Source organism: Huijunlia imazamoxiresistens (assembly GCF_037132455.1).
In the GTDB taxonomy this organism is placed as follows: Bacteria; Bacteroidota; Bacteroidia; order Chitinophagales; family Chitinophagaceae; genus Flavisolibacter; species Flavisolibacter imazamoxiresistens.
In genome coordinates, this window is sequence record NZ_JBBBEI010000020.1 from 57672 (window position 1) to 107538 (window position 49867).

40 protein-coding genes (1 of these 40 running past the window's edge) are annotated in these 49867 nt (G+C 57.8%); 21 read left to right on the top strand and 19 right to left on the bottom strand.

Annotation, left to right across the window (positions count from 1 at the left end; translation table 11 throughout):
- A protein-coding gene (locus V9K67_RS20385; RefSeq protein ID WP_336725692.1) for a carboxypeptidase-like regulatory domain-containing protein crosses the window boundary here: on the bottom strand, positions 1-1260 show its start. The gene continues 2499 nt to the left of window position 1, outside the view; only the first 1260 of its 3759 coding nucleotides appear in the window; the start codon lies at positions 1258-1260; its stop codon lies off the left edge, out of view.
- Between the two features lie 207 nt (positions 1261-1467).
- Here V9K67_RS20385 and V9K67_RS20390 point away from each other — a divergent pair, with 207 nt between their 5' ends.
- The 4 genes from V9K67_RS20390 (at position 1468) to treZ (ending at position 6635) form a co-directional block, all read left to right on the top strand.
- Complete coding sequence (locus tag V9K67_RS20390; protein WP_336725693.1) at positions 1468-2211, top strand: nucleotidyltransferase family protein; 744 nt, start codon at positions 1468-1470, stop codon at positions 2209-2211.
- Positions 2212-2216: 5 nt separating this feature from the next.
- Positions 2217-2957: a metallophosphoesterase family protein gene (locus V9K67_RS20395; protein WP_336725694.1), complete on the top strand. Its 741-nt coding sequence runs from the start codon at positions 2217-2219 to the stop codon at positions 2955-2957.
- A gap of 47 nt (positions 2958-3004) precedes the next feature.
- Complete coding sequence (locus tag V9K67_RS20400) at positions 3005-4609, top strand: alpha-amylase family glycosyl hydrolase (RefSeq protein WP_336725695.1); 1605 nt, start codon at positions 3005-3007, stop codon at positions 4607-4609.
- Between the two features lie 157 nt (positions 4610-4766).
- Positions 4767-6635, top strand: coding sequence for a malto-oligosyltrehalose trehalohydrolase (gene treZ / locus V9K67_RS20405; RefSeq protein ID WP_336725697.1), 1869 nt, complete (start codon positions 4767-4769; stop codon positions 6633-6635).
- 66 nt (positions 6636-6701) lie between these two features.
- Here treZ and V9K67_RS20410 read toward each other — a convergent pair whose 3' ends face one another.
- Positions 6702-7661, bottom strand: a complete 960-nt coding sequence (locus V9K67_RS20410; RefSeq protein ID WP_336725698.1) for a polysaccharide lyase family 20 protein — start codon at positions 7659-7661, stop codon at positions 6702-6704.
- A 971-nt stretch (positions 7662-8632) separates the two neighbouring features.
- Positions 8633-8860, bottom strand: coding sequence for a hypothetical protein (locus V9K67_RS20415; protein ID WP_336725699.1), 228 nt, complete (start codon positions 8858-8860; stop codon positions 8633-8635).
- A gap of 118 nt (positions 8861-8978) precedes the next feature.
- Here V9K67_RS20415 and V9K67_RS20420 point away from each other — a divergent pair, with 118 nt between their 5' ends.
- The 3 genes from V9K67_RS20420 to V9K67_RS20430 all read left to right on the top strand — a co-directional run bounded on the left by V9K67_RS20420 (position 8979) and on the right by V9K67_RS20430 (position 10855).
- Positions 8979-9695 (top strand): 3-keto-disaccharide hydrolase, encoded by a 717-nt coding sequence (locus tag V9K67_RS20420; RefSeq protein WP_336725700.1) that lies wholly within the window; start codon positions 8979-8981, stop codon positions 9693-9695.
- 111 nt (positions 9696-9806) lie between these two features.
- The gene (locus V9K67_RS20425) at positions 9807-10103 is read left to right on the top strand and encodes a hypothetical protein (RefSeq protein ID WP_336725702.1); all 297 of its coding nucleotides are present in this window, start codon (positions 9807-9809) and stop codon (positions 10101-10103) included.
- Positions 10104-10141: 38 nt separating this feature from the next.
- Positions 10142-10855 (top strand): DUF92 domain-containing protein, encoded by a 714-nt coding sequence (locus V9K67_RS20430; protein WP_336725704.1) that lies wholly within the window; start codon positions 10142-10144, stop codon positions 10853-10855.
- 85 nt (positions 10856-10940) lie between these two features.
- Here V9K67_RS20430 and V9K67_RS20435 read toward each other — a convergent pair whose 3' ends face one another.
- The 3 genes from V9K67_RS20435 to V9K67_RS20445 form a co-directional block, all read right to left on the bottom strand.
- Positions 10941-11954: a hypothetical protein gene (locus tag V9K67_RS20435; protein ID WP_336725707.1), complete on the bottom strand. Its 1014-nt coding sequence runs from the start codon at positions 11952-11954 to the stop codon at positions 10941-10943.
- A gap of 76 nt (positions 11955-12030) precedes the next feature.
- Positions 12031-13056 (bottom strand): coiled-coil domain-containing protein, encoded by a 1026-nt coding sequence (locus V9K67_RS20440; RefSeq protein WP_336725709.1) that lies wholly within the window; start codon positions 13054-13056, stop codon positions 12031-12033.
- A 78-nt stretch (positions 13057-13134) separates the two neighbouring features.
- The gene (locus tag V9K67_RS20445; RefSeq protein WP_336725711.1) at positions 13135-13827 is read right to left on the bottom strand and encodes a hypothetical protein; all 693 of its coding nucleotides are present in this window, start codon (positions 13825-13827) and stop codon (positions 13135-13137) included.
- A 208-nt stretch (positions 13828-14035) separates the two neighbouring features.
- Here V9K67_RS20445 and pncB point away from each other — a divergent pair, with 208 nt between their 5' ends.
- The 3 genes from pncB to V9K67_RS20460 all read left to right on the top strand — a co-directional run bounded on the left by pncB (position 14036) and on the right by V9K67_RS20460 (position 16612).
- Positions 14036-15214 carry a nicotinate phosphoribosyltransferase gene (gene pncB, locus V9K67_RS20450; RefSeq protein WP_336725713.1) on the top strand — a complete coding sequence of 393 codons (1179 nt, stop codon included), beginning with the start codon at positions 14036-14038 and terminating at the stop codon, positions 15212-15214.
- Between the two features lie 172 nt (positions 15215-15386).
- On the top strand, positions 15387-15887 hold the full coding sequence (locus V9K67_RS20455; protein WP_336725715.1) for a hypothetical protein: 501 nt from the start codon (positions 15387-15389) through the stop codon (positions 15885-15887).
- On the top strand, positions 15875-16612 hold the full coding sequence (locus tag V9K67_RS20460) for an NRDE family protein (RefSeq protein WP_336725718.1): 738 nt from the start codon (positions 15875-15877) through the stop codon (positions 16610-16612). Before V9K67_RS20455 ends, V9K67_RS20460 begins: the two co-directional genes overlap by 13 nt.
- 86 nt (positions 16613-16698) lie before the next feature.
- Here V9K67_RS20460 and V9K67_RS20465 read toward each other — a convergent pair whose 3' ends face one another.
- Positions 16699-17544, bottom strand: coding sequence for a hypothetical protein (locus V9K67_RS20465; protein ID WP_336725719.1), 846 nt, complete (start codon positions 17542-17544; stop codon positions 16699-16701).
- Between the two features lie 345 nt (positions 17545-17889).
- Here V9K67_RS20465 and V9K67_RS20470 point away from each other — a divergent pair, with 345 nt between their 5' ends.
- From V9K67_RS20470 to tamL, 4 genes are all read left to right on the top strand, one after another.
- Positions 17890-18156, top strand: a complete 267-nt coding sequence (locus V9K67_RS20470) for a hypothetical protein (protein WP_336725720.1) — start codon at positions 17890-17892, stop codon at positions 18154-18156.
- Positions 18157-18405: 249 nt separating this feature from the next.
- Entirely contained in the window at positions 18406-18849 is a 444-nt protein-coding gene (gene cynS, locus V9K67_RS20475; protein WP_336725721.1) for a cyanase, read from the top strand.
- 168 nt (positions 18850-19017) lie between these two features.
- Positions 19018-24081, top strand: coding sequence for a translocation/assembly module TamB domain-containing protein (locus V9K67_RS20480; protein WP_336725723.1), 5064 nt, complete (start codon positions 19018-19020; stop codon positions 24079-24081).
- Positions 24082-24092: 11 nt separating this feature from the next.
- A complete protein-coding gene (gene tamL, locus V9K67_RS20485) occupies positions 24093-26390 on the top strand; it encodes a translocation and assembly module lipoprotein TamL (protein WP_336725724.1) in 2298 nt (765 codons plus the stop codon).
- A gap of 113 nt (positions 26391-26503) precedes the next feature.
- On the opposite strand, the gene V9K67_RS20490 is transcribed toward tamL, so the two are convergent.
- The 5 genes from V9K67_RS20490 to V9K67_RS20510 form a co-directional block, all read right to left on the bottom strand.
- Complete coding sequence (locus tag V9K67_RS20490) at positions 26504-28567, bottom strand: alpha-ketoacid dehydrogenase subunit alpha/beta (RefSeq protein WP_336725727.1); 2064 nt, start codon at positions 28565-28567, stop codon at positions 26504-26506.
- A gap of 117 nt (positions 28568-28684) precedes the next feature.
- Complete coding sequence (locus tag V9K67_RS20495) at positions 28685-29296, bottom strand: fumarylacetoacetate hydrolase family protein (RefSeq protein WP_336725729.1); 612 nt, start codon at positions 29294-29296, stop codon at positions 28685-28687.
- 122 nt (positions 29297-29418) lie between these two features.
- Positions 29419-29994: an aminoacyl-tRNA hydrolase gene (gene pth, locus V9K67_RS20500; protein ID WP_336725732.1), complete on the bottom strand. Its 576-nt coding sequence runs from the start codon at positions 29992-29994 to the stop codon at positions 29419-29421.
- A gap of 222 nt (positions 29995-30216) precedes the next feature.
- On the bottom strand, positions 30217-30807 hold the full coding sequence (locus V9K67_RS20505; protein ID WP_336725734.1) for a 50S ribosomal protein L25: 591 nt from the start codon (positions 30805-30807) through the stop codon (positions 30217-30219).
- Between the two features lie 54 nt (positions 30808-30861).
- Positions 30862-31812 carry a ribose-phosphate pyrophosphokinase gene (locus V9K67_RS20510; RefSeq protein ID WP_336725735.1) on the bottom strand — a complete coding sequence of 317 codons (951 nt, stop codon included), beginning with the start codon at positions 31810-31812 and terminating at the stop codon, positions 30862-30864.
- A gap of 176 nt (positions 31813-31988) precedes the next feature.
- Between V9K67_RS20510 and radC the strand changes: the two genes are divergently transcribed.
- Positions 31989-32681 (top strand): RadC family protein, encoded by a 693-nt coding sequence (gene radC / locus V9K67_RS20515; protein WP_336725737.1) that lies wholly within the window; start codon positions 31989-31991, stop codon positions 32679-32681.
- 146 nt (positions 32682-32827) lie between these two features.
- On the opposite strand, the gene V9K67_RS20520 is transcribed toward radC, so the two are convergent.
- From V9K67_RS20520 to V9K67_RS20545, 6 genes are all read right to left on the bottom strand, one after another.
- A complete protein-coding gene (locus V9K67_RS20520) occupies positions 32828-33139 on the bottom strand; it encodes a DUF3467 domain-containing protein (RefSeq protein WP_336725739.1) in 312 nt (103 codons plus the stop codon).
- Between the two features lie 151 nt (positions 33140-33290).
- Positions 33291-34145 (bottom strand): hypothetical protein, encoded by an 855-nt coding sequence (locus V9K67_RS20525; protein WP_336725740.1) that lies wholly within the window; start codon positions 34143-34145, stop codon positions 33291-33293.
- An 18-nt stretch (positions 34146-34163) separates the two neighbouring features.
- Positions 34164-35936 (bottom strand): SusD/RagB family nutrient-binding outer membrane lipoprotein, encoded by a 1773-nt coding sequence (locus tag V9K67_RS20530; protein WP_336725743.1) that lies wholly within the window; start codon positions 35934-35936, stop codon positions 34164-34166.
- A gap of 25 nt (positions 35937-35961) precedes the next feature.
- A complete protein-coding gene (locus tag V9K67_RS20535; protein ID WP_336725746.1) occupies positions 35962-39099 on the bottom strand; it encodes a SusC/RagA family TonB-linked outer membrane protein in 3138 nt (1045 codons plus the stop codon).
- 202 nt (positions 39100-39301) lie between these two features.
- Positions 39302-41326 (bottom strand): ComEA family DNA-binding protein, encoded by a 2025-nt coding sequence (locus V9K67_RS20540; RefSeq protein ID WP_336725749.1) that lies wholly within the window; start codon positions 41324-41326, stop codon positions 39302-39304.
- The gene (locus tag V9K67_RS20545; RefSeq protein WP_336725751.1) at positions 41323-42144 is read right to left on the bottom strand and encodes a hypothetical protein; all 822 of its coding nucleotides are present in this window, start codon (positions 42142-42144) and stop codon (positions 41323-41325) included. Before V9K67_RS20545 ends, V9K67_RS20540 begins: the two co-directional genes overlap by 4 nt.
- Before the next feature lie 84 nt (positions 42145-42228).
- Here V9K67_RS20545 and V9K67_RS20550 point away from each other — a divergent pair, with 84 nt between their 5' ends.
- From V9K67_RS20550 to V9K67_RS20575, 6 genes are all read left to right on the top strand, one after another.
- Positions 42229-43125, top strand: coding sequence for a bifunctional 5,10-methylenetetrahydrofolate dehydrogenase/5,10-methenyltetrahydrofolate cyclohydrolase (locus V9K67_RS20550; RefSeq protein ID WP_336725754.1), 897 nt, complete (start codon positions 42229-42231; stop codon positions 43123-43125).
- 57 nt (positions 43126-43182) lie between these two features.
- Positions 43183-43809: a 7-carboxy-7-deazaguanine synthase QueE gene (locus V9K67_RS20555; protein WP_336725756.1), complete on the top strand. Its 627-nt coding sequence runs from the start codon at positions 43183-43185 to the stop codon at positions 43807-43809.
- Positions 43810-44020: 211 nt separating this feature from the next.
- Positions 44021-45853: an OmpA family protein gene (locus V9K67_RS20560; protein ID WP_336725758.1), complete on the top strand. Its 1833-nt coding sequence runs from the start codon at positions 44021-44023 to the stop codon at positions 45851-45853.
- Between the two features lie 148 nt (positions 45854-46001).
- A complete protein-coding gene (dprA, locus tag V9K67_RS20565; protein ID WP_336725760.1) occupies positions 46002-47105 on the top strand; it encodes a DNA-processing protein DprA in 1104 nt (367 codons plus the stop codon).
- Positions 47106-47147: 42 nt separating this feature from the next.
- Positions 47148-48629: an IMP dehydrogenase gene (guaB, locus tag V9K67_RS20570; protein ID WP_336725762.1), complete on the top strand. Its 1482-nt coding sequence runs from the start codon at positions 47148-47150 to the stop codon at positions 48627-48629.
- Between the two features lie 68 nt (positions 48630-48697).
- Positions 48698-49285, top strand: coding sequence for a glutathione peroxidase (locus V9K67_RS20575; RefSeq protein ID WP_336725764.1), 588 nt, complete (start codon positions 48698-48700; stop codon positions 49283-49285).
- Between the two features lie 27 nt (positions 49286-49312).
- Here the strand turns inward: V9K67_RS20575 and V9K67_RS20580 are convergent, their stop codons facing one another.
- Positions 49313-49813: a response regulator transcription factor gene (locus V9K67_RS20580; RefSeq protein WP_336725766.1), complete on the bottom strand. Its 501-nt coding sequence runs from the start codon at positions 49811-49813 to the stop codon at positions 49313-49315.
- Positions 49814-49867: the final 54 nt, after the last annotated feature.

The following is a 49867-nucleotide window of genomic DNA, read 5'->3' on the forward strand; positions in this document are numbered from 1 at the left end:
CCCTACCGCTTCCAGCGGCTCCGTATGGTCCCAGAGCGTATCGGGGAGGAACAGGCGGGGCGCGCCGAAATCATGCGCCCCGGAAGGGAGCACCAGCACCCGGATGCGGCTGTCGAGCAGCGCCAGCCCGTTTTCATCGGTGGCCGTGGCATAAAGCGCCGCCGGCTCGTGCCGGCTGTGCTCTTTTTTGTCCAGGCGCACCGAAAACGTCGTTGCTTTCAGCGCATAGTCTTCCAGGCGGAATTTGCCCCGCATGACCACCTTCCTTTTCCGGGCGTAGGCCTCCTCGTCATCGGCATCCTCGTTGCGGCCCCGGTCGTATTTATGGCTGCGCGCTTCTTCCAGGGTCAGCAGGTACTCCTCATCCAGGTCCAGGTCGAGGCTGTCGGAAAGAACGAACCGGAAGCTGTAGCCGCCGGCGCGGTAAGGGGCCAGGGTGGCCAGGACCGTGTCGGTGGACAGCCCCCTGCCCGAGAGCCGCAGCAGCAGCTTTTGGTGCAGGCCTTTTCCTTTTTTATTTCCCACGAAGGCTTTCAGGGCCACCGTATCCCCCGGCCGGTATTCCGGCTTGCTGAACACCATAAAGCCGCGGAAACTTTTTTCGTGGGCCGTGGCATAAAAGAATGCCGGCCGGGAACGGTACGGGGCCTTTTTGCGCCACTTGCGCACCGCGTTGGCGGCATATTTCAGCGGAAAGCTGTGCGTTAGCCGGTAGCCCAGGCCCCGGCTGGGGGTATAGCGGTTCTTTTGTTCCGCCACGGGGAACACATACAGGACGCCCTGCCGGTACACCCGGACGGTGCCGGAGGGTTGGGACCGGCGGAGGCGGAAGGTTTGGGTGGGCGCATCAAAGGGTACCCGCCGGTGGCCGAAGTACACCCGGGCATCCGCTACTTCCCGGCCCTGCCGGTCGTACAGCGCCACTGCCAGGTCGTGCCGGTTGTTTACCAGCCGCCATTGCAGGCCGCCGGCCGTATGCAGGCGGTAGTGCAGGCGGTTGTCCACCGCCCGCACCAGCAGGTAGTTGCCGGCAGGCAGCGGCGGCAGGCGGGCGCTGTCGGCCAGCGACGAATCCACCAGGGTATGCAGGTAGCGCTCCCCCGCCTTTTGCATACCGGTACGGTACAACCGAAGTGCTTCGGCCGGGCTGATTTTATAGGCATATTGATAAAGGCTGCCGCGGCGGCTGGCCGACAGGGGACGCTGGGCCAGCAGGGAAAAAGAAAGCAGCAGGAAGAGACAAAGCACGATCGTTCGCATGGCGGTTAGCTTGAAATTTAGCGGGGGAGGACGGGGGCAATTTACGGCTTCCGGCCGGAAACGGGGGCGGCCCTCCCTCATCCGACCATATTGGCACGTTCTTTTATTCTCTACCCAATGCCCTTGGCGCCGCCTTCCCGGGGAAGGCGGAAGAGCCGAAAAAACACAACGACGTGAAGCGAATTCTCGTACCATATAATATCGACTATGATTGTAACAGAAGAGCAAAGGAAGGAAGCGCATGCCTTCTATAAAGAAGCATTGGACCTGTTGTGCGAAAGCGGAACACAGTTTATGATGGGCGGGGCGTTCGCCTTTTTTCAATACACCGGCATCTTCCGCGATACCAAGGACCTGGACGTATTCTGCAAGCCCAGCGAGTACCCGAAGATCCTCAAATTTTTCGCCTCCAAAGGCTACCGCACCGAGCATACCGACTCGCGCTGGCTGGCCAAAGTGTTCAAGGGCGACTACTTCATCGACATCATCTTCAACTCGCCCAACAACATCTGCCGGGTGGACGACACCTGGTACCAGCACGCCACCGACGGCCAGTTCGAAGGCTGCCACCTGAAACTGCTGCCGCCCGAAGAACTGGTGTGGTGCAAGATCTACGTCCAGAACCGCGAACGCTTCGACGGGGCCGACGTGAACCACATCCTGCTGAAATGGGGCAAACACATCGACTGGAAGCGCCTGTTGTTCCGCATGGACCAGCACTGGCACCTGCTGCTGGCGCAACTCATCATCTTCCAGTTCGTCTACCCTGCCGAATACCACGACATCATTCCCAAATGGCTGTTCGACGAGCTGATGGCCCGCGCCAATGAACAGTACGACCTGCCCCCCTCGCAGGAAAAGGTCTGCCGTGGCCCCATCATCGACCAGACGCAGTACAGCGTGGACATCAAGGACTGGGATTATAAAGTAACGACCATTAAAACCGTGTAATGCTTATGGCAGAAGAAACCAAGAAAACCCGGCTGGCCGCCGTGGGTGATATCCACGTCCGGGAATCCGACACCGGCAAATGGACGGCCTTCTTCCGGGAGGTCTCCCGCCAGGCCGACATCCTGCTGATCTGCGGCGATCTGACCGATACCGGCGACGAAGGCGAGGCCCGCGTACTGGCCGAAGAGCTCCGGGCCTGCTCCATACCCGTGGTGGCCGTACTGGGCAACCACGACTACGAAAAAGGACGGCATAAACTCATCCGGCAAATGGTACAGAACGAGCACGTACACATCCTGGACGGCGAGGCGGTGGTGATCGGCAACGTGGGCATTGCCGGCGTCAAAGGCTTCGGCGGCGGTTTTGACAACCACATGCTGTCGATGTTCGGCGAAGGCGCCATGAAGGCGTTTGTACAGGAAGCCGTGGACGAGGCCCTGCACCTCGACCGCGCCCTGGCCCGCATCGACGCCATCAGCCAGGACCTGAAAAAGATCGCCATCATGCACTACGCGCCCATCAAGGCCACGGTGCAGGGCGAGCCGGAAGCCATCTTTCCCTTCCTGGGCTCCTCGCGGCTGGCCGAGCCGCTCAGCCGCCGCCAGGTGGTCGCCGCCTTTCACGGCCATGCCCACGTGGGCGTGCTCGAAGGCGAAACCGCCAACGGCGTCAAGGTGTTCAACGTGGCCATGCACATCCTCCAGAAGGCCGGCTACGAACACCCCTTCTTCCTCTACGAGGTATGACCAATGACTATTGACCAGTGACCGCTTCACTCCAAAAACCCACAACCATGAACGACAACCAACACCTGTGGTGGCAAACCGGCGTCATTTACCAGATCTATCCCCGCTCCTTCCAGGACAGCAACGGCGACGGCGTCGGCGACCTGAAAGGCGTGCTGCGGCGCCTCGACTACCTGCAATGGCTGGGCGTCACCGCCGTTTGGCTTTCTCCCATCTACCCCTCCCCCATGGCCGACTACGGCTACGACATATCGGATTACTGCGGCATCCACCCCCTGTTCGGCAGCATGGACGACTTCGACGAGCTGCTGCAGGAAGTGCACCGCCGCGGCATGAAACTGATTTTGGACCTGGTGCCCAACCATACCTCCGACCAGCACCCCTGGTTCCTGGAATCCCGCTCCTCCCGCGACAACCCCAAGCGCGACTGGTACATCTGGAAAGACCCCAAACCCAACGGCAGCCTGCCCAACAACTGGCTGAGCGTCTTCGGCGGCCCGGCCTGGGAATGGGACGAGCGTACCGGCCAATACTATTACCATGCCTTCCTGAAAGAACAGCCCGACCTGAACTGGCGCAACCCCGAAGTGCAGGAAGCCATGCTGGGCGTGATGCGCTACTGGCTCGACAAAGGCGTGGACGGCTTCCGTGTGGACGTGATGTGGCATATGATCAAGGACGAACAGCTGCGCGACAACCCCGTGAACCCCGAATACCAGCCGCATATGGCTACCTACGAGCAGCTCTACCCGGTCTACTCCACCGACCAGCCGGAAGTGCACGACATCGTCCGGAAAATGAGGACCGTGCTCGACAGCTATCCCGAGCGCATGATGATCGGCGAGATCTACCTGCCCATCCACAAGCTGGTCACGTATTACGGCGTGGACAACTCGGGCGCCCACCTGCCCTTTAACTTCCAGCTGCTGTCCCTGCCCTGGCAGGCCCCGCAGCTTTCGGCCGCCATCGACCTGTACGAAGGCGCCCTTCCCAACGGCGGCTGGCCCAACTGGGTGCTGGGCAACCATGACCAGCCCCGCATCACCAGCCGCGTGGGCATCCAGCAGGCCAAGGTGGCGGCGCTGCTGCTGCTGACCCTCCGCGGCACGCCCACCATCTACTACGGCGAGGAGATCGGCATGCGCGACGTGCCCATCCCCTTCGAGGAAGTGCAGGACCCGCAGGGCCTCAACATGCCCGACAAAAACCTGAGCCGCGACCCGGCCCGCACGCCCATGCAATGGAACAGTGACATCTATGCCGGCTTTTCGGAAACAAAGTCCTGGCTGCGCGTGGACAAGGCCTACAAGCGCCATAACGTGCATGCCCAAAAAGAAAATCCCTTTTCGATGCTGTCGCTCTACCGCCGGCTGATCGCGCTGCGCCAGTCGGAGCCCTCTTTTACGGTCGGCACTTATGCGCCCATCCATGCCGACCAGCAGATGATCTCCTTCTGCCGGCAGGCCCCCGGACGGCCGGCCTACGCGGTCATCCTGAACCTGAGCCACCGCCCCTGCTATTTTACCGCCCGCGACAAGGAAATAAAAGGTACCGTGGTGCTGGCCACCGCCCCCGAACTCGAAGGCACCACCGTCCACAATACCATTAACCTGAGCGGGGACGAAGGAATCATCGTTCGGCTGGACAGCTAGAAAAGTTTACGAGTTTACAAGTTCACGAGTTCACGAGTTGGCTGACGCCAGTAATCAATGAACCACTATAGGAAACCCGCATGTTTTCCATCCAATGAACTTGTGAACTCGTGAACTTGTGAACTCTGGAACTTTTAACTCGTAAACCCGTAAACTCGTGAACTTAGTAACAAGCGCCGGCTCCCACTACAAGAACAATTCCTGCCTTTTTAAAGTCTGGGCGCCGCAGCGCAAGACGATGCAGCTGCACCTGGTGCACCCTTCCGAACAATTGATAGACATGGAGCCCGCGGAGGAGGGCTATTTCCAAATAACGGTGGAAGGCCTGGCGCCCGGCTGCCGGTACTTTTTCCGGCCCGACGGCGAACGCGATTACCCCGACCCCGCCTCCCACTTCCAGCCCGAAGGCGTACACGGCCCCTCCGAAGTGGTGGACCACAGCAGCTTTCCCTGGCAGGACAGCGCCTGGCGCGGCCTGCCCTTCAAGGACCTGGTGCTGTACGAACTGCACGTGGGCACCTTTACCCCCGAGGGCACCTTCGAAGCCATTATTCCCCGCCTCGACAGCCTGCTGGAAACGGGCATCAATGCCATCGAGCTGATGCCGGTGGCCCAGTTCCCCGGCAACCGCAACTGGGGCTACGACGGCGTGTACCCCTACGCGGCGCAGGACTCCTATGGCGGTCCCGAAGGACTGAAAAAACTGGTGGACGCCTGCCACAGCAAAGGCATGGCGGTGTTCCTGGACGTGGTGTACAACCACCAGGGCCCCGAAGGCAACTACCTCAACCAGTTCGGCCCTTATTTTACCCGGCAATACTGCACGCCCTGGGGCGATGCCCTGAACTTCGACGGCGACTGGTCGGACGGGGTGCGCGACTTTTATGCCCACAACCCCCTGCACTGGTTTGCCCGTTACCATATCGACGGCCTGCGCTGCGACGCTATCCATACCGTGTACGACAACGGTGCCGTGCACTTCTGGGAGCTGGTACACGGCCGGGTGCGGGCGCTGGAGCAACAGCTGGGGCGCCGCCTGTACCTGAGCGCCGAAAGCGACCTCAATAGTCCCAAGGTGGTGAAAGACCCGGCCCTGGGAGGCTACGGCTTCGACGCCCAATGGCTCGACGACTTTCACCACGCCCTCTACGTGCTGCTCGACAAGGAAGGAAAGGAACGCTATGCCGATTTCGGCTCGCTGCAGCAGCTGGCCAAGGCGTATACCGACGGCTTCGTGCACAGCGGCGAGTACGTCTCTTTCCGCAAACGGCGCCACGGCACGTCCTCGGCCGGCGTTCCCGGCGACCGCTTCGTGGTGTTCAACCTGAACCACGACCAGGTGGGCAACCGGGTGGGCGGCGAACGGCTGTGCCAACTGATCGACTTCGACGGGGTGAAGCTGGCGGCAGCGGCCCTGTTGCTGGCGCCCTACGTGCCCCTGCTGTTCATGGGCGAGGAGTATGCGGACGAAACACCCTTCTTTTATTTTGTTTCCCATTCCGACGAAGAGCTGATCCGGGCCGTACGCGACGGACGCAAAAAGGAATTCGAAAGCTTTCAATGGAATACCGAGCCGCCGGACCCGCAGGCCGAAAAAACCTTCAACGCCTCCAAAATCCACTGGCAGCAGCGGAAGGAAGGCAAGCATGCCGTGGCGCTTCGCTGGCACCAAAAGCTGATCGGGCTGCGCCGCAGCCAGCCGGTGCTCCGCAATTTCAATAAGAATGATGTGCGGGTGAATGTGCTGGGGCGCCAGGGCTTTGAGTTGCACCGCCAGGCCGAAGGCGGCAGGGAACACCTGTTCTGCCTGTTCAACCTCTCGGCCAAAGAGCTGTCCTATGCCGTGCCGGAAGGTTTTACCGGCTGGACGAGGCTGCTGGATTCGAAGGAAGCGGAATGGACCCTGAACGGGAAAGCAGAAGGATCGTTGCCCCAGGAACTGAAGGGGGGCGAAAACCTGCGGTTATCGCCCTGCAGTGTTGTGGTTTACCAGGCAGTGGCCGAGGAGATAAAACAGGAAAAGTGATCAGCCGTAAGGGTACGGCAGATCACTTTCGGCCCCTCATCAGGGTACGGCAAACGGGCAGTCGGGTCAGGGCATATCCGGGATATCGGGGCAGTTGCCTTCCGGGCAGTCCGGGTCGACGATAACAGAGCCCCGGTGGGAAACCATGTCCGCCAGCCGCGCTTCGGGCCCGCCTACCCGTACGTTATCAAAGTAAAGCACCCGGGAAGAATGGGGAGAAGTGCCGTTGAGGAAGGAGGCTTTGTACAGGCCGATCTTCCATTTGGGGATCTTCAGGTGCATGTTGCGGCCGGCGATGTCATGGATCAACTTTCCATCGCGCCAAACGGTAATGCGGCCGTCGGGACCCTTGGAGTGGATAAAGTGGAACACGAACTCGTGCCATTTGTCCTTTGGTATTTTTTCAAAATTTGCCAGGCTTCCGGCGCCGGTAAACGAAGGGGTGAACAGGTCGTATTTCTTTAAGTGGGTCGATCCCTCGGGGGGAGTGACCTCCAGGAACGCACGGTCGCCGCGGGTACGGAGGGTGGTCTCGTCGCTGCCATCTTCGAACCACTGGTTGATGCAATCCCGGGTATCATCGGGCTCGAAGCCCTGGGAAGGAAAGTAGATAGCAAAGGAATACCAGGCGCTCCGGCTGAAGCCGGGGAATTCGTCGCCCCGGATCACGGTTACCTCGGAACGGATTCTTTTGGCAGAACCCACCAGGGGCTGGTCTTTCCGGATCTCGAAACGTACCGACTTTTCGCCCCGGAAAGCAGGATTGCAGAAGGAATAGGTCCACTTTGTTTTGCAATTTTCCGCGATGACGTTCGAAAAAGGCCGGTGCCCTTCCATGGTTTCTTCCAGCAACAGGCGGGGATTGGACGGCAGGTGGGCCCGGGAAGCCGGAACAACGTCCTTGTCGTTGCTGACGGCAGATGGATTTTGGAGGTCTGTTTTGCTACAGCAGGTTAACGAAGCCGCACAAAGGACGGACAGGAACATGCATTTTCCTTTCGAAAGGAAGTTTCCTTGCATTTTCATATGGATTGATTTAAAGGTTACAGGTTCATGGATAGTTGGAGTAGACGTAAAAGGTACCTGCCGGCCTGTGGAAAGAGCAGGCAGGGGGGCGCACCGCCAGGCTAAAGCCCGGGTGCACGGGGAACAGCACGTTCCTGCAGGACAGGTGCCTGCCGGTCCCGGGTGGTACCCGGTTTACCGGCGCCGCCGTCGAAAGGATATGCTGCTATCCCGGCATCGTCACTACAAGAAACCGCCGGTGTGGAAATGGCCTGCTATCTTTTTTCCTGGGGAAACTCCATAGAACGCAAAAAGGAATCAGCATGTTCATGGGGGATAATGCGGGAAGAATGGGCAGGATGCGCCCGGTACGGGGGATTTCTGGTTTCATGATGAACAGATTTAAGGCATACGCCTGCTTTACATTGGGTGCTGCGATTGCGATGGGTGCTCTAAGCGTGGTGGAGAGGTAGCCTCAAATGTAAGTTGCAAGGACCATGCGAAATTCTGGCAGGACAAAGGACCGGTGGGATACGGGAGATGGCATCTTGGGGCAGGATCCACCGGTTCTCCCTGAGGAATCCGCTATAAAAACAGGCTAACGGCCACTCATTTTCAACCAGTTACAAAGGGACCAATATTGTTTAGACCTGCTGCCGGGCACGCTGCTACAGCCGAAAAACTGTGGAAATCTTATCGCAGTTACCGTTTATTGTTCCAACTCCGGCGCGGGCCGCCGCTTCCGGATCGGTTTATCCACAACCATTTACCGGCAGCAGGGGACCTGCTCCATTTACCGGTCAGTATATTTCGACGCAGCACCTGTTACTATTTGAAGTATTTTTTAAAGGAGGGCGCAGGAATAGCGGCTCCTTTAAAGAAAAAAACTACAAAGGCCGCGGGGACTTTTGTAGTTATTCTGTTTAGGGGCGACATTCCCCGGAACCGGCGGCCTTATTCAAGCTGAGCCATATATGCCTGTTGTTTATTGCCTAATGCTCGGGGAAGGAATTGCCATAAATGTCGTTGTTCCGTATGGGGGTATCCGGGGTGCCTTCTTCCGGGCGGGTGCCCGGCTCGGGCCGGTGCGGGTAAGACCGGCCGGCCTGCTGGGAAGAGGTGACCATAATATCCGGCAGCCCGGTCATGCCGGGTTGGGTGGAACCATGGTCGCGGTCTTCCGCCGAACGGTTACCGTATTCGTTTCTTTTTTCGTCCATAACGATGTATTTATTGGTTACGGAAGATTAGCGTAAAAAAGGGTGCCAGTCCTGCAAAGCCGCTGGCATATTTTTTAGGCCGAGGAGATTATAGCTACGATGCTAAAAACCTGCACATATGAAAAGCAGCCTGGGTGAGATCGCCCGCAACAAAGAAGCATGGTCGCCCGTGCCCCGGGTGGTAACGCCGGGCGCCAGCCCGGGCGAAGCGCCCTCCGATGCGCTCATCCTTTTCGACGGTGAAAACGGGGCCGAATGGGTATCGGCCGACCACCCGGACCAGCCGGCGCAGTGGAAGGTGGAGGATGGCCTGCTGACCGTGGACAAAAAAGCCGGCAACATCCAAACCCGGCGCTCCTTTACCGACTTCCAGCTGCACCTCGAATGGAGCGTACCCGTAACCATCACCGGTACCGGCCAGCAGCGGGGCAACAGCGGCCTGTTCCTGGGTTCCACGGGTCCCGACAACGCCGGCTACGAGATCCAGATCCTCGACTCCTTCAACAACCCCACCTACGTCAACGGCATGGCGGGCAGCCTGTACAAGCAGGCCATTCCGCTGGTCAACCCTTCCCACCCGCCCGGCGACTGGCAGGTGTACGACGTGATCTGGACCGCCCCCCGCTTTGGCCCCGACGGCCTCCTTTCCAACCCGGCCCGGGTGACGCTGTTGTACAACGGGGTACTGGTATTGTACCATGCAGAGGTGCAGGGCGAAACCTCCCTGCCCTACCCTGTTTATCAAAAGCACGGCCCGCTTCCCATCATGCTGCAGGCGCACAAAGACCCCAGCGAACCCATCAGCTTTCGCAATATCTGGATCCGGGAATTGTAGGGATGGGTTAATTGGGATATTGGTCAATTGGGGTATTAGGGTAGGACTATTGGGCGGTGTAATTCCGGCCTTCTTATTGCCTTATTTCTCCTTACATAAAACACCTTGCATATGGAACGAAACGAACGCGACAGCAACCTGGGCAGGGCCCCGGACCAACCGGGCACACTGGCCAACCGCGAAAGCACCGGCGCGGAAAGAGACTACAACCCGGGCGGCTTTGCCCGGGTGGGCAATACCGGCGGCTCGCCCGATGACTCGGGCGGATTCGACAAAAACCGGCGCGATAATGAGCAGGAATACCACAGCCGCATTGCCCGCAACGACAACCCCGAAGAAAACCCGGTGCGCGAAGACCCGGATTATAAACAGCGCAGCAGCCGCGACCCGCTGAATACGGGGGATTAAGGTGGAGGAAGTCGGGCTTTTTGCCTTACTTTTCCACCATGTGGAATTATTGGATCCTGCTCCTGGTATTGGGAGGAGGCATGTACGGCAGCGTAAAAGCCCGCAAGCTCACGCCTGCGGCAGCCCTTGCCGGCGGCGTTGCCGGCTTTTTGGTGTTCCTGGGCGCCGGCTTTACCGGTATCGCCCAGATGGCCACGTTTTTCCTGCTGGGTACCAGCGCTTCCTCGGTGGGCCTGGCCAATAAGGTACGCCTCGGCCTGGCCGAGGCCAACAAGGGCCAGCGCCAGGCGGGCCAGGTGCTGGCCAATGCCGGCCTGCCCGCTCTGCTGGGACTGCTGGCGGTGCTGCTCCCCCAACAGGCAGCCCTCTTCCGGCTACTGGTCGCCGCCGCCTTTGCCTCGGCCTGCGCCGACACCCTTTCCTCCGAACTGGGCAACGTGTACGGGCGCCGGTTCTACAACATCCTGACCTTCAAACGGGAAAGCCGCGGTCCCGATGGCGTCATCAGCCTCGAGGGCACCCTTTGCGGCGTGGCGGGAAGTGCGGTCATCGCCCTGATCTATGCGCTGGGCTTCGGCTGGCATGCGGGCGTGCTGTGGATCGTCCTTGCCGGCACGGCGGGCAACCTGGCCGACTCCCTGCTGGGCGCCGCCCTGGAACGCAAAGGGGTGCTGGGCAACGATACCGTTAATTTATTAAACACCCTCACCGGCGCCCTTGCCGGCTGGGGATTGTGGTGGGTGTTTGCGTAGGCCTCCCCCTGGCCCCTCCCGCTAAGGCGGGACAGGTGCTCCATGTGGAGCGGGGCCGGAGGTGAGGCCTGCCGGGGGTGAGGCGCTACCTCAGGCTCAGCAAAAAGCCGATGGTGAAGTTGGCATCCCAGTCAAATACAAAAGTGTCGCAATGGGTGGCATCGGCAATGGATTTATAGATGTTCAGGCCCGCCCCCATTTTCTTGTCTTCCGCTTTATAGTCGGCGGGAACGTGGAGCACGGTATAGCGTTCTTCGCCCTGGCGGTGCTGGTTGGCCAGGGTGTAAGGCACGCCACCGAGGATAAAGCACACGTTCCGCTTGCCCTCGGGCACCTTGGAAGCCTGCGCCTTCACCTGGCGGCCTACCTCTTCATCCGACAGGTTGTGTTCGTAGTACTTGGCGCCGGGGGCCTCCAGCGACTTCAGGGTGCCGCCCTCCTCCCAGGAGATCTTGGTATTGCCCGAGCCGATATCCACTAAAAACGAATTGTCCTGGAACGAAGGCGGCAGGGTAGCCTTCAGGGCATACTTGCCTTCCTGTTCGGCGGTCACGAGGTTCACCACGTAGCCCATTTTTTTCAGCTCGTTGGCAATGGAAGCCGTCTTCGGCTCCTTCTGGGCGCCGGAAGAGATCACGAAGTGCATGTTGTTCTTGTTCACGCCCTTGTCGAACATGCCCGCCAGGTATTTTTTCAGGCCGGCGCGGATGTCGTCGGTAGTGGCCAGCCCTTCATAGGCCAGCGACCGGCCGAAATCCTTCGACACGATCTCCCAGCGTTTTTCCTTGTCCATATTGATCACAAAGGAGTTGAAGCCGGTGGCACCCACTTCCACCACGCCTTTCAGCTCGCCGTTCACCGGCTTTTCGGGCGTATAGTTGAAGTCGCGGCGTTCGGCGGGGGCGGTAGCGGAGCCGGAAGGGCGGCCCTGTTCGTCAGCGGTAGTTTTCGGCTCCTTGTCGGCGGTAGTCCATTCCGTGTTGGGAAGCGTGGCCTTGTCGTCGGCTTTGTTCTGGTCCAGTCGTGGCTTGATCAGGAAAAAAGCACCCACTCCCAACAGGAGCAGGATCGCCAGTTTTCCTCCGGGCTTTAATCTCATTTTATTCTGTTTTGTTTGATGAAATGACTATTGATGAAGTACAAATGTCTATCGACCATTGCCTATTGCTTATTGCTTATTGTCCTTGCTTATTGAACAGGTCGAGGTATTTGTTGCCGCTGTTGGCTTTGTCGCTGTCGTCGATCTGGGCGGCAGAGGACTGGATGGAGTCGGCATAGCTGAAGGTCTTGTCTACGTCCAGCCGGGTGGCGGTTTGGGCGGCGATGGACACCTTGGCGGCATCCTTCAGGTCCTGAGCGTTCATAGCCTGCGAGGTGATCTGGATGGCCGACTTGATGCCGCCGATCTTGGCCGCCACGTCCTGGCGGATCTTTTGGATGGCCTTGTCGGCATCGGTATTCAGGTCGGTATTGCCGGTAAAGGCTTTCATGGCCTTGGCCATGGTGGCCGAAGCGGTGGTGACGGCGTCGTACTTGGCCTTCTGGATCTTTACGGTATTCTTCGAATTCATCAGGGCCACCCCCGACTTGCGGTAGGCTTTGTCGGCAAACACCACCAGGTTCTTCACGTCGTTGGCCACGGGCTTCACGGCGTCGATAAAGTCCTTGGCGTTGCTGAAGTTGGTAGCCGAGGTTTCCAGCGCCAGCTGCGTATCAAAGTCGTCGGGCTGCTTTTCCAGGCGGGTTTTGCACAGCTTTACTTCCTCCTGCGCCAGCCGCAGGTTCCGTTCGTTCTCCTCCAGCTGCAGCTGCAGCGAGGCGGCCTGGGCCTTCAGCTTCTCGCCATGGATGCGCAGTTGCTCGCGGTCCTTTTCAGCTTCCTCGATCTGCAGGTTAAGGATGTTCCAGGGGTTCATTTCAATGGCCCAGCCCAACACGCCCTGGGCCAGCGCCTCGGAAAAATACCGCATGCCCCGCCAGAACTTCGGGTTGGTGAGGATCATCAGCAGCACGATGGCCACGGCAATGCCCACGACCAGCTGGATCGTGCCCCACACAACGCTCAAAAGAAAGGGCAGCACATAAATGTAAAACAGCACGGCCAGCCCGCCCAGGATGATTAACGTCATGACGGTGCCCCAGGTCTTTTTCGCATCCCACTGCGGAAGCTCGAAATTCGATCGGGTTACTTGGTTGTCCATTTTATTTTGTTTTATTTTTTTAATCAGGCCGAACAGGATCAAATGCGGTTAAGCATAACCGGCACATAAGGGTTGCGGCTAAAAATATTGCTCGATCTTTTGCAGCTCGGAGCGCAGCTCATGGAGCTTGTTCTCCCCGGCCTGCACGAAGGAAGCCCTTTTGGCGGTCAGTTCTTCCTTTTGTTGCAGCATGCCGGTGGAAAGCTGCTTCATTTCTTCGTGGAGGGCGGCGATGCGTTCCTGCAGTTGCTGCACTTCCGCCGCTTTCTGCTGCAACAGCCGTTCCTTTTCCTCCACTTCCGTCGTGTATTGCTGCGAAAAGGCACGCTCAAATCCCTTTACATCCTGCTCCACGATCTTGATGTATTCATGGGCCGTGGCAATCAGCCGGCCTTTGGTCAGCCCCGTTCGCTTCAATACGTTGAAGGCCGTACGGTAGCGGGTGGCTTCATCGGTGATGGCCTCCACATCCGCCTTGCTGTCGAGGAATTCCTTGAAGTCGGTTCCTTCGAACAGGGGGTTGGTACGGTTGGCGGCCTCCAGCAGGTCGTCGAAATATTTTTCAAAAGCGGTGGGGTCGGCCGGAGGCGGCGGTGCGCCGGCCGGTACGGTTGCCGGCGCTGCAGCCGGTACGGGCGCCGGCGTACGGGCTGCGGGGGCGGCTTTTACGGGCCGTGGCGGCGGAACGGCTCCGCTTTCCTTCACGGGCTCCTCTTTTTTCGTTTCATCAAACTCCACGAAGGGGCGCAGCAGGTTTTTCAGAAAACTCATACGTTGCGTTTATATGGAATTAAAGTTAGCTTTTAAAAGGAAATGAACGGAACAGATTCAGGACCGGCTCAGGACCGGGAAAAAGGGTTGGCGCAACTCTTGAACGGAAAAAGAAAACCATTACCTTAAAAGAACAAGGAAACAGGTGCACCCATGAACTTGTGAAGCCGAGAACTCGTGAACTTGTAAACTCTCTTTAACTTACAACATGCATACGCCCTTCGCCGCCCTTCCCTCGTTGCTCGACAACGACTTTTACAAGTTCACGATGCAGCAGTGCGTGCTCCGGCAGTTTCCCCGGGCCAAAGCCCGCTATGCCTTTATCAACCGGGGGGGGCATGCCTTTCCGGAAGGCTTTGCCGATGCGCTGCGCGAATCCGTGAATGTGATGTCGGGACTTAAACTCAGCAAGGAAGAAAAAACCTTCCTGGCCGTTACCTGCCCCTATTTGGATCCGGTATACCTGGATTTTTTGCAGGGCTATTGCTACAACCCCGACGAAGTGCAGATCCACCAGGAGGGCGCCTCCCTGTCGGTGGCCGTCGAGGGGCTCTGGTACCGCACCATTCTTTGGGAAGTGCCGCTGCTCTGCCTCATCTCGGAAAATTTTTACCGCATGACCGGCAACGACCGCCTGCCGGACGAAGACATTGTCGCCACCACCCGCCGGAAAATGGACCACTACAATGCCCTGGGCGTTACTATTGCCGAGTTCGGCACCCGCCGCCGCCATTCCCTGGCCGTGCACCGCCTGGTAGTGGATACTTTGAAAAAGCACGGCGCCCCGGGCTTTGTGGGCACCAGCAACGTGTACCTGGCCATGACTTACCAAACCCGTCCCATCGGCACCCATGCCCATGAGTGGTTTATGTTCCATGCCGCCCGCTACGGCTTCAAAATGGCCAACGCCCTGGCCCTGGAACACTGGGTGGACGTCTTTCGCGGCGACCTGGGCATTGCGCTTTCGGACACCTACACTTCCCGGGTGTTCTTTGAGCAGTTCGATAAAAAATTCGCCAAGCTCTTCGACGGCGTGCGCCACGACAGCGGCGACGCGTTGGAATTCGCCCATCAGGCTATTTCCCATTACCAAAAACTGGGCATCGACCCGCTTTCCAAGACCATCATCTTTTCCGACTCCCTGAACTACGAACGGGTGCAGCGCATTACCGACTTCTGCCGGGGCAGGATCGGCTTTTCGTTTGGCATCGGCACCAACTTCACCAACGACGTCGGCCAGCTCCCCATGAACATCGTCATGAAAATGACCGAAGCCTGCCCCGAAGGCGATCAATGGGTCCCGGTAGTCAAGCTCTCCGACGAACCCAACAAGCACACCGGCGATCCCCGGACGATTGAACTGGCGAAAGCCGTTTGGGGGCTTTAGGAAGTTTACGAGTTCCTGAGATTCTAAGTTCCTGAGTTGGCGTAACTCGGAAAAGTAACTATTGTGTTTAGTGAAAGGAGGAATAACCTTCTTAAACCGGCACAAACTTTTCCTACTTAGAACTTTAGGAACTTAGGAACTCTAACCCGTAAACCCGTAAACTCAAAAAAGCATGCATTTACACAATTGCCTTCGCAACATTTTGCAGCAGCTGACGGAGGTGCTGGAGCGACTGACGGATGAGCAATACACCCGTCCCTGCGCTACTCTTTCCGGTGCCACCGTCGGCCAGCACCTGCGGCATATTATTGATGAGTTCGGCTGCCTGGAGCGGGGCTATGCCTCCGGGCGGGTGAACTACGAAGCCCGGCAGCGGGACGGGCGCATCGGGCAGGACCGCCATTTCGCCTTCAATTTGCTGGCAAACATCTACGAGGAACTCGACAAGCCGGATAAAAACCTGACCTTGGAGGTCAATTACGACGCGTACAGCGACGAAGTGGTGCAGATCGACACCAATTACCACCGCGAATTGCTGTACAACCTCGAACATACCATACATCATATGGCCCTGATGAAAGTGGGGCTGAACGAACTGGGGGCCCCGCAACTGCCCGAAGGTTTTGGCGTGGCCCCCGCAACCCTGAAATTTAGAAAAGCATGTGCACCGTAAGTTTTGTTCCTGTCAATGGTAAAATATTCCTCACCTCCAACCGGGATGAACAGGCCGGGCGCCAGCCGGCTCTCCGTCCCACGACCTTTTCCACGGCTGCAGGCGACCGGGTATTTCCCAAAGACCCCGATGCCGGCGGCACCTGGATCACCCTGTGCAGCAACGGCAACGCCGGCGTACTGCTGAACGGCGCTTTTGAAAAGCACCGCCGCCGGCCGGCTTATCAAAAGAGCCGGGGCCTCGTACTGCTGGAAATCCTGAACGGCGACCGGCCCGTACATAATTTCTCGAATATCTCCCTCGAAGGCGTGGAGCCGTTTACCCTGGTGCTGTGGCAGAAAGGCGAGCTGTACGAATGCCGCTGGGACGAGCACGGCCAAAAGCACTGCCGCCGGCTGCCGGCCGACCGGGCCCACATCTGGTCGTCTTCCACCCTGTACGATGAAGGGGTGCGGGCCAAGCGGGAACAATGGTTCCGCCGGTGGCTGCAGCAACAGGAAGCGCCTACCCAAACTGATGTTCTGGACTTTCACCGCTTTGGCGGCGAGGGCGACGAACGCAACGACCTGTACATGAACCGCGACGGCCAGGTGTACACCGTCAGCATTACCTCTCTGGAACTGGGCGGCAATAGCGGGCGCATGCATTATACCGACCTGCGTACGGAATTGCAATCGCTGCACCATCTTTCCTTTGAAGAAACAGGACCTTTCTGCTCCAATTAAAGCAATGCAAACGCTTTCTACTTTTTTCATAAAACACAAATGCCGGCGATAATCCCGGCATTTGTGTTTTATGATTCCTGTGCTACTTAAAATTTCAGGATGGCGACCGTCCCGCGAATCTTCCCATGCCGCAGTTCGAGGGTATACGTACCGGCCGGAAGCCCTTGCACCGCTATGCGGGTAGAGGTGGTGCCGGGCGCCACTTTATAGGTGGCCAACCGCAGTCCGCCGGGATGGTACACCGACAGGATCGCTTCATCAGCAAACTGCGGGTGGCTGACTGAAATCTGGCTGACGCCGGCATCTACCGGGTTGGGAGCGGCAGAAAAGCTTAGGGGAAAGGCAACAACACGGGTTTCCGCTTTGGCAGCCACGTCCACTCGCCGGGTGGTAACGTTGCCGGAAATTGTAGTGTTGCCGGCCACTTTCAACATATCCGGATAAGTTCCGGCACTGGCTAATGTAAACGTATGGGTTGACGCCCCGGCTGAAGAAGCATTGAGCCGGGCATATACATGGGTATGTAATATGCCATTTACCGGGTGCAGCGTTAGTGTGCTGCTCCAGGTAGTAGCAGTAGCATCCAGTGCCAGTTGAACCCCGGAAGTTACCGAAAGCGTTACCGGGCCCGTGAGGCCTGACCCAGTGATGGCAGCCCGTTGGGGCGCTGAAGGCGTACCCAGGACTTGAGAAAAACTGCCGGAGAAAACACCCAGGGAAAGAATAGGTTGGTCAATAGTAGCCATGCCGTTAGCATTGCCCAACCGGTAGGGAAAACCGGTTTCATTTTTCTGTGCCCTGAGGGCATTTGCCGACAGAAGCAAAAGCAGGAAAAAGTAAAGTTTTGAATTCACCGTTCGTTTTTTCATCCGGGTAGGATGATGCGCTGCAAAAGAAGGCGGGGGAAGAAGGTTACGGATCGAATTGCTCATAAATCAGTTTTTATCTGCCCGGCAAAGCGAATCATTTCAGCATTCCGAACGCAGCTGAATATCCGGTTCCTTGGCGATGCAGTGGTATTGGTTTAAATTGGCAAGAAAAATCAGCGCAAAAGTAACTGAATATTTAGAAAGCAGCTCAACTAAACAACCAAACCTACTCATCTATCACTTAAAATAAACATTAATAAAATAACGCACCCGGACCCTTCCGATCGGCCAAAAGATAAAAACCGGGCTCCTGCTCTGCCATATTACTGGCAAGGTCTTGGATAAAGGAAATCCCGAACCAGCTTCAGAACCAGCATGAAGGAACGGTTACACTTAAATTCTGCTAGTATGAAAAAGCTTTTCCTGGTGGCCTCCATTGCCTGCCTGGCCGCCTGCAACAACACCGGCGATACCGCCGCCGATACCAAAGATTCCCTGGACTCCGTGGCCGGGGAACGGAAAGACGTCATCGACTCCACCGTGGACATGCGCATGGATTCCCTGGACTCCGCCTCAGAAGTGAAAAAGGATATGATCGACTCCACCACTGAAGCCAAAAAGGACCGCATTGACCGGCAAGATTCCATAAACAGGGCTGAAAGAAATAAGCGATAAGGTATAGCCTGCGCACGTCTTCTTTAGCGCATGACCCCGTACCCCGGAATTGTATTCCGGGATAGGTGGTCATGCGCTAAAGAAACACAGATCGGCACTACTGTCGAGAAAAAGTGTGATAATAATTATTATAGTAATACAACTAAACAAACCCTATTTTTTAAAAATCTAAAAACAAACCCATCAATAAATAAAATCTTTGCCTACATTTAGCCGCATCCACACCAATACCCTCAAACAAATCCTTACATGATGACAAAAATTGAAATGACCGAAGCGATCATGGTGGCAAAGGCAAAGAAAGGAATCAAATGGAGCGAGCTGGCCCACATCGCCGGGCTGTCGGAAGTGTTTACCACCTCGGCCTGCCTGGGACAGAACACCCTGCCCAAAACCGAAGCGGAAAAACTGGGCGCCGCCCTCGACCTGCCCGCCGAAGCCGTGGCCGCCCTGCAAGTGTACCCCACCAAAGGCTCCGGGCCCCAGATCCCTACCGACCCGCTGCTCTACCGCTTCTTCGAGATCTGCTTTGTTTACGGCCCCACCCTCAAAGAAGTCATCCAGGAAAAATGCGGCGACGGCATCATGAGCGCCATCGACTTTACGATGCACATCGATAAAATTGAAGACCCGAAAGGCGACCGCGTACAGGTGACCATGAACGGAAAATTTTTGCCTTATAAAAAATGGTGATCCGCAGCCGGGAAGCCAGGAAAGGATCTTCCAGGCCTCCCGGTTTTCCCCACTTCCCCACTTCAATCCCCCTCTTTTCCAGCTTTCCTTCCTCATCTGTCGGCTTTCTATTAGCGAAAAAATTAAGGCTTGGAATTTGCAACCGTTCCACAGCCCATCTTTTTTCCCATGGAACAAGAAGCCAAGAAACCCCGTGAGGTCAGGAAACCGAACGTTGCCGGGAAGGTCGCCCGTGTGTTGTTGAAAGTCGTCCTCTTCCTGCTGCTGTTTGTCGTCATCGTCTTTCTGCTGGTGCTGACGCCGCCGGTGCAGCGGTTCCTGACCGCCAAGGCGGAAACTTTTTTGCAGAACAAACTCAAAACCCGCGTCGAGATCGGCAGCGTCACCTTCGGCCTGTCCGGCCGCGTCAAACTCAACGACATCTACATCGAAGACCAGACAAAGGATACCCTGCTGTCGGGCGGCACCATCAAGGCCAACGTCACCCTGATGAAGCTGTTTGACAACGAAGTGGAGGTGAAAGACGTGGAACTGAAGGATATAACGGCCAAGATCAAACGCGTGCTGCCGGACACGGCCTTTAACTTCCAGTTCATCGCCGACGCCTTCATGACCGAAAACACCAAAAGCCCCGACACGGCCCAGACCGCACCGCTGAAACTAAGCGTCAACAGCATCGACCTCTCCAACATCCGCCTGCTGTTCCGCGACGTGATCACCGGCAACGACATGACCGCCCATATCGGCGGCCTGGTGGCCCGAATCGACTCCCTCAACCCCTACCAACCCAGCTTCGGCCTGCGCTCGCTTTCCGTAAACGGCCTCACCGCCCGCATCAAGCAAACGAAACCCCTGCTGGAACCCGACGCCCCCTCCGAGGACGTGGCCGAAGCGGTGCAACCCATCACCGCAAAACTGGCCATCGGCGATATCGACCTGAACAAGATTGACCTGCAGTACGCCAACGACGTGTCGGCCTTCTACACCAACCTGGTAGTAGGCAAGCTCCACACCACGGGCAAGAACTTCGACCTGCAAAACAACGTGGTGCAGCTCGAAGACCTGGTGTTGAACAACACCACCGCCGACATCCGCCTGGGCAAAAAACCCGGCGCCCAGGTGGTGAAAAAAGAGATCCAACAGGAAGTGGAAGCCCAGAAACAAGCCTTCTGGCGCATCCGCGTGGACGACATCAAACTGAATAACAACAACATCAAATTCGACGACGACAACCAGCCCCGCCTGGCCTACGGCATGGACTACGCCCACCTCGACGCCGACAGCCTCACCCTGCATATGCAGGACTTCGTCATGAACACCGATTCCATCGGCGGCCAGATCACCCGCGGCTTTATGCGCGAGAAAAGCGGCTTTAAGCTCGACGCCCTGGAAGGCAAGCTGCTCTACGCCGCCAAGCAATCCTACATCAAGGACCTGCGCCTCAAAACTCCGGGCACCGAACTGCAGCGCGACGTGTTGCTGACCTATTCGTCCTACGCCGCCCTGACCGACAGTTTCCAAAATACACAAATGGAAGTAAACCTTCCTGACGCCCAGGTGCAGGTAAAAGACATCCTGGTGTTTGCACCCCAGCTGCGCTCGCAGCCGGCTTTTTCCAACCCCAACGCCATCTGGCATATGAACATCCAGGCCAGCGGCAACATGCAGCGCCTGCGCGTGGCGGCCCTGCAATTCAAAGGCTTCCGCAATACCCAGATAGACGCCGAAGGCACCCTGGCCAGCATCACCGATCCGAATTCGGCCGGCGGCACCCTCACCATCCGGCGGCTGCACACCACCCGCTCCGACCTGGAACTGCTGGCCGGGCCCGCCCTGGCCAACATGCCCCTGCGCCTGCCCGAAAACATCGATGTGCGCGGCACCCTCCGCGGCAATATGGAACGCCTGGCCACCAACCTGAACGTGATTACCACCTCGGGCTCGGCCGCCGTTGACGGCTCGTTTACCCATCTTACCAACCCCGCGGCTGCCACCTATAACGCCACGGTAAAAGCCACCGGCCTGCAGCTGGGCACCATCCTGCAAAATCCGCAGGTGGGCACCCTGAGCGGCGTATTTTCGACCAACGGCACGGGCTTTACCCCCGAAGCCATGAACGCCAACTTCAAAGGAAATATCTACAGCTTTGGCTTCAACAAATACACGTATCGCAACATCGCCCTTCACGGCTCGATGCGCAAGGGCACCTATAATGTGACCACCACCGCCAACGACCCCAACATCGACCTGGACCTGACGGCTACGGGCACCACCACCGGCAAGCCCTCCCTGAAAGTGCAGGGCTTTATCGACAGCCTGAAAACATTGCCGCTGGGCTTTACCACCCAGCCCCTGGTCTTCCGCGGCAAGATCGACGCCGACATCCCCTCCCTGGATCCCAAGGACCTGGAAGCCGACGTGCTCATCACCCAGGCACTCCTGGTTTCGGGGGCCGACCGCCTGCCCCTGGACAGCCTGCACCTCGAAGCCGGCCGCACCGATACCGCCCGCTTCCTGCGGCTGACCAGCGATATCGTCAATGCCCGCCTCTCGGGCCAGTACAACCTGGCCGACCTGGGCGGCATTATCCAGAACAACATCCAGCCCTATTTTTCGGTCGCCCCCTATAAGGCCGCCCAGGTGCAACCCTACAACTTTACCTTTGCCGCCGACCTGATCTACTCGCCGATCCTGGCCTCCTTTGTACCGGGGCTGACCGCTGCCGAACCCATCCATGCCGAGGGCCGGATGGCCACCGGCCAGGGCATGCAGGCCGCCGTGACCGCCCAATACATCAAGTACGCCTCCAGCGAGATCAGCGACCTGGACCTGAAGGTCCATACGGCCGACAGCGGCCTGGTCGTTGCCGGCAACATCGACCGCATCGCCAACGGCCCCTCGATGGTACTGCACAAAACCCGGCTGAACGCTACGGCCCGCAACAATACCATCGACTTTAACCTGCGCCTGGGCGATGCCGCCGACAAGGACAAATACATGCTGGCCGGCCTGCTGACCCAGCCCACTACCGGCGATTATTCGCTCAGCCTGAAACCCGGCGCCTTGCTGCTGAACTACGAACGCTGGAACATCCCCCAAAACAACTCCATCCTGCTGACCAAAGACAATATCATCGCCAACAACTTTATCCTTCAAAAAGATAACCAGCAGCTGGCGCTGCAAAGCGAACCCGGTGGCGACCGCCCGCTGAACGTCACCTTCCGAGACTTCCAGATCGGCACCATCCTGGGCTTTGCCCAACAGGACTCGCTCTCCGTCAACGGCACCATCAACGGCGGCGTTACCCTGCGCAACCTCATGAAACAGCCGGTCTTTACCTCGGACCTGAACATCAACAACCTCAGCTTTAAACAGGATACCCTCGGCAACATCAACGCCAAGGTTTCCTCCTCGGGCAACAGCTACCTGGTCAACACCACCCTAACCGGCCGCGGCAACGACATCGCCCTGACCGGCTCCTTTGCCCCGCAGGGCAGCAGCGACCTTGCCCTCGACCTCGACCTGGCCGTCCGCCGCCTGCAGCTCAACACCCTGGAAGGCGCCATGGCCGCCTTTTTGAAACAGGCTTCGGGCTCCATCAACGGCAACGTGTCCATCAAAGGCACGGCTGCCAAGCCCAAAGTGCAGGGCGCCCTCAACTTCGACAACGCCAGCCTGACCACCGTCATGATCGGCGGCCCCTTCAAGATCAACGACGAACAGCTGAAAGTGACCGAAAACGGCTTCTCGTTCGACAACTTCTCCGTTCGCGATACGGCCAACAACGCCCTGACCATCAACGGCAACGTGCAAACGACCAACTTCATCAACTATGCCTTCAGCCTCGACGTGGACGCCCAGAACTTCATGGCCGTCAACACCACCAAAAAAGACAACAAGCTGTACTACGGTAAAATGCTGATGAACACCAACCTCCATATCGGCGGCACGGAAACGGCTCCTATTGTCGACGGCACCCTGCGCATCAACGAAGGCACCGACTTTACCGTGGTACTGCCACAGGCCGAGCCGGGTGTGCAGGAACGCGAGGGCGTGGTGGTGTTCACCGACTTCGACGCCCCCGAGAACGACTCGCTTTTTATGCAGTACGACTCACTGAACGTTTCGAGGATTACGGGCATGGATATTTCCGCCAATATCGAAGTGGAAAAGAAGGCCAACTTCAACCTGGTGGTGGATGCGGCGAATGGCGACTTCCTGAACGTACAGGGCGCTGCCCAGCTGTCGGCCGGTATCGACCCCAGCGGCAAGATCACCCTGACCGGCCAGTACGAGCTGGAACAGGGCTCCTACCAGCTGTCGTTCAACTTCCTGAAGCGGCGCTTCGACATCCAGAAGGGCAGCAAGATCGTGTGGCTGGGCGAGCCCACCAATGCCCAGGTGGACCTGACGGCCGTGTACGTGGCCAATACGGCCCCGCTGGACCTGGTGGAAAACTACCTGGGTGATAATGCCGCCCAGCGCAACCTGTACCTGCAACGGCTGCCCTTCAACGTGCACCTGAACATGACCGGCGAGCTGATGAAACCCCAGATCGCCTTCGACATCGTGCTGCCCAAGGAAGGAAATTATAAGAACAACACCTCCACCGATATCGTCAACACGGTGGATAACCGGCTGACCCAACTGCGGCAGGAGCCCTCAGAGCTGAACAAGCAGGTCTTCTCCCTGCTGCTGCTCAACCGCTTCGTGGGCGAAAACCCCTTCCAGTCGTCCGGCTCCGGTGAAGGCTTTAATGCCGGCGCCATGGCCCGCCAGAGCGTGAGCAAGCTGCTGACCGAACAGCTGAACCAGCTGGCCGGCGGCCTCATCGAAGGAGTGGACCTGAACTTCGACGTAGCCTCCAGCGACGACTACACCACCGGCGAACGGCGCAACCGCACCGACCTGAACGTAGGCCTGAGCAAACGCCTGCTCAACGACCGCCTGACGGTAACGGTAGGCAGCAACTTCGAACTGGAAGGACCGCAGCAAAACAACCAGCGCTCCAACAACATCGCCGGCAACGTATCGGCCAATTACCAGCTCAGCCGCGACGGCCGCTACATGCTGCGTTTCTACCGCAAAAACGAATACCAGGGAATTGTAGACGGATACATTATCGAAACCGGGGTAGGCTTTGCCATGACCGTGGATTATAACCGCTTCCGCCAGCTCATCCACGGCAGAAAGGCACGGTCCCAGGGAACGGCGAATACCCAAAACAAATAGAAAGGATGAAGATGCAACAACGCTTAATTCTTGTACTCAGCTTCGTATGCTCCATAGCAACGGCCTGCAACAATACCAAATACCTGCCCAAAGATGAAAAGCTGTACACCGGGGCGTCTGTAAAGGTCAACAGCTCCGGCCTGACGGCTAAAGAAAAAAAAGTGGTGCGCAGCAGCCTGCAGGGCCTCACCCGCCCCAAGCCGAATTCGTCGATTTTTGGGCTGAAGCCCAAACTGAGCATTTACAACCTGTTCCGCAATAAAAAGGAAAACTCGTTCTGGGGAAAAATGAGGGCCAAATACGGCCAGCCACCGGTACTGCTCAGCGACGTAGACCTGGTACAGAACACCAAGGTGCTGCAAAGCTACCTCGAGAACCGGGGCTTCTTCCACGCCAAGGTAACCGCCGACACGGTGGTGGGCGCCCGCCGCGCCAAAGCCGAATACACGGCGGAAACCGGCCCCCAGTATACCGTCAACAGCGTGGAATGGGAAAACGACGAAAGCCAGCTGGCTTCCGACATTTCCCTGGATACGGCCAAAAGCCTGCTGAAGCCGGGCGCACCCTACAACCTCGACCTGATCAAGGCCGAGCGCATCCGTATTGACGCCGGCCTGAAGGAAAAGGGCTACTACTTCTTCGGCCCCGACTACCTGCTGATTGAAGTCGACAGCACCCGGGGCGACAATAAAGTGGACATGCGGATCGTAGTCAAGCCCGAAACGCCGGTGGAAGCCCTGCGGGCCTACCGCATCAACAAGGTGTATATCTATGCCGGCTACAACCTGCAATCCTCCCCCACCGACAGTACGAAGGCCGCCACCGATACCAGCAGGAACCGGGCGATTTACTATAAAGGCTACTACGTGATCGACCGCCGCAACCGCTACCGGCCGCTGCTCTTTTCCCAGGCCATGCAGTTCAACCCCGGCGACGTATATAACCGCACCGACCACAACCTGTCGCTGAACCGCCTGATCAACCTCAACCTGTTCAAATTTGTCAAAAACCGGTTCGAGCCTTTACCCGATACGCCCAAACTGGACGCCCACTACTACCTGACCCCTCTGCCCCGCAAGTCGTTGCGGGCCGAGATCACGGCCAACACCAAATCCAACAACCTGAACGGCACCCAGCTCTCGGTCAGCTGGTTCAACCGCAATACGTTCCGGGCGGGCGAACAGCTGAGCATCACGGGCTACCTGGGCTCGGAAGTGCAGTTTGGCGGCACCTTCCAGGGCTACAATACCTACCGCAGCGGCGCCGAAGCCAACCTAGCCATTCCTCGTTTTGCCGTTCCGTTCACGACCATCCGCTCCCGCGGCGGCTACCCGCCCCGCACCAACATCCAGCTGGGCTACGACCTGCTGACCCGCCAAAAGCTCTATACGGTCAACTCCTACCGGGCGGGACTGGGTTACCTGTGGAAGGAAAACATCGAAAAGCAGCACGAGTTTTATCCTATCAGCATCAACTATGTGCAGTCGCTAAACGTCACTCCCGAGTTTGTCGACAGCATTGCCAAATACCCTTACCTGCAGCGCATCGTGGACAAGCAGTTCATCCTGGGATCGACCTACCAGTACAACCTGAACCAGCTCACCACCGGCATCCGCAAGCTGAATTCGTTTTACTTCAACGGCCTGGTGGACCTGTCGGGCAATATCGCGGGCCTGGTCACCGGCGCCAACGTGCGGGAAGGCAAACAGAAACGCATCTTCAACACGCCTTTCGACCAGTACATCAAAATGGAGGTGGACGGCCGCTATTACCGCCGCATCGGGCTCAACTCCAGCTGGGCCAACCGCCTGGTGATCGGCTACGGGCTGCCCTACGGCAACTCGCTGGCGCTGCCCTATGTCAAGCAGTTCTTTGCCGGCGGCAACAACAGCATCCGGGCTTTTCGCAGCCGCTCGCTGGGTCCCGGCACCTACCGGGCGCCCGCCAGCAACTTCCTGCCCGACCAGACCGGCGATATCAAGATCGAGATGAGCACCGAGTTCCGCCCGCGCATCACCGGTCCGCTCTACGGCGCCATCTTCCTCGATGCCGGCAATATCTGGCTGGCCAACGAAGACCCCACCCGGCCGGGCGGCAAATTCAGCAAGAACTTTCTCAAGGAGCTGGCCGTAGGTACCGGCGTAGGTGTCCGGGTAGACATCACCATGTTCGTCATCCGCCTGGATGTCGGCATTCCGCTGGTGAAACCCTGGGAGCGGGAACCACCCCGCTGGCAGGCCCGCGTACAGGAGGCCCAATGGCGCAAAGACAACATCATTTTAAACCTGGCGATCGGGTACCCGTTCTAGGAACGGGGAATTGGTTCATGGGTTAATTGGGAATTAGGTCCCTGAGTTTAGAGGCCGGTAACCAGGAGGAATGTTCTTCCTGGCTACCGGCCTTTTTTTAGGGACCATTACCCCTAGTCCCGCAACAGGCGTTGGAGCACCGCGGCCACTTTATCCGCGCTGGGCAGCATGGCGGCTTCCAGGGTGGTATTCAGGGGCACGGCCGGCAGGTTCAGCGCCCCCAGCACTTCCACCGGGGCATCCAGCCAGGAAAAGCAGGCCTTCGCGATCCGTCCCGCCAGGGCCTCCGCAAACGAATGGGCCTGCTGCTCCTCGGTCAGCACCAGGCATTTGCCGTGCTTTTTGACGGTGGAAAAAATAAGGTCCTCGTCCAGGGGAAACAGCGTACGCAGATCGACCACCTCCACGCAGCCCCCAAAGCGGGCCGCTGCCGCCCGGGCCCAGTACACGCCCATGCCGTACGTAATGACGCAGGCGCTGTCGCCGGCCGCCACCTGGCGGGCGTCGGCCTCCAGCACCACCCGGCCCCTGCCAAAGGGCAGCACGTACGAGCGGTCGGGCTCGGGGGCACGGGCCTCCTCGGTTCCCGGTACCTTGCTCCAGTACAGGCCCTTGTGCTCGAGCAGCACCACCGGGTTGGGATCGTAAAAGGCGGCCTTCATCAGGCCCTTCATGTCGGCGGCATTCGAGGGGTAGGCCACCTTCAGTCCTTTTACCGCCAGCAGCACGGTTTCCACGCAGGCGCTGTGGTAGGGCCCGCCGCCACCATACGCCCCTACCGGCACGCGGATAACGGCCGCCACGGGGTATTTGCCGCCGGTTAAATAGCCCGACTTCGACACTTCGGTCACCAGCTGGTTGAGGCCGGGAAAGAGGTAGTCGGCAAACTGCACCTCCACGATGGGGCGCAGGCCGGCGGCGCTCAGGCCTACCGTGGAGCCGATGACGTAGGCTTCCTCGATGGCGGTATTGAATACCCGGTGCTCGCCGAACTGGTCGGCCAGGGTGGCCGCCTCGCGAAAGACGCCGCCCAGGCGCTTGCCCACGTCCTGCCCGAACAGGATGCATTCGGGATGCTCCTCCATGAGCTCGCGGATGGCGTACAGGGCGGCATCCACCATAATGACTTTTGCGGCCCCCGCAGGGGCACGCTGGCCCTTTTCTTCGGTAACGGGCGTGGGTGCGAATACGTGGCGGGTAACGGTTTCCGGCGCCGGCTCGGCCGCCGCTGCCGCCTGCTCAAACTGCCGGCGCACATCGCTTTCCGTTTCCTGCTCCAGGGCGGCCACTTCTTCGCCGGGAAAGGCCTTTAGAAGGGCCTTGCGCAGCTTCGGCAGCGGGTCGGCCTGCTGGTGGCGGCGCAGGTCCTCTTCGTTGCGGTAAAACTCCTTGCGCACGCCGCTGGTATGGTGGCTGAGCAGGCACACCTTCGCATGCACCAGCCAGGGCCGGCGGCGGCGGCGCACCTCGCCCACCACCCGCTGCATCAGGTTGTAGGAGGCGCCGAAGTCGGTCCCATCTACCTGCACCCGGCTGATGCCTTTAAAGCCCCGGGCGTACTCGTAGGCGTTCATGGCGCGGGCTTCGGAAGCCGCCACGCTGATCTCCCACTCGTTGTCCTGCACCAGGTAGATAATGGGCAGTTGCTTCAGGGCCGCAAACTGCAGGGCCTCGCTCACCTCCCCTTCGGTCACGCTGCCGTCGCCCAGCGAGCACACCACTACCGGAGCTGGTGCGCCTTCGCGGCCGGGGGCGGCGGGCGCCCCGATGCGCTCGAGGTACTGGATACCCTGGGCCAGGCCGGTGGTAGGGATAGCCTGCATGCCCGTGGCGCTGCTCTGGTGGATGATCCGCGGCTTATCGGCCGCCGTGGAACTGGGATGGCAGTAATACGAACGGCCGCCGGAAAAGGGGTCGTCGGCCTTCGCCAGCAACTGCAGCATCAGCTCGTAGGGCGACCAGCCCATGCCCAGCAGCAGGCAATCATCGCGGTAATACGGGCTGACCCAGTCGGAAGGGGTGAGCTGGAAGGCCGTGGCCAGCTGGATGGCCTCGTGGCCCCGGGAGGTGGAATGTACATAGCGGGCAATGGAGCGGTGGGCCTCGTAGGTGTCGGCCATGACTTTAGCCGTATACAGGAGGCGGTAGGCCCGGAGCAAAAGGTTTTTATCGACCATGGAAAACGGGTTGGGAGGTTTGGGAGTTCGCTCTTCTAAGTTCCCTCATTCAGAAGTTATGCCCAAACCCGGGGAGGCCTGCCGGCAACGAAAAAGCCACCTTGCGGTGGCTGTTCGTTATTTAATTTCCAATTCCAGGAGGCTGTCGCTTTCGATGAAGGCTTCGAGCTCGTCGCCGACCACTACTTCGCCTACTCCCGGTGGGGTACCGGTAAAGATCAGGTCGCCGATGTTGAGCGAAAAGTAGTTGGAGATGTAGGACACCAGGTAATCGAAGTTGTAGATCATCTGGTTAAAATTGCCCTGCTGCACCAGCTCTTTGTTCTTGTAGAGGCCGAAGTTGATGGCTTTCTTGCCTTTCATATCGGCGGTGGGGATCCATTTGCCCACGGCGGCGGAATTGTCCCAGGCCTTGGCTTTTTCCCAGGGAAGGCCTTTTTGTTTCAGCTCGTTCTGGATGTCACGGGCGGTGAAGTCGATTCCGACCGTCAGCGCATCGTAGTATTTATTGGCGAATTTTTCCTGGATGTATTTTCCATTTTTAGAGATCCGCAAAACCAGCTCGCATTCATAGTGCAGTTCATTGGTGAATTCTGGGTAATAAAAGGGCGTATGCGGCTGCAACAATGCGCTTTTCGGCTTCATGAATATTACGGGTTCGTCCGGCACGGCATTGTTTAATTCTTTAGCATGGTCAGCATAATTACGCCCGACACAAAATATCTTCATAAACAAGATGGTTTATAGTCAATTCATCTGATATATACAGCCAGAAGGTCTGTATGGTCTCATAGGAGTAGGGTTCAGATTCGTCTACGGTCAATGCTAAAGTAAGTATTTGCAGGCATTTGTCATAACATAAATTCCAGATTGTTATAACTTGTCATAGCCGCTCCAATGCCAGTTGTGGCAAAGGTTTCGATAACTTCCACGCATTTGTCGATCTTCATTTTCACCAGGGGTTCTTCCTCCCTTGTCCACTTGCCCAGCACAAAGTCCACCTGTCTTCCCTTGGGGTAATTGTTGCCGATACCGAAGCGCAGCTTCGGGTAGGCGGCCGTGCCCAGCGATTCCTGGATGCTCTTTAAGCCGTTGTGGCCGGCATCGCTGCCACCCGGGCGCAGTCGTATCTTGTTCAGGGGCAGGGCCAGGTCGTCGAAGACCACCAGCACGTTTTCCAGGGCGATCTTTTCCTTGTCCATCCAGTATTTCACCGCCCTGCCGCTTAAGTTCATATAGGTGGTGGGGCAAATGCATACAAAGGTTTTTCCCTTCCACCGCACTTCGGCCTTATAGGCCAGGCGGTCCACATCGAGCTGGCTGCCATGCTTTGCCAGGAAGGCATGTACCACGTCAAAGCCGATATTGTGACGGGTATGGGCATATTCGTTCCCTACGTTACCCAACCCTGCAATTAAAAACTTCATAACTTCTGCTGATCAAAATAGTTTAATTGATTGATATCCGTGCATGGGCGGCGGCTAAAAGGCGCCAGCGTAAGAACTTTAAGTGTTTTTTTATAAAACCCCTAGTGCTTACTGCCTAAACGCCGGCCTGCCGGCCCGTACAAATATCGGTGGCAACGGGTCATGGATAGAAATAAAAAGCCCGCAATTTCTTGCGGGCTCTTCTTAGAAAAAAACTGATTGTTATTTCTTTCCTTTTGCCGGAGCAGCGGCGGCTTCTTCCTGGCGCAGGGCGCGGGTCGTCACCACAGAGGCAACCGGGATACGGGGCGAGTTGATCACCTCGTAGTTCTCGGTCGGAACGTCCTGTACCCGGATGTTGTCGCCAACTTCCATGGCTTCGATGTTCACTTCGATGTTTTCTTTCAGGAAGCGGGGATAGGTTTTCACCTTCAGCGCTTTCATTTTAGTCACCAGGCGACCACCGGCTCTTACACCGGCAGAAGTACCTACGAACGACAGCGGAATAGTGGCAACCACTTGCTTGTCTTCTACCAGTTCCAGCAGGTCTACGTGGATCAGCTCGTCGGTTACCTTGTCAAACTGCAGGTCTTTCAGAATGGCGCGGTAGGTTTTACCCTCTACAGTTACTTCTGCTACCTGGAAGCTGGCAGTGTACACTAAAGGCCGCAGGGCCTTAGCCGGAGCCGTGAAATTCACTTCCTGAGCACCCCCGTAAATTACACCAGGCACCAGTTCCTGAGAGCGAAGCCGGCGGGTGGCTGATTTGCCGAAATCGGTCCTCAGTTGTCCTTCGATTGTAATTGTCTTCATTGTTATGTTTGTTTAAGAATTGACGTTTTTTACTGCCTTCCTTCCGGGCCGGTATTAGCGGTCCCTGCGCTGCGAATGGAAGAACAGGTTGTTGATGCTCTTGTTTTCGTGGGCATTGCGGATGGCCACGGCAAACAGGTCGGCAACGGTCACTACCTGGATCTTGTCCGACTGCCCTTTCAGGGGAATCGTATCGCAAACCACCAGCTCTTCCAGCACGCTGTTGTTGATATTGTCGTAGGCCTTGCCGCTGAGCACCGGGTGCGTTACCAGGGCCCTCACGCTGCGGGCGCCTTTTTCCTTCAGCAGGGCGGCAGCCTTGGCCAGGGTACCGGCGGTGTCCACGATATCGTCCATGATCACAATGTCCTTGTCCACCACGTCGCCGATCACCACCATGCTGGCGATCTCGTTGGCCCGCTTGCGGTGCTTGTCGCAGATCACCATTTCGGCCTCGAAATAGTTGGCAACTTCCCGGATGCGGTGGCTGGCACCCACATCGGGGGCCGCAAAGGTAAGGTTTTTCAACCGTAGCTGGCTAATATAGGGGATAAAAACGGCCGAGCTGTCCAGGTGGTCCACCGGGATGTCGAAATAGCCCTGGATCTGGGGAGCGTGCAGGTCCATGGTGATCACCCGGTCGGCGCCGGCGGCGGTGAGCATATTGGCGACCAGCTTGCTGCCGATGGCCACCCGGGGACGGTCCTTGCGGTCCTGGCGGGCATAGCCGTAATAAGGCAGCACGGCAATGATCTTCTGAGCCGAGGCGCGGCGGGCAGCGTCGATCATCAGCAACAGCTCCATGAGGTTGTCGCTGGTACCATAGGTGCTCTGGATAAGGAAAACGGTATCGCCGCGGATGCTTTCGTTAAAAACGGGCTGGATCTCCCCGTCGCTGAAGCGCTGAATGGTGATCTTACCCTGCGTAGTGCCGTAACTTTTACAAATCTGCTCGGTCAGGCGCAGGGAACCCGTGCCGGCAAAAATTTTTGCTGAAGGTTGCATGTCTAAAAATGTGGCGCGAAGATATTGATTCGTCCCAACTTACCCGAGGCAAGTTTTTGCAAAAGCGGGTTAACCTGTTCTGCCAGAACCAGTTACCTTAAAAAGCAGGACGGGGCAGTAGGAAAACCGGTACAGTCTGCTATTGGCCATGCTGAAAAAAATAGTTAAAATTATTAATGCAACAACCGAACTACACCATCAAAAACTGGGCGCCGGACGACCGCCCGAGGGAAAAGCTGCTGCTCAAGGGGCCGGAAACCCTCAGCGATTCGGAGCTCCTGGCCATCCTGATCGCCAACGGCACCCGCTCGAAAAGCGCCCTGGACCTGGCCAAGGAGATCCTGCAGCTGGGAAAGAACAACCTGCCCGAACTGGGGAAGCTGGGCGTTAAGGAGCTGATGCGGGTGAAAGGTATCGGGGAGGCCAAGGCCATCTCCATTGTGGCGGCCCTGGAAATCGGGCGGAGGCGGCAGGCCCAGGCCTCCCGCGAAAAGACGGTCATCACCGCCAGCAGCGACGTGGCCCGCTACCTGCAGATCCTGCTGAAGGACTACCGCCACGAAGTCTTTGCCGTGCTGTTCCTGAACCGGGCCAACAAGATCAACCACTTCCAAATCATCAGCGAAGGGGGCATGACCGGCACCGTGGCCGACCCGCGGATCATCCTGAAACGGGCCCTGGAGGAAGATGCCGTCAGCCTCATCCTGTGCCACAACCACCCTTCGGGCAGCCTGAAGCCCAGCCGGGCCGACGAGGAGCTGACCGCCAAGATCAAGGAGGCCGCCCGCTATTTCGACATCCGCGTACTCGACCACCTGATCGTCAGCGAGGATGGCTATTACAGCTTTGCGGATGAAGGCCTTTTGTGAGGAGGAATTGGTTAATTGGGATATTAGGGGGCCTGGCGGCGGAAAGGGGCCTACATCTTTTTTCTGGCAGAAACTGGTGGTTACCAGTCTTTCTGTTCAGCCGGTCCCAATTAACAAATAAACCAATTAACTAATTTCTTCTGCAATCAGGCCTGGCCGGCGGGGCCGCCGAAGGAAAGGGGCGTCTGGTGCTCCTCCAGGTCCTTGATGGTGCCGTTGGCCGCCTCGTAGCGCTGCAGGTTTTCGGTTAGCGCCTTCATGAAGCGCTTGGCATGCTGCGGGGTGAAGATAATGCGCGACTTCACCTTGCTTTTGGGCGTGCCCGGCATCACGTTCACAAAGTCGATCACGAACTCGGCATGCGAGTGCGTGATGATGGCCAGGTTGGCATACGTCCCTTCGGCTACCTCCTCGGAAATTTCTATGTTGATCTGGTTCGGGGATGGTTGTTCCTGCATATGAAAAGTTATGAATCCAAATGTAGGCAATGAAAGGGTTTACAACGAAAAAGGCAGCGAGGGATTTCGCTGCCCCGAAAACAAAGAGGCTGTCTCCCTTGTTTATAAAACAGGAGACAGCCTCTTTTGAGAAAAAGTATAACGGTTATGTTTATTTCTTTTTCAGACGTATGGTGTAACTACCGCTAAACCCGGTGGTGGTATGACGCAGCCGTACACTCAGGCTCAAATCGCAGGGATTGACCTGGCTGGCAGGTCCCGCCACGCTTTCTGCAGAAAACACGTCGGTGCCATACGAGCCGTATACCTGCTTGGCCACCGAGATGGCGTTGGTAGCCGGGTCGATGGTCAGGATAATGGGCTTGGCGGTGCCGGCATCCACTTTATACTGAAACGAGATCTGGGTGGGGCTCACCACAGATACCTGGACGTCGTTCCCTACGCTATAATCCTGCCACTCGTCCTGCAGCACCTCGAAGGTCCCGGCATAAGCGGAAGCCACGAAGGGACAGGGTCGGAGAAACTGCACGGTAAGACTGGCCCCGGGCTGGTTGCCCACGTTGGAGCCATAGGCATCGCCTACCACGGGGAAGGCCTGGAACTTCTGCCCGTTTTGCATGGTGATATCGGCCCCGATATCAAAGTTGTCGCCCGGCTCGATATTGCCGCCGAAAAGGGTGACCAGTTGCTGGCCGGTAATGTCCACCGTGGTGGGGAAGGTCGTGATATCGGCGCGCAGCGTTTTTACATTGGCCTTATTGCCATTTTTGATGATGACAAGGTCGAGCTTCTGGGGCTTGATATCCCCGGGGAACAGCAGGTCTACATTCACCTTGCCCTTGAAAGCCGTAGGATTGACAGGGCTGATGACCTTATCGGAAGCCGCGTCGATGGCGACTGTAGGCGTCGGTACACGGGTCAGCTCGGGTATCTTCGGGTTATCATCTTTCCGGCAGGCAAAAAACAGGAGCGCAGCCAGGAAACAAAACAAAAGCGATCTTTTCATAATTAGTTTTTTAATTCATTAAGGCATCCAGAACACTTTAGCGGAAGCTTCGGAAGGATTCTTCTGGGACGGTGCATTGGCATTGGTTTCCAGTTCACCGGTATACCAGGGCAGGGAATAAGGGAACGACTTGCTCTGCTGCACCGGAACCGACTCCTGGGGACCGGGCAAATCGGGATTGCCATTGAGCGGCGGCGTTACCTTTCCGCCCGGCGCCTGGGTGGGGTCAGCGGGATTGAACAGGATGGGATAACCGGTCCTGCGATAGTCGGTATACTGGTCCACGTGGCTGCCAAAGCTGGAAATCCATTTCTCGGTCATGATAATCTCGAGCTTACGGGCAGCACTTCCCGCGGTATACAGGGCCATGACATCGTTGATGTATTTGGCCACGTCGGCCCGGGCAGTGCCGCCCGATGTACCGGCGCTGCTGCCGGGAAAGAGTTCGGGCACCGTTTGGTTCGGCTTCACAAACTGCGTAATCACGTAATCCACCTGGCGGAACGACTCTTCAATGGCCGCCCTGGTTTTGGCAGCGGCATCCCCGGCAAGCACACCCGCATTGATCAGTTCTGCTTCCAGGTACAGCCGGTCGGCATAGGTGATGAAGCGATAAGGAGCCGCGCCGGTGCCGCTGTTGGCGTCGGCGATCGTGCCGGAGCCATCATCGTACTTGCCCCCCACGGGATAAATGCCGTACAGGCTGATGTTGTTCTGCTGGTTGCGGTCGCGGTCCGGCCCCACCGAGCCAAAGTAAATAGAGACAAACCCGCTGTCGCGGTATTCGGTCTGGTCGGGAGAAATCGTCCGGGGCGATTGGGTTTTGCCCAGCTGGTTATAAATGTAATAAGGAACGCGGGGATCACGGATGCCGGTGAAGATCTTCTGGTTGTACCCCTTTAAAATTTCATAGAACCACGGACTGATGTGGTTGCTTCGCTGGGTAGCATAGTAATCGCCGAAACCGGGGTTTCGGTCGTCTGTAGCGGCATTGGTGCCATACGGCAGCATAAAGCTTTCGGAGGTTTTGCTGATCAGGCTTCCGGAGTTGACCAGCGCTGTTACCTCGGCCGTTACATTCTGCACCCGGCGCACCTGGGTGTACAATTTCAACTTGATCGTATTGGCCGCCCGTTTCCATTTGGCGGTATCGCCGCCATAGATCAGGTCGTCAGCTCCGGGCTTCTGCACGTTGGGGGCCGTGGTATTGCTCAGGTCCTTAATGCCCGAATCCAGCAGGGCGAACAGCTTCGGGTAAATTTCCTTGTCGTCGTCAAATTTCGGGTTGCGGATTCCTTGCCGCAGCTTGTTGGCCTCGGAAAAAGGTACGTCGCCAAATACATCCACCAGTTGGCTGTACGTATACGCCTTCAGCACCTTGGCAATGCCCGCATACCGGGTGTTGCCGGCTTCGGTGGCATTACTGATGATATCTTCCAGGTTCTGGAGCACGCCGTATTCCGGCGTGGTGGAAGTGGACAGGCCGGAGGCATAGATCTTGGGCCAGGCCAGCGAAATGTAGAACTCGCTGCCGGTAGCGCCGTATTGGTCGGGCTCTTCGCGGGTGCTCATCTGGTGGGTATATACGCCCAACACCTGCGACAAGCCGCCGTTATCGCCACTGCCGCCGATCGCCAGCACATCGCCGACACCCTTTTCAACGGTGGTCAGCAATTTCGATACTTCTATTTTGGTGGGGTTATTGGGGTCCGTATTGATCTCCAGGAAGTCTTTCTTGCAAGCCGCCAGCACAAACAGAGCGGGGAGGATGTATTTAAGTCTTCGCAGCATAAATCGATAAATTAAGGTAAATCAATTAAAATGTAACGTTCAGGTTAATGCCCATCCGGCGAGTGGTAGGCGCGGTAGACAGTTCGATACCCTGCGTGGAGGTATTGCCGAAGCTGTTGACTTCAGGATCGAAGCGTGTGTACTTCGGAACGTTGGGCGCCAGGTACCACAGGTTTCTGCCGGTCAAGGTCAGGCTGGCCGAACCAATAGGCAGCTTCCTGAACAACGACTTGGGCAGGTCATATCCCAGCGACACCTCTCTCAAGCGGTAAACGGTAGCATCATAAACGTTCCATTCATTAGCCGTATTGATGGCAAAGGTTTGCCCGGTAGTGGCATTGGGTGAAAAATACAGGTCGTTGGTGGTAATGCGGGTCTGGTTGGGGATTTTCTTACCACCGTCCAGAATGGGCTGGCCGGTATTGGGATCGGCATACACTCCCGGGATAATCCAGGAAGTTTCGCGGTCCCGGGTATCCTTGGAAACGCCCCGTCCCAGCAACGAGCTGATGGTTACTGAATAAATATCCCCGCCTTTGGTCATGTCCCAGAGGGCGTTGACGAAAAATCCTTTATAGGAAAGCGTGTTGGTGATACCCAGCTTCCAGTCGGGGTTGGGGTCGCCGATCATTTCCTGTTCATTGGCCTGGATCATGCCACCGGTAGCGGGGTTGATCAGCAGGTTCCCTTCCTCATCCCGCAGCGACTTAAAGCCCCGGAGGTAACCGAACGGTTTGCCGGCTTCCAGGTAGGGAGAGATATCTTCGATCACATTATCCAGGGAGATGCGTTCCACGCCCTCGGTCAGCTTTTCCACCGTGTTCCGGTTCCGGGTAAAGATCCCGCGAAGGTCCCAACTGAAGTTCTGGGTTTTCACCGGGTGCAGGGTCAGGTCCACTTCCACCCCTTTATTGGTGATTTCCCCGAAGTTTTCGATCAGGGACTGGAAGCCCGAGGAAGGAGGCGTACCGATGGGAGCGATGAGGTTGGTTGAGGTCCGGTGGTACCAGGTAAAGTCCAGGTCCACCCTTCTTTTCAAAAAGCTCAGCTGCGTACCCAATTCGACCTCCCGGGTAAATTCCGGCTTCAGGTTCGCGTTATTGGCCTGGCTCGGCCGGGAGGCGGTAGGCTGTCCCCGGAAGTTAGGATTGATCCGGTAAATATCTTGGAGATAATAGGGATCGGCATCACGTCCCACACGGGCCCATCCGGCCCGCAGCTTTCCAAAATTGAAGAGATCGCTGGTAAGGCCCAGGGCATCGGCAAACACAAAGGAACCCGAGACTGAAGGATAAAAGTAGCTCCTGTTTGCCTCGGGCAGGGTAGAGGACCAGTCGTTGCGGCCGGTTACCTGCAGGAAAGCAACATCTTTATATCCGAAGTTCACATCACCCAACAGACCCCAGATCCTTCTTCTCTGGTAATAATCATCCGTAAAAATTTGCTGCTCCGTATTCTTCAGGGTATAAATGCCCCGGGTGATAAAGCGGTTGCCGGTATTCACCTGGTCCGTTATGGTCCGCTGGTTGACGTTCTGCCCAACGGTGGCGCGCAAGGTAAAATCCTCACCTACGGAAGGTGTGAAGGTAAACAACAGGTTACTTTCGATCTCCTGCTTGCGGTAATCCTCCAGCACCAGGCGGCCCTTGGCTTCAGCGGCACGGGAGCCGAGCTCGGTTATTTCCCTACGGCCCAGCAGGTGTACGTTGCTGCCCAGGGTATAATCCACGCGGGCCCACTTGGTAAAGTTGTAGTCGGCATGGAAACCGGCCACGAAGCGCTCTTCATCGGTATTGATCCGGTTGTATTTGGCTGACCAGAGGGGATGGTCAAACTGGCCGCCGCCGTTCCAGGTAAGGCTGTTTTGCGCCTTATCCTCGAAAGGCAGGCTGACATCCCAGTTGCGGGCCAGGAACAGAGAGCGGGCAAACTGCGAAGCAGCGCCGCTGATCTGGTTTTCCCCAAAGAACCCGCCCCGCTGTACCGAGCGGGAATAGCTGAAGTTACCGCGTACATTCAGACCGAAGCTCAGCTTAGTCGCCCCGCCCATGCCAATGTTGGCCCTTTTATAGGACGAGTTGGGCACATAGCCGTTATGGGTCAGCTGCGAAGCCGTCAGGGCAACGGAGTTCTTGTCGTCCCCCCCGGTCACCCCAATGGAATTTTCGTACACGGTACCGTTATTGAACAGGTCTTTTACGTTGTTGGGATAAGCCCGGTAGGGAATGTTGGCGGAAGGGAACAGCTCGGGATAAGCCGCTTTATACGTATCCCACACAGGAATGGAGTCCCGGTCGCGGAAGGCAGGTCCCCAGGAACCGTTCGAGGAACCGGAATAACTTCCCAGCGAGCCGGCGCCGAAATCGTTCTGGTATATGGGCAGGTTGGCGATCTTTTCCACGGAAAACGAACTCCTCAGGTTTACTTCCAGCCCCTTCTTGCTGCGGGCGGCGCTGCCGGATTTGGTGGTGATGACGATCACCCCGTTGGAAGCCCGCGAGCCGTATAAGGCAGCGGCGGAAGAACCTTTCAGCACGTTCATGGACGCAATATCATTGGGGTCGAGGTTCGACAGGCCGCTGGAATAAGCACCGCCGCCGGAGGTCTGGTTGCTGGTACTTACCTGGTCGTTGCTGTAAGGAACGCCGTCCACAATGATCAGCGGCTGGTTATTGCCGAAGAACGAACTGTTGCCCCGGATCTGGATGCGGGTGGCGGCGCCGGGTGTACCCTGGCCCGAGCGGATGTCCACACCGGCCACTTTACCCTGCAGGGTTTTTAATACATCGGGCTCCGACTTTTGCGTAATGGCATTGGGATCTACCTTGCTTACCGAATAGCCCAGCGCTTTCTCCGAACGCCGGATGCCTAAGGCGGTTACTACTACTTCCTGCAGTTGCCCGCCTTTGGATAAGGTCAATTCAATGGTATTGCCGGTGGGGGTGATGGTTTGCCCCTGGAAGCCGGCAGAAGAAATGGTAATGCGGCTGTTCTGCTTCACACTGATGCTGAAATTCCCGCTCGCATCAGCGGTAGCTGCATTCTTCGTACCGGTCTCGGTAACCGTGGCAAAGGGGACCGGATTTCCGTTCTCATCCCTTACCGTACCGGTTATCGTACGGGTTTGCCCGTATGCTAACGTGCACAGCAGCATTAACATCATAGTGAGTGATGCAAATTTTCTCATGTGAACTTCTATTTTAAGTAATAAAAACGCTTCGCTACTGAACGAACTATGCTTTAGGAAAGAATCAATTATGTGAGACAAACAACGCCAACAATTTGTTGCTTCCGAAGATAAGTTTTTTTTAGAAAAACAAATATCCCCCAGGAATTTAAGTTAAAATTCACCAAAATACAACTGATCAAAAAGTAAGCAGCAGTTGCACTTTTATTTCCTGCATCCCTGCAGGGCCCGCTTCTGCAGGCAAGCGCGCTCCTTCCTCCTTCCTTTCCTTTACGGTTTGCGCCCATCGCAGCCATACCGACACCTGTTGCTTCCAACGGTAACGAACATTGGCATAATAGCGATAACCCCGGTCATAGACTGACGGTACCGAGTAACCGAACAGTACATCGTTCTCATAAACATAGAGGCGGCTGTTATAGCCATCGCTATCAAAATACTGAAGGCGCAGGTTGCCACCAAATTTATGGAACCCGCTCCAGTGTCCCTCCAGGAACCACTGGAAACCTTCCTCAGCATTTACCCCTAAACGGTCATACCACACCATATCCGTCCGCAGCCGCAGGCTTACCGCAGTAGTTAACGGATACGCCAGGTGCAACCGCCAGTCCTGACGCGCTTTTTGTTGCACCAGGGGCAACACGCGACCATCACCGGCTTCATTGATGTCCTTGCGTTCGTGTCGGTAGCGGCTGTACCCCTCCACGCCTTTTGCGCCACTAACGGTTAGCTGTACCAGGTAATCCCTGCCGCCGCCCGGTGCCCCGGCGCGGTAGCGCAGCCACGGAAAGCGGTACACATCGGCATAGGCATCCACCACCACCCCGCTCCACGGGCGCAGGCGCAGGCCGGTGTACAGGCCGCTTTCATTGGCCGGCGCCGTGTTTTCCGTAAACGCATTGCCGTAAAGGGCGCCGTATTCTTTGGCAATGCGCCGGTGCACGAGGGCCAGGTCTGCCTTCGGGTCCAGGCTGATCAGCGCGCCGTTGAGGAACGCCGCGTGCAGGGAAGGATCTACCGCCGCCTCGCCAAAGAGGTAGAGGTTGCCATACGAAAAGCTGTAGTCCAGCCCGGCATTGCTCCACGAGCGGCCCGTGGGCGCAAAGGCATCGAAAGGCGCCTCCTGCCGCTGCAGCAAATGGGAAAAGCGGTAGTGCACCGCATTCAGACCTATCCGGAAAAAGGGGGCTGCATACCGCAGGCTGCCGCCCAGCGTGGCCTGGCGCACCCGGCCCTTTGCCGATAATTCGGTGGCCGTCCGGTGCAGGCCGGAGGTATGAAAGCCGGCAAACGCCTCCTCTCCTGCCGAAGGATCCACCCTCACCGATGCATCGAGGCGCCGCAGCGAGGCAAAGGCCGTGCCCTCCCACCGGCCCTTTTGCACCGTAAGGCCCGCACCCCGGTGGAACAGCAGCTCGCCCGGCGAGCTGTACGGCCGAAGGACCGGCGACTGCCGTTTGACCGACAGCACATCGGCGCTTTTTTTGAACGCTAGCGACTGCCAGTGCAGCAGCCCCTGGCCCAGGTTGACGGTAAAATCGCCCAGGGCCAGTGCTTTGACGATGCCCAAGCGGCGAACAAACAGGTGGGCGGAATAAAAATCCACGCCCCCGGCCCTTCCCCGCCGCCACAAGGCTTCACCGGGATCTTTCTCGGCCGTTACCCCGTACTGCAGCAACGGCCCCTGCTGGTAGCGGTAGCGCAGCAGCAGGCGGCCGGCGCTGCCCGCCAGGGACGTATCGGCCGGCGCCCCGTCGAACCGGCGCACATAGCGCCACAGCAGGCTGTGCTCGCCGGCCGCCAGGCGGGCGCCCAGGCCACCGTCCCCCGCCGGGGGCCGAACCGTGCAATAAGGAAGGAGTTGCTGAATGGTGGGCAGGTCCCAGCCGGGGACCGCCTGCAGTTCGTAAATACTGATGAGGTTGCCCAGCATTTTCCGGTACTGCAGGAACTGGCCGATCTGCACCGCGGTCAGGAAGGGCATTACTTGCAGCTCGTCGGCGGTAGCCGTATTCAACTCCAGGGGATTTTTTCGCAGGTAGGCCAGCTGCTGCAACAGGTAATCATCCTCCGCCGCCTCACCCGTCCGTTCCGCCCAGTTTTCGAGCTGCTGCTTGACCCGGCCCTCCACCTCCTGCCCCCGCCCGTAAAAGCACAGGCAAAGCAACAAAAACAGCACCGCCAAAAACAGGGGCCGGTTCATTGGGCATCGGGATTTTTAAAGATCAGCAGCAGGCCGGGGGTCACGCCCAGCCGCGGATGGACCGAAGCGGTGGCATGCAGCTGGAGGTCGTACCACTGCAGGCCGGCGCCAAAGAAGTACAGGGCCGCTGCCGTGGCCACGCCGCCCCGGGCCAGCAACCGCCCGTCGAAGCGGTATTGGAGCACGGCCTGCACGTCCACGGGCTGGCCGTCGGTCTTTTCCACCCGGCCCGAGAGGGACAACTGGTCCGAAGCGTCATAGCCCAGGCCCAGGCTGTAGCTGGCCGGCAGGCGCTCCTCCTGGCGCTTGCCGATCCTGGACCGGGCGGGGTTGTACACCTGCACGCCCGCCTGCAGCCGCTCGCTCAGCAACAGCAGCACGCCCGCCTCGGCATTGACGGAAGCGGCCCGGCCATACCCGCTGATGCCTACCGTGTAATAATTGAATTGCAAGCCGGCGGCCACCCTGGCGCCCAGCTTTCGGCCATAGGCCAGCCCGGCCTGCAGCTCGTTGTTGTCGGCGCTGCCGGCATAGGTGGCATTCAGCCCGAAATTGCCCGCGATCGAAGGAAAGGCGGCCGCCAGGTAGAGCGAGGAAAGCTCCTGCAGGCCGAACCGCCGTTCGGCAAACAGGCCGGCCGACAGTTGTTGGAGGTGGGCCAGGGCGGCCTGGTTGGAGCGGAAGGCGAACACATCGGTCCCTGCCCGGCTGTAGCCGCCGCCCTGCAGGTAGGCCGCCGTCACCGGCAGGCGGAGCATCTGGGCGGCCAGCGGACGGCAAAAAAGAAAAAAGACCAGGAGAAGAGCAGGCGTTCTCAAATGACTTTTCCAGGTAATATAATTACAATATGTTTAAAATAAAAATGCAGGCGGGACTCCTTCACAGCCTGTACCTTTGCACCCATGCAGATATTAAACGGCAAAGAAGCCTCGCAGGCGATTAAGGACTCCTTAAAACTTAATGTTGCACAACTTACCTCGGAAGGCAAAACCATTCCGCACCTGGCAGCCATCCTGGTGGGAAATAACGGCGCCAGTGAAACCTATGTGGCGGCCAAGGTAAAAGCCTGTGAGGAATCGGGCTTTAAATCGACCCTCATCCGTGCAGAAGAAACGATTTCCTCCAACAAACTGCTGGAGATCATCCGCGACCTGAACGCCGACCCCGACGTGCACGGCATCCTGGTACAGCTGCCCCTGCCCAAACATATTTCGGAAAAAGAAGTGATCAATGCCATCGATCCCAGCAAGGACGTGGACGGCTTCCACCCCCTGAACGTGGGCCGCATGGTGCTGGGCCAGCCGGCCTTTATCCCCGCCACCCCCTACGGCATCATGCTGTTGCTGGAACATTACAAGGTGGAGACCAAGGGCAAGCATGCCGTAGTGATCGGCCGCAGCCATATCGTGGGCCGGCCCATGAGCATCCTGCTGAGTGATGCCGGCGCTTATGGCAATTGCACCGTAACGCTCTGCCATTCGCATACCACCAACCTCAAAGAGATCTGCCGTACCGCCGACATCGTGGTGGCCGCCATCGGCCGGCCCGAATACGTAACGGCCGACATGATCAAGGAAGGTGCCGTGGTGATCGACGTGGGCATTACCCGTGTAGCCGACCCCAGCAAGAAGAGCGGCTTCAAGCTGAAAGGCGATGTGGATTACGACAACGTCGCTCCCAAGTGCTCGTTCATCACCCCCGTACCGGGCGGCGTAGGTCCCATGACCATTGCGGCCCTGCTGAAAAATACCTACCGGGCCTGCGCAGTGAAAAACTACGAGGACGCCGAACAACAATAAAGAAGTAACGAATATCATTCGGAAGGAGGGTTCCCCGAACCTTCCTTCCTTCCTATTATGAAAGCAACACCTATCGACACCACTACGACCCTCCTTCCCGTGATGGAGCACTTTTACACCCTGCAGGGTGAAGGAGTGCACCAGGGAAAGGCGGCCTACTTCGTTCGCCTCGGCGGATGCGATGTGGGCTGTGTGTGGTGCGACGTCAAAGAAAGCTGGGAGGCCGGCAAGCACCCGCTCTACGCCGTGGAGGATATTGTCGCCACCATCAAAGCCACTCCCGCCCGGATCGTGGTGATCACCGGCGGCGAGCCCCTGCTCCACGACCTCACGGAACTCACCGCCCAATTAAAGGCCGAAGGCTTCCAAACCCATATCGAAACCTCCGGGAGCTCGCCCCTGTCCGGCACCTGGGACTGGATCACCCTGTCGCCCAAAAAGTTCAAAGCCCCCCTGCCCGAGGTGCTGGCCCGCGCCAGCGAGCTGAAGGTGGTGGTGTTCAACAAATCGGACTTTGCCTGGGCCGAGCAGCATGCTGCCCTGGTACCGCCCTCCTGCCGGCTGTTCCTGCAGCCCGAATGGAGCAAGGCCACGGCCATCACCCCGCTGATCGTGGACTACATCAAGGCCCACCCCTCCTGGCAGCTCTCCCTGCAAATCCACAAGTACATTAACGTCCCTTAAGGGTAGGAATTAGTTAATTGGTTAATTGGTTAATTGGGATATTAGGAAGCGGCCTTTCTAACATCAAGGCCTAATTAACCAATTAACTAATTAACTAATTCCCTGTAGTAATACTTATCTTCATAATATGAAGAGGCTCACCCTTTTACATTTTATATTTTGCATTTTATATTTTACATTTTCCGCGGCGGCCCAGTATGATCCTTCGAAAGTGAACAAGAAGGCGAAAGAGGCCCACCAGAAGGCATATGAAAAAGCCATGGACGGGCAGTACAATGAAGCGGTGCTGCTGCTGCAGGAAGCCGTTCAGAAAGACCCGAAATTCGTGGAGGCCTACCTGTCCCTGGCAGGGGTATACAGCGAGCAGAAAAAATATTCGGAAAGTATAGCGACCTACGAAAAGGCCTTTGCCCTGGACACGGCCTTTACCTCGGAATACCGCCTCCCCTACTCCATTGCCCTGGCCCGCCAGGGTGCCTTCGACAAAGCCCTCGAGGCCGTCAACGCCCTGCTGGCGACCCCCGCGATCTCGCCGAATACGAAAAAATCCTCCCTGGACCGGCAGAAGGCCTTCCAGTTTGCCGTGGACTTTGCCCGCAACGCTCCGAAGGACTACGTGTTCCAGCCCGTGAACCTGGGCGCCAGCGTGAACACCGCCGAATCCGAATACTTTCCCTCCCTGCCGGTAAACGGAACCGAACTCATTTTTACCCGCCGCCTGAACCGCTCCAACGAGGACTTTTTCCTGACCCAAAAAGAGGGGGGCGGCTGGAGCCCCTCCCACCGGCTGAACGGCAGCATCAACACCGCCGAAAACGAAGGCGGGGCCGTGATCGCCCAGGACGGCCAGTGGCTGGTATTTACCGGCTGCAACCGCGAGGGCGGCAAAGGCAGCTGCGACATCTATATCTCCTACGCCACCCCGCAGGGCTGGAGCGAGGCCGCCAACCTGGGCGCCCCCGTCAATACCGGAAACATGGAAACCCAGCCCTGCCTGTCGCCCGACAAGCGCGACCTCTACTTCGCCTCCAACCGGCCGGGCGGCCTGGGCGGCACCGACATCTACCGGTCGCGCCTGCAGCCTAACGGCAAATGGAGCGAACCCGAAAACCTCGGGCCGGGCATCAACACCCCCGGCGACGAGGTCTGCCCCTTTATCCATGCCGACAACCAGACATTGTACTTCGCCTCCAACGGCTGGCCGGGCTATGGCGACCACGACCTGTTCCTGGCCCGCCGGCAGCCGGGCGGCGCCTGGGGCGCCCCCCGGAACCTGGGCTACCCCGTCAACACCATCGACCGCGAGGGTACCCTGTTCGTGGCCGCCGACGGCAGCACGGCCTACTACGCCAGCGACCGCGCCGACAGCAAGGGCGGCCTGGACCTCTACAGCTTTGCCCTGCGCCCCGACCTGCAGCCCCGCAAAACCCTGTGGGTAAAAGGAAAAGTATTCGACAGCAAAACCAATAAAGGCCTGCCCTCGGCCGTGGAACTGGTGGACCTGGCCACCCGGGAAGTGGTGTCGAAAGTGCAAACCGACGAAACCGGCAACTACCTCCTCACCCTGCCGGTAGGCAGCGACTATGCCTTTAACGTCGCCCGCCGCGGCTACCTGTTTTACTCGGGCAACTTCCCGCTCCGCGGCAAGACCCCCGACAGCACCTACCAGAAGGATATCCCCCTGCAGCCCCTGGAGCTCAACGCCTCGGTGGTGCTGAACAACATCTTTTTCGACTTCAGCAAATTCGAGCTCCGCCCCGAATCGCAGGTGGAACTGGACCGGGTGGTGCAACTGCTGCACGACAACCCCGACCTGACCATCCAGATCGCCGGCTATACCGACAACGTGGGCAATGCCGCCGACAACCTCAAACTGTCGGAAAACCGGGCAAAGGCCGTCGTGGCCTACCTGGCCTCCAAAGGCATCGCCCCCAAACGCCTTACCTATAAAGGCTATGGCGCCGCCCAACCGATTAGTGACAACTCCACGGAAGAAGGACGGGCGAGGAACAGGCGAACGGAGTTGAAAGTGACGGGGAAATGAGAAGAAGTTCCTGAGTTCCTGAGTTCCCGAGTTGGCGTAACTTCGGAAGGAAGCTGCTTACAGGAGCTTTAAACTACAAAAGTCTTGAAGACTTTTGTAGTTTTTCCGTTCCACAGAAAACCGCCTAACTTAGGAACTCAGGAACTATATGAAGTCGGAACTGTTATACCAACTGGCACTGACCCTGATCCCGAACATCGGCGACGTGCATGCGAAAATACTGGTGCAGCATTTTGGCAGCGCCGGGGCCGTGTTCCGGGCGGGCAAAGGGGAAATTGAAAACATCGAAGGCATCGGCACGGTGCGGGCAAGGTGTATCCGGGAGTTCCATGACTTTGACCGGGCCGAAAAGGAGATCGGATTTTTGGAGCGGTACGGCATCCGCCCCCTGTTTCTCACCGATCCCGACTACCCGCAGCGGCTCCTGAACTGCTACGATTCGCCCACCCTCCTTTTTTACAAGGGCGCCGCCGACCTCAATGCCTCCTGGGTGGTGTCCATTATCGGCACCCGCCACCATACCGACTTCGGCAAGGCGTTTACGGAAAAGCTGGTAAAGGAGCTGGCCGAAGAAAAGGTGCTGGTGGTCAGCGGCCTGGCCTTCGGCATCGACGGGGCGGCCCATAAAGCGGCGCTGAAGCACGACCTGCCCACGGTAGGCGTGGTGGGGCATGGCCTCGACACCATCTACCCTTCCGAACACGCCGGCCTGGCCCGCGACATGGCCCGCCACGGGGGCGGCCTGCTGACCGAATTTTTGAGCACGACCAAACCCGACAAACATCATTTTCCCCTGCGCAACCGCATCGTAGCCGGCATGAGCGATGCGACCGTGGTGGTGGAAACGGCCATCAAAGGCGGCAGCATGATCACCGCCAAGCTGGCCGACTCCTACAACCGCGATGTCTTTGCCGTTCCCGGCCGGCCCGGCGATGCCAAAAGCGCCGGCTGTAACCACCTGATTAAATACAATAAGGCCATCCTGCTGACCGGCGCCGACGACCTGCTGGAGGTGATGGGCTGGAAAGAACGGAAAAAGGAGGCGGGCCCGCACCAGCGGGAGCTGTTTATTGAAATGACACCCGAAGAACGGCAGGTGGTGGAGCTGCTGCAGGAAAAGGGTACCGCCCATATCGACGAGATCAACCTGCGCAGCGGGCTCAGCAGCAGCTCCGTGGCCGCCGCCATGCTGAACCTCGAACTCCAGGGCCTCATCGCCACCCTGCCGGGCAAGCTGTATAAGCTGGTATAAAGCCTTGTTTTCCAAATTCCCCTTGTCCCCCTATCTTTGCACATGGCTGCAAATAACAACTCCTCAGAAAAGATCCAACTCGAAGGTTTAACGTTCGACGACGTTTTGCTGATCCCGGCCTACTCGGAAGTCATTCCGCGGGAAGTGGACATCAAAACCCGGCTCACCAAAGACATTACCCTGAACATTCCCCTGCTCTCCGCCGCAATGGATACGGTTACCGAAGCCGAACTGGCCATTGCCCTGGCCCGCGAAGGCGGCATCGGCATCCTGCACAAGAACATGAGCATTGAAAAGCAGGCCGACCAGGTACGCAAAGTGAAAAGAAGCGAAAGCGGGATGATCATCGACCCCATTATCCTTCCTGTCAGCGCCGCCATCGGCGACGCCCAGCGCCTGATGCGCGAGAACAAGATCGGCGGCATTCCCATCACCGACGGCGACGGACGCCTGGCCGGCATCCTCACTAACCGCGACCTGCGCTTCGAAGAAGACCCGACCCGCAAGGTGAGCGAAGTGATGACCAAGGAAAACCTGGTGACCGCTCCCGAAGGCACCGACCTGAAAAAAGCCGAACGCATCCTGCGCCAGTATAAAGTGGAAAAGCTGCCCGTGGTGGACAATTCTGGAAAACTGATCGGCCTCATTACCTACCGCGATATCCTGAAGCTGCAAAGCCATCCCCATGGCGTTAAAGACTCCTACGGCCGCCTGCTGGTAGGCGCTGCCGTGGGCATTACCAAGGACCTGATGGACCGCGTGGCCGCCGTACACCACGTAGGCGTGGACGTCATTTGCCTGGACAGCGCCCACGGCCACTCCGTAAACATCCTCAATGCCCTGAAACAGGTGAAGCAGTCCTTCCCGAACCTGAACGTCGTTGCCGGCAACGTGGCTACCGCCAGCGGTGCGGCCGCCCTGGCCGAAGCCGGCGCCGACGCCGTGAAGATCGGTATCGGGCCCGGCTCCATCTGTACCACCCGCATTGTGGCCGGTACCGGCGTACCCCAGCTGAGCGCCATCATGGAAGCCCACTCGGCCCTGAAAAGCCTCGGCATCCCCCTGATCGCCGACGGCGGCATCCGCTATACCGGCGATATGGTAAAGGCCATCGCCGCCGGCGCCGACTGCGTAATGATGGGAAGCATCTTTGCCGGCACCGAGGAAAGCCCCGGCGAGACGATTATCTACGAAGGCCGTAAGTTCAAGGAATACCGCGGCATGGGCTCCCTGGGCGCCATGTCTACCGGAAGCAGCGACCGCTACTTCCAGGATCCCCAGGCCGATGCCAAGAAGTTCGTGCCCGAAGGCATTGAAGGTCGTGTAGCCTATAAAGGAAGCCTCCGCGAGATCGTTTACCAGTTCGTAGGCGGCCTGCGTGCCGGTATGGGCTACTGCGGCGCCAGAACCATCTCCGAGCTGAAGGAAGCCAAATTCGTGAAGATCACCAACGCCGGCATGCGCGAAAGCCATGCCCACGACGTGGACATCACGAGGGAAGCCCCGAACTACAGCAGGAAATAGTCCTAAGTATACATTTTATGGGAATGTCCTGCCACCCGGCAGGGCATTCTTTTTTATAAAACAACAGCATGACGTTACGCCAGAAATTGTTGCAGCGGATCTACCCCTTGGTGATGCGCCTGAGTAAAGGGGAAAAGCGGGGAAAGATCCGGACCAACAGCCGCCCCGTGCCGCCGCCCGTTTCTTTTTACGGGCTTACGGCCACCGGCATCAGCGGCGAGGAGCTGCCCTTCAGCCGGTGGAAGAACAAAAAAGTATTATTGGTCAATACCGCCTCGAACTGCGGTTATACGGCACAGTACGATGAGCTGCAATCCCTGTACGAACGCTACCAGGATGTTTTAGTGATCATCGCGTTCCCTGCCAATGATTTCAAGGACCAGGAACCCGGAAGCGATGCGGCCATTGCGGCTTTCTGCCGGGCCCGGTTCGGCGTCACCTTTCCCGTGACCCGCAAAACGCAGGTGGCCCCGGGCAAAAACCAGCACCCGGTATTCCGGTGGCTGACCGAACCGGGCCAAAACGGCTGGAACAGCCAGGCGCCCGACTGGAATTTTAGCAAATACCTGGTCAGCGGGCAGGGGATCCTGACCCATTACTTCGGCCCCGCCGTCTCGCCCCTCTGCAAAGAAATGCTCCAGGCTATTGACCAATGACCATTGTCTATTGACCAATGTCTTCTGTCAGATCAGGTTAAAAGCCTGGGCAAAGCGGAGGATCTCGTAATGGGATTTAACCTTCAGCTTGCTCTTGATGTTGCGGCGGTGGGTGAGGGCCGTCTTTTCGGACAGGAACAGCTGGCCGGCGATCTCGGTGTAGTTATGCCCCAGGGCCATCAGCCGCAGCACTTCCTTTTCCCTTTTGGTCAGGGAGGTGAACACCTGCTGGTTGCGGCGCAGGAATTCTTTTTCCTGCATCAGCCGCTCCACCTTGGCGGTGATATGGCTTTTGGCATCGATGGGCACCGCAAGGGTCAGCAGCAACAGGGGCTGGCCGGCCCCGTCGCGTACAAAAATCTTGGTGGAACTGTGGTACCAGGTCCACTCATGATCGGGGGAAGGACGCACCTGCTGGAAGTAAGAGATCAGCTCCTCTGAATTGTTGCGCTGTACCAGCCCCAGGATCCTGGGCACATAAAATTCGGCGTCCTCGGGGTTGAAATAGGGAATCCCTGAAAATTCCAATAGGTTAATTATCAATAGATTAAGGTGTGCATTGGCTGTAAAAAAGCCTCACAA

What these genes read in the sequence shown, in the direction of transcription:
- V9K67_RS20390 (WP_336725693.1), top strand. Translation starts at nt 1,468, where the DNA reads ATGATTGTAACAGAAGAGCAAAGGAAGGAAGCGCATGCCTTCTATAAA.
- V9K67_RS20395 (WP_336725694.1), top strand. Translation starts at nt 2,217, where the DNA reads ATGGCAGAAGAAACCAAGAAAACCCGGCTGGCCGCCGTGGGTGATATC.
- V9K67_RS20400 (WP_336725695.1), top strand. Translation starts at nt 3,005, where the DNA reads ATGAACGACAACCAACACCTGTGGTGGCAAACCGGCGTCATTTACCAG.
- V9K67_RS20410 (WP_336725698.1), bottom strand. Translation starts at nt 7,661, where the DNA reads ATGAAAATGCAAGGAAACTTCCTTTCGAAAGGAAAATGCATGTTCCTG.
- V9K67_RS20415 (WP_336725699.1), bottom strand. Translation starts at nt 8,860, where the DNA reads ATGGACGAAAAAAGAAACGAATACGGTAACCGTTCGGCGGAAGACCGC.
- V9K67_RS20420 (WP_336725700.1), top strand. Translation starts at nt 8,979, where the DNA reads ATGAAAAGCAGCCTGGGTGAGATCGCCCGCAACAAAGAAGCATGGTCG.
- V9K67_RS20425 (WP_336725702.1), top strand. Translation starts at nt 9,807, where the DNA reads ATGGAACGAAACGAACGCGACAGCAACCTGGGCAGGGCCCCGGACCAA.
- V9K67_RS20430 (WP_336725704.1), top strand. Translation starts at nt 10,142, where the DNA reads ATGTGGAATTATTGGATCCTGCTCCTGGTATTGGGAGGAGGCATGTAC.
- V9K67_RS20435 (WP_336725707.1), bottom strand. Translation starts at nt 11,954, where the DNA reads ATGAGATTAAAGCCCGGAGGAAAACTGGCGATCCTGCTCCTGTTGGGA.
- V9K67_RS20440 (WP_336725709.1), bottom strand. Translation starts at nt 13,056, where the DNA reads ATGGACAACCAAGTAACCCGATCGAATTTCGAGCTTCCGCAGTGGGAT.
- V9K67_RS20445 (WP_336725711.1), bottom strand. Translation starts at nt 13,827, where the DNA reads ATGAGTTTTCTGAAAAACCTGCTGCGCCCCTTCGTGGAGTTTGATGAA.
- pncB (WP_336725713.1), top strand. Translation starts at nt 14,036, where the DNA reads ATGCATACGCCCTTCGCCGCCCTTCCCTCGTTGCTCGACAACGACTTT.
- V9K67_RS20455 (WP_336725715.1), top strand. Translation starts at nt 15,387, where the DNA reads ATGCATTTACACAATTGCCTTCGCAACATTTTGCAGCAGCTGACGGAG.
- V9K67_RS20460 (WP_336725718.1), top strand. Translation starts at nt 15,875, where the DNA reads ATGTGCACCGTAAGTTTTGTTCCTGTCAATGGTAAAATATTCCTCACC.
- V9K67_RS20465 (WP_336725719.1), bottom strand. Translation starts at nt 17,544, where the DNA reads ATGAGCAATTCGATCCGTAACCTTCTTCCCCCGCCTTCTTTTGCAGCG.
- V9K67_RS20470 (WP_336725720.1), top strand. Translation starts at nt 17,890, where the DNA reads ATGAAAAAGCTTTTCCTGGTGGCCTCCATTGCCTGCCTGGCCGCCTGC.
- cynS (WP_336725721.1), top strand. Translation starts at nt 18,406, where the DNA reads ATGATGACAAAAATTGAAATGACCGAAGCGATCATGGTGGCAAAGGCA.
- V9K67_RS20480 (WP_336725723.1), top strand. Translation starts at nt 19,018, where the DNA reads ATGGAACAAGAAGCCAAGAAACCCCGTGAGGTCAGGAAACCGAACGTT.
- tamL (WP_336725724.1), top strand. Translation starts at nt 24,093, where the DNA reads ATGCAACAACGCTTAATTCTTGTACTCAGCTTCGTATGCTCCATAGCA.
- V9K67_RS20490 (WP_336725727.1), bottom strand. Translation starts at nt 28,567, where the DNA reads ATGGTCGATAAAAACCTTTTGCTCCGGGCCTACCGCCTCCTGTATACG.
- V9K67_RS20495 (WP_336725729.1), bottom strand. Translation starts at nt 29,296, where the DNA reads ATGAAGATATTTTGTGTCGGGCGTAATTATGCTGACCATGCTAAAGAA.
- pth (WP_336725732.1), bottom strand. Translation starts at nt 29,994, where the DNA reads ATGAAGTTTTTAATTGCAGGGTTGGGTAACGTAGGGAACGAATATGCC.
- V9K67_RS20505 (WP_336725734.1), bottom strand. Translation starts at nt 30,807, where the DNA reads ATGAAGACAATTACAATCGAAGGACAACTGAGGACCGATTTCGGCAAA.
- V9K67_RS20510 (WP_336725735.1), bottom strand. Translation starts at nt 31,812, where the DNA reads ATGCAACCTTCAGCAAAAATTTTTGCCGGCACGGGTTCCCTGCGCCTG.
- radC (WP_336725737.1), top strand. Translation starts at nt 31,989, where the DNA reads ATGCAACAACCGAACTACACCATCAAAAACTGGGCGCCGGACGACCGC.
- V9K67_RS20520 (WP_336725739.1), bottom strand. Translation starts at nt 33,139, where the DNA reads ATGCAGGAACAACCATCCCCGAACCAGATCAACATAGAAATTTCCGAG.
- V9K67_RS20525 (WP_336725740.1), bottom strand. Translation starts at nt 34,145, where the DNA reads ATGAAAAGATCGCTTTTGTTTTGTTTCCTGGCTGCGCTCCTGTTTTTT.
- V9K67_RS20530 (WP_336725743.1), bottom strand. Translation starts at nt 35,936, where the DNA reads ATGCTGCGAAGACTTAAATACATCCTCCCCGCTCTGTTTGTGCTGGCG.
- V9K67_RS20535 (WP_336725746.1), bottom strand. Translation starts at nt 39,099, where the DNA reads ATGATGTTAATGCTGCTGTGCACGTTAGCATACGGGCAAACCCGTACG.
- V9K67_RS20540 (WP_336725749.1), bottom strand. Translation starts at nt 41,326, where the DNA reads ATGAACCGGCCCCTGTTTTTGGCGGTGCTGTTTTTGTTGCTTTGCCTG.
- V9K67_RS20550 (WP_336725754.1), top strand. Translation starts at nt 42,229, where the DNA reads ATGCAGATATTAAACGGCAAAGAAGCCTCGCAGGCGATTAAGGACTCC.
- V9K67_RS20555 (WP_336725756.1), top strand. Translation starts at nt 43,183, where the DNA reads ATGAAAGCAACACCTATCGACACCACTACGACCCTCCTTCCCGTGATG.
- dprA (WP_336725760.1), top strand. Translation starts at nt 46,002, where the DNA reads ATGAAGTCGGAACTGTTATACCAACTGGCACTGACCCTGATCCCGAAC.
- guaB (WP_336725762.1), top strand. Translation starts at nt 47,148, where the DNA reads ATGGCTGCAAATAACAACTCCTCAGAAAAGATCCAACTCGAAGGTTTA.
- V9K67_RS20575 (WP_336725764.1), top strand. Translation starts at nt 48,698, where the DNA reads ATGACGTTACGCCAGAAATTGTTGCAGCGGATCTACCCCTTGGTGATG.